At 56.8% G+C, this 56,407-nt stretch carries 61 protein-coding genes and 2 pseudogenes; 37 read left to right on the top strand and 26 right to left on the bottom strand.

Annotation, left to right across the window (positions count from 1 at the left end; genetic code table 11):
- The first annotated feature begins 17 nt into the window (after positions 1-17).
- The 3 genes from IE105_RS09510 to IE105_RS09500 are packed head-to-tail and all read left to right on the top strand — an operon-like array spanning position 18 to position 1,983.
- Positions 18-365 carry a tRNA-binding protein gene (locus IE105_RS09510; protein WP_233354088.1) on the top strand — a complete coding sequence of 116 codons (348 nt, stop codon included), beginning with the start codon at positions 18-20 and terminating at the stop codon, positions 363-365.
- On the top strand, positions 362-1,006 hold the full coding sequence (gene thiE / locus IE105_RS09505; RefSeq protein ID WP_189497831.1) for a thiamine phosphate synthase: 645 nt from the start codon (positions 362-364) through the stop codon (positions 1,004-1,006). Before IE105_RS09510 ends, thiE begins: the two co-directional genes overlap by 4 nt.
- Positions 931-1,983: a tetratricopeptide repeat protein gene (locus tag IE105_RS09500; protein ID WP_189497829.1), complete on the top strand. Its 1,053-nt coding sequence runs from the start codon at positions 931-933 to the stop codon at positions 1,981-1,983. Before thiE ends, IE105_RS09500 begins: the two co-directional genes overlap by 76 nt.
- A 21-nt stretch (positions 1,984-2,004) precedes the next feature.
- Here the strand turns inward: IE105_RS09500 and IE105_RS09495 are convergent, their stop codons facing one another.
- The 4 genes from IE105_RS09495 to IE105_RS09480 all read right to left on the bottom strand — a co-directional run bounded on the left by IE105_RS09495 (position 2,005) and on the right by IE105_RS09480 (position 6,179).
- Positions 2,005-2,709, bottom strand: coding sequence for a hypothetical protein (locus tag IE105_RS09495; protein WP_189497827.1), 705 nt, complete (start codon positions 2,707-2,709; stop codon positions 2,005-2,007).
- Positions 2,710-2,724: 15 nt separating this feature from the next.
- Entirely contained in the window at positions 2,725-4,125 is a 1,401-nt protein-coding gene (locus IE105_RS09490; protein WP_189497826.1) for an NAD(P)-binding protein, read from the bottom strand.
- 85 nt (positions 4,126-4,210) lie between these two features.
- Complete coding sequence (locus IE105_RS09485) at positions 4,211-5,134, bottom strand: formylglycine-generating enzyme family protein (protein ID WP_189497824.1); 924 nt, start codon at positions 5,132-5,134, stop codon at positions 4,211-4,213.
- Positions 5,135-5,318: 184 nt separating this feature from the next.
- Entirely contained in the window at positions 5,319-6,179 is an 861-nt protein-coding gene (locus IE105_RS09480) for a class II aldolase/adducin family protein (RefSeq protein ID WP_189497822.1), read from the bottom strand.
- A gap of 148 nt (positions 6,180-6,327) precedes the next feature.
- Between IE105_RS09480 and IE105_RS09475 the strand changes: the two genes are divergently transcribed.
- The 5 genes from IE105_RS09475 to IE105_RS09455 are packed head-to-tail and all read left to right on the top strand — an operon-like array spanning position 6,328 to position 10,714.
- Positions 6,328-7,287 carry an aldose epimerase family protein gene (locus IE105_RS09475; RefSeq protein WP_189497820.1) on the top strand — a complete coding sequence of 320 codons (960 nt, stop codon included), beginning with the start codon at positions 6,328-6,330 and terminating at the stop codon, positions 7,285-7,287.
- Positions 7,284-8,321 (top strand): Rieske 2Fe-2S domain-containing protein, encoded by a 1,038-nt coding sequence (locus tag IE105_RS09470; protein ID WP_189497818.1) that lies wholly within the window; start codon positions 7,284-7,286, stop codon positions 8,319-8,321. The genes IE105_RS09475 and IE105_RS09470 overlap by 4 nt, the downstream gene beginning before the upstream one ends.
- A 10-nt stretch (positions 8,322-8,331) precedes the next feature.
- Positions 8,332-9,489 (top strand): dipeptidase, encoded by a 1,158-nt coding sequence (locus tag IE105_RS09465; RefSeq protein ID WP_189497816.1) that lies wholly within the window; start codon positions 8,332-8,334, stop codon positions 9,487-9,489.
- Positions 9,490-9,497: 8 nt separating this feature from the next.
- Entirely contained in the window at positions 9,498-10,445 is a 948-nt protein-coding gene (locus tag IE105_RS09460; RefSeq protein WP_189497814.1) for a M20/M25/M40 family metallo-hydrolase, read from the top strand.
- A 23-nt stretch (positions 10,446-10,468) separates the two neighbouring features.
- Positions 10,469-10,714 carry a GIY-YIG nuclease family protein gene (locus tag IE105_RS09455; protein WP_189497812.1) on the top strand — a complete coding sequence of 82 codons (246 nt, stop codon included), beginning with the start codon at positions 10,469-10,471 and terminating at the stop codon, positions 10,712-10,714.
- 58 nt (positions 10,715-10,772) lie between these two features.
- Here IE105_RS09455 and IE105_RS09450 read toward each other — a convergent pair whose 3' ends face one another.
- The gene (locus IE105_RS09450) at positions 10,773-11,210 is read right to left on the bottom strand and encodes a PA2169 family four-helix-bundle protein (protein WP_189497810.1); all 438 of its coding nucleotides are present in this window, start codon (positions 11,208-11,210) and stop codon (positions 10,773-10,775) included.
- Positions 11,211-11,295: 85 nt separating this feature from the next.
- Here IE105_RS09450 and IE105_RS09445 point away from each other — a divergent pair, with 85 nt between their 5' ends.
- Positions 11,296-12,228 (top strand): hypothetical protein, encoded by a 933-nt coding sequence (locus tag IE105_RS09445; protein WP_189497808.1) that lies wholly within the window; start codon positions 11,296-11,298, stop codon positions 12,226-12,228.
- Entirely contained in the window at positions 12,225-14,153 is a 1,929-nt protein-coding gene (locus tag IE105_RS09440; protein WP_189497806.1) for an Hsp70 family protein, read from the top strand. Before IE105_RS09445 ends, IE105_RS09440 begins: the two co-directional genes overlap by 4 nt.
- On the opposite strand, the gene IE105_RS09435 is transcribed toward IE105_RS09440, so the two are convergent.
- Entirely contained in the window at positions 14,139-14,606 is a 468-nt protein-coding gene (locus IE105_RS09435; protein WP_189497804.1) for a hypothetical protein, read from the bottom strand. The genes IE105_RS09440 and IE105_RS09435 overlap by 15 nt on opposite strands.
- A gap of 76 nt (positions 14,607-14,682) precedes the next feature.
- On the opposite strand from IE105_RS09435, the gene IE105_RS09430 reads away from it, so the two are divergent.
- Positions 14,683-15,264 (top strand): hypothetical protein, encoded by a 582-nt coding sequence (locus tag IE105_RS09430; protein ID WP_189497802.1) that lies wholly within the window; start codon positions 14,683-14,685, stop codon positions 15,262-15,264.
- On the opposite strand, the gene ispG is transcribed toward IE105_RS09430, so the two are convergent.
- On the bottom strand, positions 15,261-16,415 hold the full coding sequence (gene ispG / locus IE105_RS09425) for a flavodoxin-dependent (E)-4-hydroxy-3-methylbut-2-enyl-diphosphate synthase (RefSeq protein WP_189497800.1): 1,155 nt from the start codon (positions 16,413-16,415) through the stop codon (positions 15,261-15,263). The genes IE105_RS09430 and ispG overlap by 4 nt on opposite strands.
- Before the next feature lie 69 nt (positions 16,416-16,484).
- Positions 16,485-17,216 carry a helix-turn-helix domain-containing protein gene (locus tag IE105_RS09420; RefSeq protein WP_189497798.1) on the bottom strand — a complete coding sequence of 244 codons (732 nt, stop codon included), beginning with the start codon at positions 17,214-17,216 and terminating at the stop codon, positions 16,485-16,487.
- Positions 17,217-17,357: 141 nt separating this feature from the next.
- On the opposite strand from IE105_RS09420, the gene IE105_RS09415 reads away from it, so the two are divergent.
- On the top strand, positions 17,358-17,885 hold the full coding sequence (locus IE105_RS09415; RefSeq protein WP_189497796.1) for a disulfide bond formation protein B: 528 nt from the start codon (positions 17,358-17,360) through the stop codon (positions 17,883-17,885).
- Positions 17,886-17,893: 8 nt separating this feature from the next.
- The gene (locus IE105_RS09410; protein WP_233354087.1) at positions 17,894-18,430 is read left to right on the top strand and encodes a demethoxyubiquinone hydroxylase family protein; all 537 of its coding nucleotides are present in this window, start codon (positions 17,894-17,896) and stop codon (positions 18,428-18,430) included.
- A gap of 73 nt (positions 18,431-18,503) precedes the next feature.
- Here the strand turns inward: IE105_RS09410 and IE105_RS09405 are convergent, their stop codons facing one another.
- The 3 genes from IE105_RS09405 to gshB form a co-directional block, all read right to left on the bottom strand.
- On the bottom strand, positions 18,504-18,665 hold the full coding sequence (locus tag IE105_RS09405) for an entericidin A/B family lipoprotein (protein ID WP_189497792.1): 162 nt from the start codon (positions 18,663-18,665) through the stop codon (positions 18,504-18,506).
- Between the two features lie 70 nt (positions 18,666-18,735).
- Positions 18,736-20,100 carry a glycosyltransferase gene (locus IE105_RS09400; RefSeq protein ID WP_189497790.1) on the bottom strand — a complete coding sequence of 455 codons (1,365 nt, stop codon included), beginning with the start codon at positions 20,098-20,100 and terminating at the stop codon, positions 18,736-18,738.
- Positions 20,101-20,208: 108 nt separating this feature from the next.
- Complete coding sequence (gene gshB, locus IE105_RS09395) at positions 20,209-21,171, bottom strand: glutathione synthase (RefSeq protein ID WP_189497788.1); 963 nt, start codon at positions 21,169-21,171, stop codon at positions 20,209-20,211.
- Positions 21,172-21,329: 158 nt separating this feature from the next.
- Here gshB and IE105_RS09390 point away from each other — a divergent pair, with 158 nt between their 5' ends.
- From IE105_RS09390 to IE105_RS09375, 4 genes are read left to right on the top strand one after another with little or no spacing between them, the layout of a single operon-like run.
- Positions 21,330-21,656, top strand: coding sequence for a YbjQ family protein (locus IE105_RS09390; protein WP_233354086.1), 327 nt, complete (start codon positions 21,330-21,332; stop codon positions 21,654-21,656).
- Positions 21,657-21,677: 21 nt separating this feature from the next.
- Entirely contained in the window at positions 21,678-22,130 is a 453-nt protein-coding gene (locus IE105_RS09385) for a YbjQ family protein (protein ID WP_189497786.1), read from the top strand.
- Positions 22,131-22,157: 27 nt separating this feature from the next.
- The gene (locus IE105_RS09380; RefSeq protein ID WP_189497784.1) at positions 22,158-22,997 is read left to right on the top strand and encodes an alpha/beta hydrolase; all 840 of its coding nucleotides are present in this window, start codon (positions 22,158-22,160) and stop codon (positions 22,995-22,997) included.
- A gap of 11 nt (positions 22,998-23,008) precedes the next feature.
- Positions 23,009-23,347 (top strand): ArsC/Spx/MgsR family protein, encoded by a 339-nt coding sequence (locus tag IE105_RS09375; RefSeq protein ID WP_189497782.1) that lies wholly within the window; start codon positions 23,009-23,011, stop codon positions 23,345-23,347.
- A 52-nt stretch (positions 23,348-23,399) separates the two neighbouring features.
- Here IE105_RS09375 and IE105_RS09370 read toward each other — a convergent pair whose 3' ends face one another.
- The 3 genes from IE105_RS09370 to rsmI are packed head-to-tail and all read right to left on the bottom strand — an operon-like array spanning position 23,400 to position 25,496.
- The gene (locus IE105_RS09370) at positions 23,400-24,269 is read right to left on the bottom strand and encodes a BON domain-containing protein (protein WP_189497780.1); all 870 of its coding nucleotides are present in this window, start codon (positions 24,267-24,269) and stop codon (positions 23,400-23,402) included.
- A 40-nt stretch (positions 24,270-24,309) separates the two neighbouring features.
- Positions 24,310-24,693 carry a YraN family protein gene (locus IE105_RS09365; RefSeq protein WP_189497778.1) on the bottom strand — a complete coding sequence of 128 codons (384 nt, stop codon included), beginning with the start codon at positions 24,691-24,693 and terminating at the stop codon, positions 24,310-24,312.
- A gap of 2 nt (positions 24,694-24,695) precedes the next feature.
- Positions 24,696-25,496: a 16S rRNA (cytidine(1402)-2'-O)-methyltransferase gene (gene rsmI / locus IE105_RS09360; RefSeq protein WP_233354085.1), complete on the bottom strand. Its 801-nt coding sequence runs from the start codon at positions 25,494-25,496 to the stop codon at positions 24,696-24,698.
- A 143-nt stretch (positions 25,497-25,639) separates the two neighbouring features.
- Between rsmI and IE105_RS09355 the strand changes: the two genes are divergently transcribed.
- From IE105_RS09355 to IE105_RS09325, 7 genes are all read left to right on the top strand, one after another.
- Positions 25,640-27,019: a penicillin-binding protein activator gene (locus IE105_RS09355; RefSeq protein ID WP_189497775.1), complete on the top strand. Its 1,380-nt coding sequence runs from the start codon at positions 25,640-25,642 to the stop codon at positions 27,017-27,019.
- 126 nt (positions 27,020-27,145) lie between these two features.
- Complete coding sequence (locus IE105_RS09350) at positions 27,146-27,892, top strand: MinD/ParA family ATP-binding protein (protein ID WP_189497773.1); 747 nt, start codon at positions 27,146-27,148, stop codon at positions 27,890-27,892.
- A gap of 92 nt (positions 27,893-27,984) precedes the next feature.
- Positions 27,985-28,629, top strand: coding sequence for an EF-hand domain-containing protein (locus IE105_RS09345; protein ID WP_189497771.1), 645 nt, complete (start codon positions 27,985-27,987; stop codon positions 28,627-28,629).
- A 12-nt stretch (positions 28,630-28,641) separates the two neighbouring features.
- Entirely contained in the window at positions 28,642-29,184 is a 543-nt protein-coding gene (locus IE105_RS09340; RefSeq protein ID WP_189497769.1) for a sigma-70 family RNA polymerase sigma factor, read from the top strand.
- Entirely contained in the window at positions 29,177-29,488 is a 312-nt protein-coding gene (locus IE105_RS09335; RefSeq protein ID WP_189497767.1) for a hypothetical protein, read from the top strand. The genes IE105_RS09340 and IE105_RS09335 overlap by 8 nt, the downstream gene beginning before the upstream one ends.
- 116 nt (positions 29,489-29,604) lie before the next feature.
- Positions 29,605-31,242: a SulP family inorganic anion transporter gene (locus IE105_RS09330; protein WP_189497765.1), complete on the top strand. Its 1,638-nt coding sequence runs from the start codon at positions 29,605-29,607 to the stop codon at positions 31,240-31,242.
- Positions 31,243-31,296: 54 nt separating this feature from the next.
- Positions 31,297-32,178: a dienelactone hydrolase family protein gene (locus IE105_RS09325; RefSeq protein WP_189497763.1), complete on the top strand. Its 882-nt coding sequence runs from the start codon at positions 31,297-31,299 to the stop codon at positions 32,176-32,178.
- Here the strand turns inward: IE105_RS09325 and IE105_RS09320 are convergent.
- From IE105_RS09320 to mnmA, 4 genes are all read right to left on the bottom strand, one after another.
- A complete protein-coding gene (locus IE105_RS09320) occupies positions 32,175-33,347 on the bottom strand; it encodes an aminotransferase class V-fold PLP-dependent enzyme (RefSeq protein WP_189497761.1) in 1,173 nt (390 codons plus the stop codon). The two genes, IE105_RS09325 and IE105_RS09320, sit on opposite strands and share 4 nt — an antisense overlap.
- Positions 33,348-33,806: 459 nt before the next feature.
- Positions 33,807-35,000 (bottom strand): thiolase family protein, encoded by a 1,194-nt coding sequence (locus IE105_RS09315; RefSeq protein WP_189497760.1) that lies wholly within the window; start codon positions 34,998-35,000, stop codon positions 33,807-33,809.
- A gap of 211 nt (positions 35,001-35,211) precedes the next feature.
- The gene (locus IE105_RS09310) at positions 35,212-35,397 is read right to left on the bottom strand and encodes a hypothetical protein (protein ID WP_189497758.1); all 186 of its coding nucleotides are present in this window, start codon (positions 35,395-35,397) and stop codon (positions 35,212-35,214) included.
- Between the two features lie 148 nt (positions 35,398-35,545).
- On the bottom strand, positions 35,546-36,688 hold the full coding sequence (mnmA, locus tag IE105_RS09305; RefSeq protein WP_189498055.1) for a tRNA 2-thiouridine(34) synthase MnmA: 1,143 nt from the start codon (positions 36,686-36,688) through the stop codon (positions 35,546-35,548).
- Between the two features lie 303 nt (positions 36,689-36,991).
- On the opposite strand from mnmA, the gene sciP reads away from it, so the two are divergent.
- Positions 36,992-37,264, top strand: a complete 273-nt coding sequence (gene sciP, locus IE105_RS09300) for a CtrA inhibitor SciP (RefSeq protein ID WP_189498053.1) — start codon at positions 36,992-36,994, stop codon at positions 37,262-37,264.
- A gap of 56 nt (positions 37,265-37,320) precedes the next feature.
- Here sciP and hemW read toward each other — a convergent pair whose 3' ends face one another.
- Both hemW and rdgB read right to left on the bottom strand, forming a co-directional pair.
- Positions 37,321-38,469, bottom strand: coding sequence for a radical SAM family heme chaperone HemW (gene hemW / locus IE105_RS09295; RefSeq protein WP_189497756.1), 1,149 nt, complete (start codon positions 38,467-38,469; stop codon positions 37,321-37,323).
- Positions 38,453-39,115, bottom strand: a complete 663-nt coding sequence (gene rdgB, locus IE105_RS09290) for an RdgB/HAM1 family non-canonical purine NTP pyrophosphatase (RefSeq protein WP_189497754.1) — start codon at positions 39,113-39,115, stop codon at positions 38,453-38,455. Before rdgB ends, hemW begins: the two co-directional genes overlap by 17 nt.
- A 77-nt stretch (positions 39,116-39,192) precedes the next feature.
- On the opposite strand from rdgB, the gene IE105_RS09285 reads away from it, so the two are divergent.
- Both IE105_RS09285 and IE105_RS09280 read left to right on the top strand, forming a co-directional pair.
- Entirely contained in the window at positions 39,193-39,744 is a 552-nt protein-coding gene (locus IE105_RS09285) for a DUF2975 domain-containing protein (protein ID WP_189497752.1), read from the top strand.
- Complete coding sequence (locus tag IE105_RS09280) at positions 39,744-39,953, top strand: helix-turn-helix domain-containing protein (RefSeq protein ID WP_189497750.1); 210 nt, start codon at positions 39,744-39,746, stop codon at positions 39,951-39,953. Before IE105_RS09285 ends, IE105_RS09280 begins: the two co-directional genes overlap by 1 nt.
- A 99-nt stretch (positions 39,954-40,052) precedes the next feature.
- Here IE105_RS09280 and rph read toward each other — a convergent pair whose 3' ends face one another.
- The gene (gene rph, locus IE105_RS09275; protein WP_189497748.1) at positions 40,053-40,766 is read right to left on the bottom strand and encodes a ribonuclease PH; all 714 of its coding nucleotides are present in this window, start codon (positions 40,764-40,766) and stop codon (positions 40,053-40,055) included.
- A 121-nt stretch (positions 40,767-40,887) separates the two neighbouring features.
- Between rph and hrcA the strand changes: the two genes are divergently transcribed.
- The 8 genes from hrcA to dnaA all read left to right on the top strand — a co-directional run bounded on the left by hrcA (position 40,888) and on the right by dnaA (position 47,932).
- A complete protein-coding gene (gene hrcA / locus IE105_RS09270) occupies positions 40,888-41,958 on the top strand; it encodes a heat-inducible transcriptional repressor HrcA (RefSeq protein WP_189497746.1) in 1,071 nt (356 codons plus the stop codon).
- A gap of 20 nt (positions 41,959-41,978) precedes the next feature.
- On the top strand, positions 41,979-42,716 hold the full coding sequence (gene grpE / locus IE105_RS09265; RefSeq protein WP_233354083.1) for a nucleotide exchange factor GrpE: 738 nt from the start codon (positions 41,979-41,981) through the stop codon (positions 42,714-42,716).
- A gap of 85 nt (positions 42,717-42,801) precedes the next feature.
- Entirely contained in the window at positions 42,802-43,101 is a 300-nt protein-coding gene (locus IE105_RS09260) for a GIY-YIG nuclease family protein (RefSeq protein ID WP_233354082.1), read from the top strand.
- 166 nt (positions 43,102-43,267) lie between these two features.
- Positions 43,268-44,104: a bifunctional DNA-formamidopyrimidine glycosylase/DNA-(apurinic or apyrimidinic site) lyase gene (gene mutM / locus IE105_RS09255; protein WP_189498047.1), complete on the top strand. Its 837-nt coding sequence runs from the start codon at positions 43,268-43,270 to the stop codon at positions 44,102-44,104.
- Between the two features lie 8 nt (positions 44,105-44,112).
- Positions 44,113-44,751 (top strand): RDD family protein, encoded by a 639-nt coding sequence (locus tag IE105_RS15670; protein WP_189497745.1) that lies wholly within the window; start codon positions 44,113-44,115, stop codon positions 44,749-44,751.
- Positions 44,752-44,820: 69 nt separating this feature from the next.
- Positions 44,821-45,597 (top strand): enoyl-CoA hydratase, encoded by a 777-nt coding sequence (locus IE105_RS09245; protein WP_189497743.1) that lies wholly within the window; start codon positions 44,821-44,823, stop codon positions 45,595-45,597.
- A 141-nt stretch (positions 45,598-45,738) separates the two neighbouring features.
- Positions 45,739-46,002 (top strand): 30S ribosomal protein S20, encoded by a 264-nt coding sequence (gene rpsT, locus IE105_RS09240; RefSeq protein ID WP_189497741.1) that lies wholly within the window; start codon positions 45,739-45,741, stop codon positions 46,000-46,002.
- 436 nt (positions 46,003-46,438) lie between these two features.
- Positions 46,439-47,932 carry a chromosomal replication initiator protein DnaA gene (dnaA, locus tag IE105_RS09235; protein ID WP_189497739.1) on the top strand — a complete coding sequence of 498 codons (1,494 nt, stop codon included), beginning with the start codon at positions 46,439-46,441 and terminating at the stop codon, positions 47,930-47,932.
- A gap of 111 nt (positions 47,933-48,043) precedes the next feature.
- Here the strand turns inward: dnaA and IE105_RS09230 are convergent.
- The 3 genes and pseudogenes from IE105_RS09230 to IE105_RS09220 form a co-directional block, all read right to left on the bottom strand.
- Positions 48,044-48,375 (bottom strand): annotated as a pseudogene (locus IE105_RS09230) (YgiW/YdeI family stress tolerance OB fold protein).
- Between the two features lie 307 nt (positions 48,376-48,682).
- A complete protein-coding gene (locus tag IE105_RS09225; protein WP_189497737.1) occupies positions 48,683-49,288 on the bottom strand; it encodes an SDR family oxidoreductase in 606 nt (201 codons plus the stop codon).
- Positions 49,289-49,504: 216 nt separating this feature from the next.
- Positions 49,505-50,880: pseudogene (locus tag IE105_RS09220) on the bottom strand (NAD-dependent succinate-semialdehyde dehydrogenase).
- 287 nt (positions 50,881-51,167) lie between these two features.
- On the opposite strand from IE105_RS09220, the gene IE105_RS09215 reads away from it, so the two are divergent.
- Positions 51,168-51,779: a hypothetical protein gene (locus IE105_RS09215; RefSeq protein WP_189497735.1), complete on the top strand. Its 612-nt coding sequence runs from the start codon at positions 51,168-51,170 to the stop codon at positions 51,777-51,779.
- A gap of 307 nt (positions 51,780-52,086) precedes the next feature.
- Here IE105_RS09215 and IE105_RS09210 read toward each other — a convergent pair whose 3' ends face one another.
- Both IE105_RS09210 and IE105_RS09205 read right to left on the bottom strand, forming a co-directional pair.
- Entirely contained in the window at positions 52,087-53,550 is a 1,464-nt protein-coding gene (locus IE105_RS09210; RefSeq protein WP_189497733.1) for a M23/M56 family metallopeptidase, read from the bottom strand.
- Positions 53,551-53,931, bottom strand: a complete 381-nt coding sequence (locus IE105_RS09205; protein ID WP_189497731.1) for a BlaI/MecI/CopY family transcriptional regulator — start codon at positions 53,929-53,931, stop codon at positions 53,551-53,553.
- Positions 53,932-54,041: 110 nt separating this feature from the next.
- Between IE105_RS09205 and lepA the strand changes: the two genes are divergently transcribed.
- The gene (gene lepA, locus IE105_RS09200) at positions 54,042-55,874 is read left to right on the top strand and encodes a translation elongation factor 4 (RefSeq protein WP_189497729.1); all 1,833 of its coding nucleotides are present in this window, start codon (positions 54,042-54,044) and stop codon (positions 55,872-55,874) included.
- Positions 55,875-56,407 lie beyond the last annotated feature (533 nt).

The following is a 56,407-nucleotide window of genomic DNA, read 5'->3' as shown; positions in this document are numbered from 1 at the left end:
GCGGCATGGCGCACCGCATGGATAAGACCCCCACAATCGACTTTAATGATTTCATGGCTGTCGACATTCGGATCGGCACCATCATCGAGGCGGCCCCTTTCCCGGAAGCGCGGAAACCTGCCATCAAAATGCAAATCGATTTCGGGGCTGATATCGGCGTGAAAAAATCATCTGCACAGATTACAGTCCACTACAGTCCCGACACTTTGATCGGACAACAAGTCATGGCCGTCGTTAATTTTCCGCCGCGCCAAATCGGTCCCATCATGTCCGAGGTCCTGACACTCGGCTTTGCAGACGCGACGGGTGCCATCGTACTCGGCCAGCCTGAACAACTCGTGCCCAATGGGAGCCGCCTGATTTGACCATCCCCCCTTGCCAAATTTACCTTATCACCCCGCCCGTGATCGACGACGTTGAGGCGTTTCTGCCTGTTTTGGAAAGCGCGCTCTCCGCTGCGCCCGTGGCATGCCTACAAATTCGTCTCAAAAATTTGGAGGATTCAGCACTGGTTCAGGTGGCAACGCCTATCTGTGCCATGGCTCAGCGGTTCGGTGTTGCCGTCATCTTGAATGACCGCCCCGATCTTGTTGACCCTATTGGCGCTGACGGCGTGCATATCGGCCAAGAGGATATGGACTATTTGTCATCGCGAGAACTGTTGGGCGGGGATGCCATTATCGGCGTGACCTGCCACAATTCGAAACAGCTCGCTTTTGAAGCCGCGGGCGCAGGCGCGGACTATGTCGCTTTCGGCGCGTTCTTTGAAACGACGACGAAAGAACCTAAGACTCACGCTGAATTGGAGATTTTGTCGTGGTGGCAACATGCAATGGAAACACCGGTGGTCGCAATTGGCGGCATCACGCCGGACAATGCGAAATCAGTGATCGACGCGGGCGCGGATTTTATCGCCGTGTCAGCGGGCGTGTGGGCCTGGCCAGACGGGCCGGCCGCCTCTGTGCGCTTGCTCTCGTCGCTCTGTCTGGAACCGCGCTCAGCCTAAGCCCGGCACTCGCCAATGTCCCGACCCTGTCGCCCGTACAAGCGTCAGCCGATTTCGACACAGCGCTAACCGCTTACCAAACCCGTGATTTTAATCGCGCGCTCCGACTTGGCAAAACCGCGGCCAAAGCCGGTAGCCTCGAAGCCGCCGTAATGGTGGGTCATATTCTTCGCAAGGGCGAAGCCGGCACGGTCAACCTCAAAGACGCGCGTCGCTATTATGAAATGGGCGCAGCCCGCAGCCACCCCGACGCGCTCGTCGCGCTTGGCGACATGGCCTTAAACGGCGAAGCGGGCCTGACCGATGAGGATGCCTACGCCTATCTCCTGCGCGCCTCTGAGGCCGGACGGGTCGACGCCACGCGCGCCCTCGCCGAGATGACGCGCACAGGACGCGGCGCGCCCCAGAGCTTGGACGATGAACGCGACCTGCTGGAACGGGCCATCGCCTCGTTCGACAAGGGCGCGACCAAACGACTGGCTGACACCTACCTTGAAACCGATCCCAAAAAAGCGTTGGACCTATACGAACAGGCGGCCGAAGCGGGCGACGCTGACGCGGCCTATGCCGCCGGCATCATGTACGCCCAAGCCTTTGAAGTTCGCCCCGATGAAGAACGCTCCGCCTTCTGGTTAGCCACCGCCGCCAACGCTGGCCACGCCGCCGCACAAGCGGATTACGGCCTGCTAGTCTATCAAGGTGCTGGCGTTCCACGCGACGAGATGCAAGCCGCCGATTGGTTCCGCCAATCGGCCGAAGCCGGCGATACGGAAGGCATGTTCCTCTACGCGTTCACCCTCGCCAAAGGCGAAGGCCTCGCGCAAGATTTTGGCGAGTCTTATTATTGGCTCCTAAAATCCGGCGACAGCACAGTCGATGATTATCAAGAAGACCGCGCGACGTTGCGCCAGCGGTTAGAAGATAATGTCGATCCCGAGGTATTGGCAGCGGCGCGGGCGAAGCTGGATGGGCAATAGCTTGAGTTGTAACTCTGGCTCTTATTTCAATGCCGCCTCTAATTCCGAAATCACAGCCTCGCCGCGAATGATCAATTCATCAATATTGCGAGAAAGTCCTATTTTTCCATAGAGCAGCACTTGGAACTGTTCGCGCGCGTCTGGCAGACGGTCCCAGTCATATCGCGCCAATAGACTTTCCCCGTTCATGCCAAAATCCGGATTCACATAAATGGCGGTATGAAATCCATCATGCGTTGCGGAGGCCCGCGCCAGCATTAGCCCGCCCAAGACTTGATGCTGATCGCTGACCTGATGGTAACGCGTCAATGCCGTTCGCAGTGCCGGAGACATTAAGTCTGATAACCCACCCGCAGACAGTAATTCTGTCAAGGTTATCGGCTCTGCCGGGGCGGTCACGAAACTGCCTGCAGAACGCAAAGTGTCGAGAAATTCTACCGTGTCCGCAGGTTCCATTTGATCACGAATAATACGCAACACGTCTCGTGTTTTTTCCAACACCAGATCACTATTCGTTTTCGCCGTTCGAATTTCGGCCAGTGTTTGCGTGAACTCAGATTGAAGCTGCTCAATCACGGCCACCTCTTTCGCTGCCGCCCGCGAGACATCGTTCCAGTTGGCGACTTGCAAACCGATGAACACGCCGAACACGACGATGAGAAAATCGAGTCCGACAGCGAACCAATTCTGGTCTTCGACGTGTTTCGTGAGGTGGCGGAGAAGCATAATTCGTCTCACAGTTTAGAGCAGAAAACTCTGCAATTTCATCGCCGCGGGCATGGCGTTATTACGCAAGCGCGTGAGGATATCGACGACCTCGGGATCGTCCATATCGGCGCTGCGGATGAGACCGGAGAAGCCGTCGAGACGGTTGGCACGAATCCAGCGTTGTAACGCTTTGTCTTGAGACCAAATCGCTTGGTTCATCATATTGGCCGCTTGCATGCGGACGAAATCATCGAGCGTATCGGGCAGCGGCACAACTCCCGCGCGGGAGTTCTTATCCATGTCCGAACCGCCTAGCCCTTCAAGATGAGCGATGAAGGAGGCTGAAAACGTGGGCTGATAGGCCCGCACGGTTTGTAGGGTAATCCGGACATTTTTAAAAACCGCCGTCGTGTTTTTATTCTGTACGGCCGACGCCGAGCAATCGACGTGGACATGGTCGGGGCTGGTCGGGATATTGCCTTCGGCCAGTATGATTTCGGTCTCCGAAATATGGCTGACACGCCCCAAACGCACGACGTTTTTGATGGTGCGAAGCGCCTCGAGTTCCGCCCGACTAATCGTCGGCGCGTGGAACATTTTCGGGCGCACAGTGGGGTCGAGCCGAACAAAATATCCGCAGGATTCGAGCCGATCATACATGTCATCGCGGTCCGTCGCATTCGCCATTGCCTCAAAAGCGGCCGCTTGAACGCCCATGGTTTTCTTGAAAAACTCCGGCCTCGGTTGTGTCGCGGCGCGGTCATGCATCCAGCCATCGCGAGAGATGATCCAGGTCAGCTGATCCGGGTCCGCACCCTGCTCTAACAGCCAGAGCAACGCGTCAATGCCAGTTTTTCCGCCCCCGATAATAACGTAACCCGCCGGGGGTTTTTCAAGCGCCGCAATATTGCCGCACGGCATGAAATTGACGCCCTCGCCAATTGTAAAGCTCGGTGTATGGTTGGCGGGCACAGCGTTCTGCCAATAGGTGGCGTCCACCAACGTATCGAATGCGACCTCGCTCACTTTACCCGACCGAGTATTCATCACCTTGCCCACGCCTTGGGTTTCGGAGCCTTGATAGTCATGGCTGGACAAATAGGTCACACGGCCCGTCGGGAGCAGCGTGTCGCGCATCACGGCCTCATAATAGCCCTGAATTTCCGGCAGCGTGGCGAGGTCAGCCAACCCTTTATTAAAGCCCGTTTCGTCAATTCGGCCTGCACTCAATTCCCGCGAAGCCACACCATAAAAGCTCGACGGTTGATGCAAGGTGACGAAGGGATAAGCGATATTCCAGTGGCCGCCCGGTCGCGCATGGCGATCCACAATTGTGATTGTCGCATCCGTTTCCGCCACCAGCGTGTCGGCAAACGCCATGCCCATCGCGCCTGCGCCAACCAGCAAATAATCAGTTTTTATGGGGTTCGTCATCACGGACCTATGACCGTCGAGTGTCATGATCGCAAAGAAAAAGCGCCCAAAAGGCGCTTCAAGATTGAATAGCTAAAAGCCGATCCTAACCAAGTGTGCGTGCGAGGCGGAAACCAAAGTCATCATAGCGATGTTCCTTGGTGTAACGCAGGCGCTTGGCTGCGCGCATTTGATAGCCATGCGTAACCCAAGATCCGCCGCGAATAATACGCGCATCGCAATCGCCGTCACGACGCGGCGATCCATCTCCCGGATTACCGGAATGACCCGCGACATAACAGTCACTGACGAATTCATAGACATTGCCGTGAATGTCATAAACGCCAAAACTATTGGCGGGATAACTGCCAACGGGGACAGTTTTGCGAATATAATCCCCCGCTTGCGCATTTGGGCCATAAGGGAACTTGCCGTTAAAATTGGCGAAGCGGTCGCTGATGGCTTGGCCTGATCCGGTTGAAAACGGCAGTTGCTTGCCGGCGCGGGCGACATATTCCCATTCCGCTTCGGATGGCAAACGATAGGCCAGACCGGTCTTTTTATTGAGCCATAGAATATAACTCTGAATGTCATCATAACTGATATTTGTGACCGGGCGCTTGCCCTTGCCCCAGCCATTATCACTCGGCCTGTAGCCGTTACAGCCGCCCTCGCTCACACAGAGGTTCCAGTCATTGAATGTCACTTCATAGCGTCCAATCTCGAACGCATAATCTATCGAAACGGGAATCTGCGGACCCTCATTGCGGTCACGTTTGGCTTGATTTTGAGGGCTACCCATCAAAAATCTCCCCGGTTGGATGACGACCATTTCTGGGACACCTTCGGGGCGGGCGGGCTGTTTAGGAATTGAGCCCTGTTCGCGCTCACGCAAGCGGCGCAATCGCGCAGCCGGGCGATCATCGATAGCACTGATATAGGGATCGTTGCTTTGGGCGAAGGCGGTATCCGGCGTTCCTGTAAGCGCGCCCAAACCAGCAACACCGATCAAAGCTATGGCGCTTACCATACTTGGTTTTACGAGATCAAATCCCACGAAATCCTCCACCTTCAATCTCGCTCGCCAGTTCCACTCCCAACCCAAGCTCAAATGCATCTAGTCGTTATGTTCTAATCCGACCAGCGTTAAGGAAACACTATTAGCAGCTGCGCTTTTTCATCAGCTCAGGCAGCGTCATGCGTTTTGATCAATCCTAATGATCAAACCCGGGGTTCGTTCGCGCCAGCTTACGCATCAGGCCCGGCCAAACGAGATTATCCCCCATGCCCGGCATGAACGCGGCTGCGCCTTGCTGATACACCCGGTCGCCCATCGCCTCCGGCTCTTCGATCAAGTTTTCGGTCCCCGCCGCTTGGGCGAGAATTTGGACCCGACACGCGTTTTCGAGGAAATATGTGCGAAGAAACGCCGTGCCAGCACTCGGCCCGCAGGTCAGTGTGCCGTGGTTGCGTAACATCAATAGCGACTTGGTGCCGAGGTTGGCGACGATCCGCTCGCGTTCTTCGAGGTTCAACGCAATGCCCTCATAATCATGATAAGCGAGATCATTATAAACCTGCATCGACATTTGCGTGTAGCGTCTCAACCCGCCCTTTTGGGCTGACACGGCCATGCCGTTCGCGGTGTGGACATGGATGACGAAATGCGCGTCTTCGCGCGCCATGTGCACAGCAGAGTGGATCGTGAAGCCTGCCGGATTGACGAAGTAAGGCGTGTCTTGTTTCACCGTACCGTTCATATCAATTTTCACCAGTGCCGAGGCTGTCATTTCGTCGAACATGACGCCGTAGGGATTGATCAAAAATCGATGTTCCATCTCGCCTTTTTCATTCGCCTCATCCGGAAGACGCGCTGAAATATGGGTGAACACCAGATCGGACCAACCGTGCATGGCGATAAGACGGTAGGTCGCCGCCAAATCCTTGCGAATCTGCCATTCCGCCGCCGAGACTTTACCCTCCAATCGGTCGATCTGTGTCGGGTCAGGAATTAGAAAGCCCGGAGCCGCGTCCATCGCTTGTTGGATTTGATCGCTATTGGTAGGGGCGTTCATGGGCAAACCTCTGTCTCTTCTTTGGATTACTTGCTTGGCGGCCATCATGACTCAATCTGGCTGCTCGGACAAGACTACGTCGTCGCAGGCACAGGCTGCAACGATGCAGGTTGATGCGCCCGATAGAGTCACGCAAACGCGACCCAGAATGACGACACCGATCTTACAGACGAGCCCGTCGGGTTTAACCGCAACGTGGTTGCCATTTGGCGCGCATTTAATTTCCGTTCGCTTGCCCGATGGAACTGATATCCTTGCGAAACACGACCTACCCGAAACCTATCAAGGCGCAGGACCCTATCTCGGCAGCATCATTGGCCGCGTTGCGAACCGGATCGGGGGGGCGGCGTTTACAATTGACGGTCAGTCTTACGCGATTGCCCATAATGACAATGGTCATGCGCTCCATAGCGGCCCCGACGGGTTCGATCGTCAAGTTTGGGACGTCACCCAAGAAGGCGAGGAGCTTGTCTTCCGCCATACCTCCCCCGCCGGGGATCAAGGGTATCCGGGCAACCTTGATGTTACGCTGCGAACGCGGTTGAGCGACAACGAACTCCAAATAACATTCATCGCGATCACAGATGCACCGACCCCCGTCAATTTGAGCCAGCATGGCTATTGGAATCCAACAGGCCTGTTCGATCGTCGGCTTGATACGCTCCGGCTCTCATCGCCTGCCGACCGCTATACCGAAGTGGGAGAGGACCTCATTCCGACGGGAATGAGCCCGGCAGTTGACGGGACCCCTTATGATTTCCGCTCACCCCGCCGTATCGGACCGGACTTCATTGATGTGAATCTCTTGGTGCCGGGCGACGGTCTCCGCGAGATGGCGAAATTGACAGATGGCATGCGCAGCGTGACGATTTTGTCTGATTATCCCGGCCTGCAAATCTATTCCGGAGAATCCTTGGACGCTGTAGCGGGGATGAACGCGCGCGCCGCCTTGGCGATGGAACCGCAATATCCGCCCGATGCCATCAATCAACCTGTTGACGGGGAAGACACAATCCTGCGTCCCGGCGAGGTTTATCGCCACACGATTATTTATCGGTTTGACGGTCCAGGATTTGAGGCCGCAGCCCTGAATGACGCCACCCCATGAGTGATTTCGTCCAAAATATTTGGTATTTCGCCGCCATCCGCAGCGATATTCCTAAGAGCGGCTTACTGCGTGTCATCATCGCGGGCGAGCCGATCTGTCTGGGACGTCGCGATGATGGAACCTATTTTGCCATGCGTGATATTTGTCCGCACCGCGCGGCACCGTTTTCCGCAGGCTGCATCAAAGGCGGCACGGTCGAATGTCCCTATCATGGCTGGCGTTTTGGCGTGGAAGATGGCGTCTGCCAAGAGATCCCCGCCCTCACGGCCGACAGTCCGGTCGAGCCCGATCGTATTCGCGTCCGGACCTTCCCCATTGCGCAGACAGATCACATTCTCTGGGTTTGGTTCAGTTCTGACAAGCGCTTCCAAGGCGAGCCGCCCATCGCGCCACCGGCCTTTCCGCTGGTCGACACCAAGCCTGTGATTGATGATGGCGTCCGGCTCAACTGTCATGTCGATCACGCCGTGATTGGCTTGATGGACCCGGCGCATGGTCCATTTGTGCATAAACAATGGTGGTGGCGATCCGAGGCCTCCATGCACGAAAAAGCCAAAGCCTTTGAGCCGCGAGAGCGCGGTTTCGCTATGGCCGCGCATAGCCCATCGTCAAATTCGCTAGCCTATAAATTGCTTGGCGGGAAACCGGTGACTGAGATCACTTTCCAACTGCCCGGTATCCGCACCGAACAAATCACGGTCGGCGATAAGACGGTATTAAGTTTTACGGCGGTGACACCCGAAGACGCCGACCACACGCGCATCCGCCAATTATTTTTCACCGATCACGGCCTGTTCAAAACCTTGTCGCCGATCCTCGCACGGGGGGCGAAGGCTTTCCTGAGACAGGACGCGGATATGGTCGACTTGCAAGCGCAAGGGCTTCGTTTTGATCCAAATTTAATGCTGATCGACGACGCGGATACACAAGCCAAATGGTACCACCAGCTCAAAAAAGCGTGGGCGGTATCGCATGAGACTGGGGCGCCTTTCGTCAATCCGGTCAAAGCCAAAACACTGCGCTGGCGCAGTTAGGGGGACTCACATGTTCAAGAAAATTTTGATCGGGCTACTTGCCCTGCTAGTTGCGGCCTTTGCCTATATTCAATTTATTTTTGTGCCCAATACGGACGCAAAAATGAATACGGTTATTGACCTCGGTCCCTATCCGGTGAGCGACGCCGCACAAGCCCTGCACGACACGCTCTATGTTGCTGATCTACACGCGGATAGCCTGATGTGGCGGCGCGACACAACGAAGCGCCAAAGCCGCGGCCATGTTGATTTGCCGCGTTTACGCGAAGGCAGTGTTGATTTTCAGGTGTTCTCCGCTGTGACGAAAGCGCCGCGCGGTCTGAACTTCGCTGAAAATTCAGCTGACGCGCCTGACAATATTACCTTGGTCGCCGTCGGACAACTCTGGCCGATGCGGACGTGGCAGTCTCTCTACGAGCGTGCCGCCTATCAAGCGCAACGTCTGAATAAATATGAAGCCAAAGCAAAGAATAATCTCGTCATCGCCCGGACAGCGGCAGACCTCAACCAACCGGACGGCACCATCGTCGGCTTACTCTTGACCGAAGGCGCGCATCCGCTTGAAGGGCAAATCGAAAATGTCGAGCGTCTGTTCGATGAAGGCTATCGCGCCATGGGCCTGCAGCATTTCTTTGATAATGAACTCGGCGGATCGCTTCACGGGCTGAGCCAAGCCGGACTGACCGATTTCGGTTTTGATGCTGTGCGCGAGATGTGGCGGCTGAATATTGCCGTCGACCTCGCCCATGCCTCCGAACAAACGTCCCGTGATGTCTTGGCGATGCCCGAAGCCGGACCTGTCTTTATAAGCCACGGCGGCGTCCGCGACGATTGCACCGCGAGCCAGCAACGCAATTTACCGGATGATGTACTGGTCCAAATTTCGCAACGCGGCGGGATTGTCGGCATCGGCTATTTCGAAGGCGCGATCTGCGATATTACGCCAGAGGGTGTCGCCTCAGCGATCCTGTCCGCGGTTGAACTCATGGGCGTCGAAGCTGTTGCTTTGGGGTCTGATTATGACGGCACGGTTACCACCGCGTTTGATACATCACAGCTCGCCGTCATCACGCATCAATTGTTAGACGCGAACGTGTCAGAGGCTGATATTCGCGCGATTATGGGGCAAAATGTCCAGCGCTTCTTTGCTGCCTCACTGCCGCAATAGGATCTCTCATGAAACAGTCTTGGCTTGCAGTTTCGGCTGCCCTTATCGTTGCCTGCTCTCCGGCAGAACCGTCCCCAAAAGCAGACATAAAGCTCGCCACAAAGGTTATGCGCGTCTTGTCAGCGGACGATATGCAAGGGCGACGCGCCGGGACAGACGGTAATACCAAGGCGCGCCTTTATATTGCGGATCAAGCGGCCAAACTAAACGGCGGCGTTGCGCCCAAGGCGTATAGTTTCGCTCGCCCCGTGACCCAGCGAAATGGCGATACGTTCGAGGCCGTCGGCACGAACCTCACCGTGACCGTTCCGGGCAAAACACCCGGCGGACCGATCCTCGAAATCACCGCTCATTTCGATCATCTCGGTGTGCAGGGTGATGCGATCTTTAACGGCGCCGACGATAATGCGTCCGGCGTCGGCGCCTTGCTGGCGATCCTAAAAAGCTTCCGCGCAAACCCGCCCGAGCATGAAGTCCGGATAAGCTGGCTGGATACGGAAGAAGGCGGTTTGGCCGGCGCGGGCGATTATGTCGACACGCAATTGGATGACCGACCACGCGTCAATTTCAACTTAGATATGATCGCTCAGAATGCGGACGGCGTGATTTATATGGCAGGGGCGCACCATACGCCTGCGCTCAAACCCTTAGTCGAACAGGCCGCAGAAACCGTCGATATCGAAGTCCGTTTTGGACATGACCGTCCCCAAGACGGGATGAATAATTGGACGATGCAATCGGATCACGGCGCGTTTCATTCGGTTGGTATTCCGTTCGTTTATTTTGGCGTCGAAGATCACCCGTATTATCATCAAACCACGGATGAGTTCGCGACGATCCCGGTCGCACGCTATCACGCGGCTGTGCAACTTGCGGTGAATATGGCGCATGTGCTGGACGATAATCTCGACGCAATCGCCAAACCTCGCACAGCGCCCGCCATAACGGAGCCTTAAGACCGCCCGGTCACACAGGCGCTATGTCGGATTGGACCGTTTATATGCTGCGCTGTGCGGATGGCTCCCTTTATACGGGGATCGCCAAGGATGCGGTGGCGCGGCTGGCGACCCATAACGCGGGGCGCGGTGCAAAATATACGAAAGCCCGTCGCCCCGTCGCCATGATTTACTCAGAACCCGCAGATTGCCGATCCACCGCGTCCAAACGGGAATATGCGATCAAACAATTACGGCGTTCTGAAAAACTGGCCCTTATTCAATCTTAAAAGCGCGCACAAAAAAGGCCGCTCCGAAGAGCGGCCTGAAAGTTAGTTGACGTGTCAATTATAAGACTTTTTCCAACATATCGGCGAAGTTTTCGCCGTCTCGCGCATCTGCATAAGCTTTCGTGAGCAAGGCGCGCGTTTTGAGATTTAAGTCAGACTTGCTGAGTTGGTCTTCAATTTTGTCGGCCAAGAACTCTTCGCCGTCATCCAGGGCTTCAGCGGCAGCCTTCTCATCATCTGCGAAAAGCGATGTAAAGGACGTCCACGCCCGGTGGGCTTTACCGGCGACGGACCCTGTGGTCACAGCCTCACCGCCAAGCGCGCCCACGGCGGATTGAAATTCTTCAATCAAAAGCAGGCGACGCTGCGCGCGCTCCTGAAAATTGCTTTTAAGCGCATAACTGTCGTCAACCACTTTGCAGCAGGTTTCATAACCCTTGCGGCTATCGATCAGCGTCTTTGTTACTGTGTTCAAAACATCAATATCATTGGTCATGCGTATTTCCTCTCTGTTGTTTGTCCGTTTCGACCCCGAAAGGGCGTCAGTGCTATATCAACGTCCGGACCGCTTCGACTGTTCCATGCCGCTTGACACTTGTGACCCTCAACCCGACATCCTGCGTGTGACTACTGATCCCAAACTCCCTGCGCTGTCGCTATCGCAGCATTTCGCGCGCGAAGTCGGCGACCTGCAACTCACCGATCGCGACACGCCCGCCCAAGCGGTTGGCGCGGTCAGGCGCGTGCTGGACCAAACGGCGGCCCGCTATGCGCGGTCGACGACGGACCCGGCCCTTCAGCGCGCCGGGCAATGGCTCGTGGAAATTGTTAAATCCGGAACCGGACTGATCGACCGCGCCAGTCATGCCGACATCGTCTGGGACGAAGTCGCGAAAGCTCCGGGATTTAAAATCAGCCTGCGCCCGTCGCTTTTTTATGTTGGCGCAGGACTGCTCGGCACAGCCGGATTATTGCAAGGCGTTGGTTTGGCCGTCTGGGGTGCTGCGGCCTTGGCCGGATTACACGCCGTCTCGACGTTAAACCTCTCGCGTCTGCCGTTCTGGCCAAAACCCAAGACAATTACGGACGGCACAGGGCGAACCCGCCGCGCGTCCGCCGTCGTGCGTCTCGATCCGGCGGGGCTGATCTCGCAAGTGACGGACGCGCTGAAAACAGCGGACCATATTTTGCTGCGCCTGTCCGCCCCCACACCCGAAACCCATTGGCATGACGACACGCGGCTGACCGCGCTATTGCAAGGGCTGCTCGAAGCAGGTCGGGCCGATGACTCGCATTACGCGCTGGAACTCGCGCGGCGCGAATTGCCAAGCCTAATGGCTGGCGCGGGCCTCAAACAGGTCGACTATTCCAAAACCTCCGCAGACTGGTTTGACCGTCTGCCAGTCCCGGGTAATTCTGACGGAAAACCCGACATGCAAACCGCCGCCCCCGCCATCGTCACAGAAGACGGTCGCGTTATTCGACGCGGCACTGTGTGGGTGCGCCGGTCATGACCAATAAGAGCCGCAAAGACATTGAATTCGTCGGGTTTGACCTCGGCCACGGCGAAACGGCCCTCGCGCGCGCCTTTGCGCAGGGCCATGCCGAACCGGAAATTCTCGAATATCGCGGCACCCGCAGCGTCGTCACGGCGGTGTCCAAAGAAGGACGTGGAAAACCCATCATCCGGATCGGCGCCGAAGCCCTGACGATCTCTGACGCCAAAATCTGGGCCAAGTTCAAATCATCCGATTTGGACGCGCCCGACGTGCGCGAACCCTTAACGTTGTTCACCAAAGCCTTGATCCAAGGGCTCACGGATGACGGCTCACTACGGGGACCCAAAGAAAGCCATTTCATGATTGGCTGCCCGTCGGGTTGGGGACCCGACGTCCGGACGCATTATCGCAACCTCTTCGTCAAAGCCGCGGGGCTGAGCCAAGCGCGTATCGTCTCTGAATCTCGCGCTGCGCTCATGACCGCGCTAGAACAAGGTTATCTGTCGATGGACGATGCCCGCGCCACCGTCCTGATCGTCGATATTGGCAGCTCCACATCGGACTTCACCTATTGCCGTAATTTGGAAACGGATGATGTCGGTCATAATATCCTTGGCTCTGGCTTGCTGGACACTGAAATCTTTGAGCGCAACCTCGCGCGCCAACCGCAGCGAGAGCAGATTGACGCGCTTCTCAAGAGCCACCCGTCCTATCGTCCCATTTTGGAATATTGGTGCCGCGAAGCCAAGGAAGCCTATTTCACGGGTGAGGATAAACCCGTCGAGATGATCCGCCGCCTGCCGATCAAAACTGATTCCGGGGACAGACTATTGTTCGAAATCCGGATCGATAAAACCGATGCCGACGCAATTTTGTCCAAACCGCTCGACGCTTTGCAAGGTTATAGCTGGCGCAAAGCGTTTGATTTTGCCTTGCGCGAAACAATTGACCGGCTCGGCGGGCGCGACCCTGACACAGTGTTGCTGACCGGCGGAGCCTCGCGGTTGCCGCTCGTCCTTCCGGCGACCAAAGCCGCCTTCCCGAAAGCCCGCGTCATCCGCGGCGCAGAGCCCGAATTCGCCATTTCGCGTGGATTGGCGTGGCTCGGGCGGTTCGAATTCCTCCATGATAGTTTTAAGAACGAAGTCAGCGCTTTGATGGAACCGGACGGCGAGGTCGCGCAGCGCGCCAACGCGGCAGCGCGTACGCTCGGTGAAACGCTCGCCCCGGCACTGGTGGACGGGCTCACAGAGGATTGTATCAAACCCGCGTTCCGCGAATGGCGCGCAGGTCATATCGCGTCCTTGGATCAGGTCGAAGCAGCGCTCACCAAGTCTGTCGCAGATTGGCTCCGGTCCGACACAGCCCAAGCGAAACTGAAACCCGTCATCGGCCGCTGGTTCGCCGGATTGCAGCGTGAGATCGAGACGATCACGGATCCGCTCTGCCGTGAACATGGCCTCCCCGCGATGGTGCTCAGCTTGGATGATTCGAGCCATGTCAGCCAACACCTCGAAGGGCTAAGCCTGACGGCCCCGTCGATTGGTCACTTAGAAACAGATACGGCGTTGCTCGGCACGACCCTGGCAGCGATCCTCGTCAGCGCGCTGCTCGCACATGCCAACCTGTTCGCACCGCTGCTGATGAACCCGCTCGGCCTGTTAATTGGTGGAGCGGTTGCGGGCGGCAGTTTTTTCTACGGCAAAAAGGCGCTGTCCGGTCGCTTCCGTAGCGCCAAAGTCCCTGTTGTGGCCCGACAAGTCCTGACAGAAAAACGCATCGACCAAGCCATCAATAAACAACGCCCAGAATTGATCGAAGGCGTCCGCTCGGCGTGGGATGGGCAAGCGGCAGAGCGGTTTGGCGAGGACCTGACCAAAATGCTTAGTCGTGCTCTGTTGGACCGCGCCGATGAACGCGCCGTCTTATTCTTGATCTAGCGGCGCTATTGGCGGCTCTCCGGGCAAGTCAATCTCCACATTCTCGCCACCGTCCATTTCGATGACAATCCGTGTGCGGGTTTTGCCGTCCTGCGTGACGGTTTCACGCTCGACGCTCAAGTTCTGACCCAGACCCGTGACCACCAGACGATCCTCTACGCCGCGACCGCGCGCAAACCGCACGACCTCTTCGCCATCAATCCAGAGGGCCGTGCCCGCGCCGCCGTCCTTTTCCACCTCGATCCGCGCCGCAAGCTCACTGAGGCGTTCGGACAGGTTGGTGATAATCTCACTATCCGCAATCGCCTCACCGCTTTCGCGGGCTTTATCCGCGATCTCTCTGGATTTTTCTCGCAATTCGGTCAGCTTATCGGAATCATGCGGGTGCGCCGTCGCAGGTGCGGCGAGTGTCATGGCCAAGCCAAATAGAATGAATGAGGCAGTATGTTTCACGGCGGTCTCCTAAGCTTACCGAAATCTTAGCCTCGCAACGCTGGTATGGGAATGAAAACATGGTAACCCCTATCCCATGTTACGGGACCGTTTTTTCTATCCATTGGCCGTCTTGGTCATTGCCGCCATTATCGCGGTTGCCCTGTCTTTTGGCGAGGGTGAGGGTTTTTCAGATCAACAAATTATTGCCGAAGGGTGGGAACTCTCTGGACCTGACCTCAATGCTTTGACCATCTCGCCCGGCTCAAACGGCGCTTATGTCGATGAAGATGGTGGTTATATCCAATTGTCGCAATTCACGCCGGATGGTGAAGGGCCAGCCTCAATCGGTGTGTTCGCCACGCTTGGTCCCGCCCATGAGCGCGCCTTTGCCGGACGACCGTTACGGCTCACCTTTCGCGCCCGAGCCGGCCGGATCAATCCGCTCAAAAAATTTGAAGTCGCCTATTATCCGATGGAAGGCGCACCGTCGGGATGGACCTCGTTTGAGCTTAGCCCCGACTGGCAAGTCTATACGGTGAATTACAGCCCGCCGATTATCGACGCGATGGCGAACGTGGATTTAATCGCGATTTTCCCCGGTCGCGCGGGCGAGAGCAAAACGGTGGATTTATCCTTGATCAAAGTCGAGGTTCTACCTGAGCCTAATTCCGATTAAGCGGCGACGGTCTCTTCCCGCGCGGCGCGGACCTCTTCCGCCTTGGCCTCAACGCCCGCGACGATCTCGTCTATCATATCGATATTATCGGTTTTCCCGGTCTTTTTGCCCGCATGATACATCATGCCGTAGCCCGCACTGCCGCCAGTAAAGCCGATGTCGGTGAACATGGCTTCGCCGGGACCGTTGACGACGCAGCCAATGATCGAGAGGCTGATCGGTTCACGGACGTGGGACAAGCGGACTTCTAAAATTCGGACCGTTTTAATGACGTCAAACCCTTGGCGCGCACAGGACGGGCAAGAGATGATATTAACGCCGCGTGTGCGCAGCCCGAGTGATTTGAGCATATCAAAGCCGACGCGGATTTCTTCTTCCGGTTCATCGGACAGACTGACGCGGATCGTGTCGCCAATCCCGGCCCAGAGCAAACTGCCCATACCAATCGACGATTTGACCGTGCCGATCCGTTGTCCGCCGGCCTCGGTAATGCCGAGGTGAAGCGGCGCGTCAGTCGCGTCAGCGAGTTGATGATAGGCGGCAACAGTCAGGAAGATGTCGGAGGCTTTGACCGAAATTTTATAGTCGTGGAACCCTTCATCATCGAGCATGCGCGCGTGCATGAGCGCGGACTCGACCATCGCGTCTGGACACGGCTCACCATATTTTTCGAGGAGGTCACGTTCGAGGCTACCGCCATTGACGCCGATCCGGATTGAACAACCATTGGCCCGCGCGGCGGCAACGACTTCTTTGACGCGCGCTTGTCCGCCGATATTGCCGGGATTAATCCGCAGGCACGCCGCGCCATTATCAGCCGCTTCGATACCGCGTTTATAATGAAAATGAATATCGGCGACGAGCGGCACATTGACCTGATCCACGATGCTACGCAGCGCTGCGCTGCTCTCTGGATCGGGAACAGAGACACGTACGATATCCGCGCCGACCTCTTCTAGCCGTGTAATCTGCCCCACGGTCGCCTCGACATCATGGGTCAGCGTATTGGTCATGGATTGCACCGCAATCGGGGCATCTCCGCCGACGTAAACGCTGCCAACTTTAATCTTGCGCGATGGGCGGCGCGCAATGGTCCGCCACGGGCGGATCGAGTCGATGGTTTTGGCCCCGGAAGGATTAAGTGCGCTCATGGGCGGGTCATAGCGGAACGGCACGACAGTTTAAAGGCGAAGAGGCGGCGGTTTCGCGTCTAGCACAGCTTAGCGGATGATCGACAGATCGACATTTTTAAGCGGCATACCCTGTGCGCCCAACGCCCCGCGACGGGTGTCGCCGACATAAAGCTCAACCGCGCCCGCATCGCGTACATCAATCGTGTAGCTTTGCCCAATTTCAGCTTGCCATGTCTCGCCCGTGACAAAAACCCGGTTGACCGTAAGCCGTCCGCGCGCGTCGCGAATGCTAATCCAACTGGGCGATGTCGTGCGAACCGTCAGGATATTATCCGGAGTCGGCGCGGCGGTTTCAATCTGCTCCGGGTCAAACGGCACAGTGACAGGGCCCGGCGTGGCGACGGTTTCGAGCTGCACCCCGTACCACGTCCCGAGCATAACTACGGCCGCGACGACACTTAAGGCCGGAACTGTTCCGCGCGGCAGGCGCACACGACGTTTTGGCACAAAATGCGGTTGGTCACGGCGGTTTAAATCGAACACGGCGGCGCTATCGCGTTTGAAATCAGCCACGGATTGTTCGGTGTTGAGGCCCAAAACGCGCGCATAGGCCCGGACATAGCCCATGCCATATCCGATGGTCGGGAGGCGTGTGAGTTCATTGCTTTCCAATGCCGCCAGAAAGTCCCGTCCCACACCAGAGCGTGTCGAGGCTTGATCCAACGACCACCCTAAAGCCAATCGTTGCGCACGCAAACGAGCGCCCAGCAGGAGCGAATTAGTATTTATTGCGTCAGATGGGGCCATCTCGGCTTTCATAGGTCGTCTTATAGCGGAAGGCCGTTAACCATCTCTAAGCGTGAGACCAACCTGTGAATGCAGCGTACATTACAGAAATGTAGATGAACCCGGAATAAATACGACGCTGACAGATGGATATCTCGCCCCTATATAGGGTGAGTGAAACCTTTACTCCAACATTCTGACGCCCGCGCCGCCCTGTTTGCGGGGGCGCTCTCACTCGGATTGCTCTGTGGCGCTTGGATCTTCCAATACGGGTTCGGCTACGCGCCCTGCATCATGTGTTTTTGGCAGCGTTATGCGCATATGGCGGTGATCGGGATTGCCGTCGCGGTTATTCTCGCGCGGGCCGCTTTCGGCCCCGATACAGGCCTTCCAAAATGGCTCGGCCCGGCTGTGTTAATCCTCGCCCTGCTCGGCTCTGCCGGAATAGGTGGATTTCATGTCGGGGTTGAATTTGGCTGGTGGGAAGGCCCGAAAGCCTGTGCCGCCGCGAACATCACAAATATGGCCGCCATCGATCCGAATGATCCGCTCGCGTTTCTGAGCGAACCGCTTGGCCCGATTGCCTGCTCAGACGTCGTCTGGTCATTCCTCGGCCTATCTATGGCCGGCTGGAATATGCTTGTCTCTCTATTAGGCGCAATCGGCACAGCTTATTTAGGCTTTCGCAAGGGCGCGGCATGAAACCGCGAATGAAAAAACTTAGTGCGCCCCGGCGGGTCGCTGAAATGCTGCGCGTGGATCATGCCGGTGAATATGGCGCTGTCGCGATTTACCGCGGACAGCAAGCCGTGTTCGGACGCAGCCCTGCCACCGCGCCGATTGCTGCACAGCTCGCGGAGATGGAAGCCGAAGAACAAAAACATCTTGCCGCGTTTGATCAATTGCTCGTTGAGCGTGAAGTGCGCCCGACCGCCATGACGCCGCTTTGGAACGTTGCGGGTTACGGCCTTGGCGTTGTGACGGCCTTAATGGGCGAAAAAGCGGCCCATGCTTGCACGGAAGCCGTCGAAACTGTCATTGAACAGCATTACGATACGCAAGCCAAAGAAGTCGCCGAGACTGAACCTGAATTGGCTGCGACGTTCCGCGAATTTCGCGAAGACGAATTACATCACCGCGACACGGCGATCGAAGGCGGGGCCCACGATGCCCCCGGCTATCCCGTATTGTCTCGGTTGATCCGTGCGGGGTGCCACGCGGCAATCCGGATTACCGAACGCATTTAAGCACAAAAAAGCCGCCCTCCGGGGAAAGAGAGCGGCTTCCTTAAACGATATAATCGTGTCGTTTAATCTGTGTTTAATCTGCGACTTCTTGAATTTCTTCGCCGACACTTTCGGTGTCTTCACCAATACCTTGGACGGTATTACAGGCGGCGAGTGACAAAGTAGCGGCGAGGACAAGCCCGGCAATGCCGAGGCCTTTTTTATCAATTGATTTTACTGTGTCTTCACGCGTCATGATAATCTCCTGTTGCGGTGTATTACCTCTGATAAACGCCGCATCAGGCCAACGGTTCCGTCCAAATTTCTTATTTTGCCGTTTGCTCACCCAGATAAGGTTTGATCGGTTGCGGAAGCGCTGCGGGGCGACGCGTCCAGTCGGCATTGATCGACTGTCCTAATGCGCTGTTTACTGCCGCGACAAGTCCAGACAGCCCGGGGGCCGCCATCGCCTCATAACGTGCGCGACGCGTGGCCTGCGCCACAGTTTTTGAACTTAGCACATCGCCGAGGGCCAATTGAATGCGCGGCGAGAGGCTCGGGCCAAAGGATCCCACGGTCCGACCGAGCCCGGCCCGTTCAACACGTGCCGCAATCGCGCCCTGCTCAAACGCCAGCGGAACCGTCACTAAAGGCACGCCTGCCGCGACAGCATCCGTTGTTGAATTATAGCCGCCATGAATGATGGCGACGCGGGCTTCGGATAAAACCTCTTGTTGATTGAGGAAATCGCGCGTGATTGTGCCGCGCGGGAGCTCGGACCCGGGCTCCGCTAAACGACCGCCATGTACGACAACAGGCTGCAAGCCCCGCGCATCCGCCGCGGTCGCCATCGCGGATAAAATACGCGTGCGCCCGCCCATCAATGTGCCAAGGGATATAAAAGCGAGCGGACGTCCGTCCCTCTCACTATCAAGTGTTTCAAGCCCCGGATAAGATGCAATCCCGTCCCGCAGGGGGCCAAGATAAGTCGGCGGTGCGGCGCGTGGATAGTCGAGGCTGGCGAGACCTTGCGCCAAATCGGTCGTGCGCGAAATACCGTCATCCACCGACCAAGCCTGTTGCCAATCCTGCAAGCCCTCGGGCTTGGTCAGACCGAAACGACGCGCGCCGGACGCAAGCACACGTCCTTGTTCGGCCATCAGCCAGTTCACAACATTATAATAGCCCCCGTTGAGCCAATATCCGAACGGGCTAGGCCGGTAGCGCCAACCCATAAAAGGCGGCGGGACCGAGGCTTCACGGTTCATCGGTAAGGCGCACGCGAGGCTGATATGTTTCACGCCGTATGAGCGCGATAGACCCCGCGCGACGAGGCCCGCGCCCGGTTCCAATTGGTCATGCAAAATTGCGTCCGCGCCAAGGCGATCAAGCGCAACAGGCAAGTGGGTCAAATAGAATTGGGACAGGGTCGCGACGGTGCTAAACATTTGCCGCACATCACCCCACGACGTCATGCGTGTGAAACACGCGCACAGCGCGTCAAGTTGGCCGGGTGGCAGGTCGTTTTCACCCACAGTCAGCGTCTCAATGTCATCCGCGATTTTTGCGGTCAGATCCGGAGGCCCGACCACAACAGGACGGTGTCCCGCTGTTTGCAGCGCGCGCGCCGCCGCGATCATCGGACGTTGATGTCCGGACAAAGGAAGCGTGATGAGCGCGAGCGTGGCCATAGTCTCTATACGCGCCAGATGACGAGACATTCCGGCACAGTCACAACTCTTTGTTCAACACCTTGAAAAATAATAGTTTATTTTATTCCCACTACAAACCCGCAGCGCTTATCCGTCGGCCAAACGCCGCTCGATCGCGTCCCAACACAAAGCCGCTGCATCCACGCCGGTAAAGCGTTTTAATTCGTGAACGCCGGTTGGGCTGGTCAAATTGATCTCGGTCAACTTGCCCGCAATCACATCAATGCCGACGAGAATTTGACCGCGCGCGCGTAACATTGGGCCCAGTTCTTCGGCGATGGCGATATCGGTTGGCGTTAGGTCTACCGGCTGCGCCGATCCGCCGACATGCATATTCGAGCGGGTTTCGCCCTTTTGTGGGACGCGATTAAACCCGCCCGCCAGTTCTCCATCAATGATGAGAATGCGTTTATCGCCCGCACTGACTTCGGGGATAAAGGCCTGCACCATCACAGGTTCACGGCTCATCGCAAAGAAGGTCTCCAGCAAAGATGAATAATTTGAATCCGTTGACGTAATCTTGAAAATTCCCGCCCCGCCATTGCCGTAAAGCGGTTTGATAATCACAGTGCCGTGTTGCGCCCGAAACGCATCAATTGCGCTTTTGTCGCGCGCGATCATCGTTGGTGGCATCAAATGCGCGTAATCCAGCGGGACGATTTTTTCAGGACAAGACCGGACCCATTCGGGATCGTTAGCGACCAACGTCGTACCCTTGAGACGTTCTAGCAAATGCGCAGCAGTTATATAGGCCATATCGAACGGCGGGTCTTGGCGCATCCAGACGACATCCACGTCGTCCGCCAGATTGATCAAGCGACGCGGCTCAAATGTTACGTGGTCCCCGACTTTCGCCTGCACCCGCATCGGTCGCGCGTGAGCCATCACGCGGCCTTGGTCATAAATCAGATGCTGCGGGCCATATTCAAATAGGGTCGCGCCGCGTTCCTGCGCTTCGAGTGCAAGCGCGAAAGTTGTGTCGCCGCCAATTTGGACGGTCTCCATCGGGTCCATCTGAAAGGCGACGCGGTAAGGTGTGGTTGCGGTCATGGCTGCGCTTTGCCGCACAGCGCAGGCGGGCGCAAGCGGACGCACGGCAGCACACACATACGATCCCGTGATGTGAGATACGGATCAAACTCTATCAGCGCTAAATATTGCGAGGGCTAAACATTGCCGGACCCGCGTTTTCGTGGCAGTCAGCCGATATGACCGATGATATCCTTCTGACCAATATGGACTCTGTTCCGGGACGTACAATTATACGTCACATCGGATTGGCCCAAGGCAATGTCGTCCGCGCCAAACATGTCGGACGGGATATTGCGGCGGGCCTCAAAAACATCGTCGGCGGTGAACTCCGCGGATATACAGAATTGCTCGAAGAAGCGCGCCGCGATGCGATCCGCCGCATGACCGAAGATGCCCGCGCGCAAGGGGCCAATGCGGTCGTCAACATCCGGCTCTCGACCAGTTCCGTGACCTCGGGCGCATCCGAGCTTTACGCCTATGGCACCGCAGTCGTCCTTGAATAGAGACGTCGCGCGAACCCTATTATGAACGATATTCTGACATCCATGCTGATCTCGATTGGGCCGTTTGTCGCGCTGCTGCTCATTGGACTGACGTTCGGCACCCTCGCGCAGCGCCGCCATTTGGCACAGCTCGACCAACGCGAGGCCGAGCTGGGTGACTTCATGCTAACAACCTTAGAGCACGCCCCAGGTCGTCACGGCGCGTTAGTCACTGGATCGACGGTTGTCGCCTTTGATTTCTTTCGCCGGATCGCGATTTTACTTCGGAAAATTATTGGCGGGCGGTTTCGCATGCATGAAACGATGATGATGCGCGCGCGGCGTGAAGCCATGCTGCGGATGGCCGAAAGCGCCAAAGCCCAAGGGGCCGTCGCCGTGCATAATATCCGTCTGGTTAGTTCTAATCTCGGCAATAGCGGCTCAGCCATGGGCGGCTGCGAGGTTGTCGCCTACGGCACCGCTGTCTGGATTTAGACTAACGTCTAATAGAAAGTTTTTCGCATGGATGATTGCCACACATTACAGCTGACCTCCGCTGACGGGACCAAGCTCCATGCCCGGCATTGGACCGCACAGGCGCCGCACGCGACGCTGGCTATCGTGCATGGGTTTGGCGAACATTGCGCCCGTTACGCCCCGATGGCGGCGCATCTGACAGCGTCAGGTGTTCAGGTTATCGCAATGGATTTGCGCGGCCATGGTCGCAGTGAGGGCAAACGGGGCGTTATCGCCAGCTATGATGATTTTCGCGCCGATCTCGCCGCTTTGCTGACCCGCGCACGACAGACGCACGACGGGGTCAAAGGTCCGCTGGTGCTATTCGGTCACTCTATGGGCGGGGGTATTGTTCTCGACCACGGCCTTCGCGCCGCGCCCGGTGTGGACGGCATCATTGCGTCAGCCCCGTTGGTGGCCTTAGCCGATCCTATTCCGACGCCTCTCGCATTCGTGGCGAAACTCATTGCCAAAATCGCGCCCCGCGCCGCGATGAAACAACCGATTGATGGTGCAAAGATTTCAACTCTGGTTGAGGAGCAACGCAAATATGTCGAAGACCCCCTCAACCATGGGCAAATGGGATTTAAAACCGCATTGGAACTGATCGCAACCGGCGAGGCTTTAACCCAAAATGCGAGCCGTTGGAATATACCGCTGATCGTCTATCATTCGGATCAAGACCAACTGACAGATTTCGAGACGAGTCGTGATTTTGCCGCTGCTGCGCAGGCAGAATTCCGGGCGTTCACCGACGTTGAACATGAAATGCATAACGATACGACCCGCCCCGCCGTCTATGCGCTCATCAGTGATTTTATCGACCGCCTGTCCGGGCGCGCGTAAGGATGACCGGCATGAAAGTTTTTGCCCTAAAAACCTGCGATACCTGCCGTAAGGCTATCAAAGAATTGCGCGACGCGGGATTAGATTTCGACGTGACCGATGTCCGTGCCGACGGCCTTAACGCCGACGACATCACGATGATTGTCGAGGCTATTGGATTTGAAAAAGCGCTCAATCGCCGATCCACGACATGGCGCGGGCTAGATGACGCCGACAAAGCGGACCTCACCGCGGTCAAAGCTGCCACCTTGATCGAAACGCACCCGACCCTGCTCAAACGCCCGGCTATCACAGACGGGCAGACGACAACCGTCGGCTGGGACAAAGCCACGAAAGCTGTCTGGCTTTAGGCGTTCGTTAGATGTCTATTGAACGGGCACTGTTTGCGACGAACGCCGTCGTCTAGTCGCCCATGTAATCATTTGTGGGTGGCACCCAGTTTTTAACGGCGATCTGTTCGCCTGTTTCCGGATCAACATAATAAGGCGGCGCATTTGGGTCGACATTAAACGGACTGTCTGATTGGCCGAGATTGTAAGGCGCGGGCATTTGCGGCGTGCGGTAAGGCACAGACTCGTCCATCGGGGCTTGGCGCATAGGCGCGGGCACATCCGTGCGGTCCTGTTCTGGTAGAGGTTCTGTCCGCAGAAAATCTGGCAAGGCGCGTTGGGTGGGCGCCGCCGCTTGGGCACCGACTTGCATTTCGATCGGCACATCCGCGATACGCACATAAGAGATCACTTCGCGTGTGCCCCGTGTCAGCGACGCGATTTTCGCCGCGCGTTCCAACTCGCCGGGGTCACGGGCCACGCCCAAAAGATAAACAATTCCATCATGGGTCTCGATATTAAAGTTAAGGCCTTTGACATATTTGTCGGCCGTCAGACGAGCGCGAACTGATTTTTCGAGCACCCCATCCTTGGTATTACGCATGAATCCCTGCTTATCACTGATCATGATTTCATTGCCAACTTGGTCAATATTGGGCGCGGACCACGCGATACGCGCCGCCTCGATCCGATCTTCTTGGCGCGGCGCAGTCCCCGTCAGCAGGGCAATACCTTGAGCCACTTCGACGTCGACGCCGCCCATTTCATAAGCATAGGCCCGTTTAAGGCGGGCTTCGATGGCACGCCCGGCATTCACATCATTCAGAGAGCCGACAAAACTCCGCTCATCGTCCTTTTTAATTCCTGCACTGGCGACGGCGCAACTCGATAGATGCGCAGCTGAGAGCATGAGAACGGCAAGGAGGGCAGCAGGTTTAAACATGAGTAAAGCCTAAACAAACACCGTCACCAAGCCGTTAACGTCACCACCCGCGGAACACATCCCGGCGATGCGTAATCCGCCAGCGTCCTGTCACAATCGCAATATCGTAACGGAGCGCGGCGCCTTGATCGACAAATTGGGGGTGACGCGACAAGAAAATCTCACCCGCGCGAATGATCCGTTCTTCCGACCGCGCGGTCACAGGATCAATCGTATGTTCAGCCTTGGCGCGCTGTTTGACCTCAACAAAGATAAGCGTTTTGCCGCGCCGCGCGACAAGATCAATTTCGCCAGAACGCGTCTTAAAGCGTCGGGCGAGAATGCGGTGGCCTGTCAGGATCAGATAAAGCGCGACCCAGTGTTCCGCAACTCGGCCCGCTTTCTCTGCGCGCTGACGGGATTTCTGGGGGCGTTTATCGGTCACATCTATTTCAAAGAAAGACCGAGCGCATAGAGCTCACGCTTGGACCAGCCCGAGACTTCCGCCAGTTCCGCACATGCGCCTTTGAGCTTCATCGTTTCCAAATGATCGCGCAACGCGTCGCGCACGACTTCGCCGTCCCAGCGACTTGTTTCCGGGCCGTGAACCAACAGCACAATCTCGCCCCGAGGGGGATCAGAGGCGATACCGTCAGCCAGTTCAATGAGTGTCCCGTGGCGCGCCTCTTCGTAATGTTTGGTCAATTCGCGCGTTATGGCTGCCGTCCGATTCCCCAAACTGACGGCTAAGTCGCGCAAACAAGCTTCGATTCGCGGACCTGTTTCAAAGAAAATCAGAGTTCCGGGAATATTGCGCAACCCGTCAATTTCGCGCTGACGGGCCACGGACCGCGGCGGTAAAAACCCCGCAAAGAAGAAACGATCACTCGGCAGGCCCGATTTAACCAGTCCGGCCATAACGGCGCTCGCCCCTGGCAGTGGAAACACGTCAATTCCGGCGTCGACGGCGGCGCGGACCAAGCGAAACCCCGGATCGCTTACCAGCGGCGTTCCTGCGTCGGACACGAGCGCGATGGTTTCGCCCTTTCTTAGCGCTTTAATCAGCGCGGGAATCCGTTTTGCCGCATTATGGTCATGATAGGCTGTGACAGAGGCGGAAATATCATAGGCAGAGAGCAGTTTTGCGGTCACGCGCGTATCTTCGGCTAAGAGGTAGTCAGCCCCGCGCAAAACGTCGAGGGCGCGCAGCGTAATATCGCGGAGATTGCCAATCGGTGTCGCAACCACATAAAGGCCCGGTGCAAGTCGATCTGTTGCAGCGGGTTCATGTTGCGTGTGCGACTGCGCGCTTATAGAAGAAGTGTTGATGGTCGGGCCCTTGAAAAATTGGGGGACGTTTTGACGTCAGAGTTTAATTCCGGGAGATACTGTTGAAACAGTCTATGCGCGAGCGCGCCCAAAATTCCAAGATCGCGCTACCGTGCGGGATGAAATCAGCTGTCGCGGCTTTGACCGCCCTGATGCTGAGCGCCTGTACAACAGTTCCGCTGGATCCGCAGCCTTTGCCCGGCCCGTCGACGCAAAGCCCCCAACAACCGACAGGGCCGACACAAACGGACCCGACGGCACCCACCGGACCCCTTCAACCTGATGTCGTCGTCGACGCCCCCATTGTTGTGCCTGACCATGCAGCGCCGTTTTACAATAACCGCGACGGCATCACTTTGCCGCATATGGCGGGTCGCGACATAAAGCGGTTAGCGCTATTACTGCCCTTCTCCGCGCAAAGTCCGCGTTTGCGTGACGAAGCTAATTCAATGTTCCAAGCCGCGGAACTCGCCCTGTTCCAACGCCCGGACGCCGACGTTGTCCTGACCGTACTCGACACAAAAGGGACCGAAGACGGCGCACGCTCTGCCGCGCGCGCGGCTCTGCAACAGGGCGCCGATGTCATTCTGGGCCCTATCATCGCCGGGAATGTCCGAGCCGCCTCACAAGAAGCCGCTCGGTCCGGAACCCCCTTACTCTCATTTTCGAATGATCAGTCCGTGGCCGCGCGCGGTCGCTATCTCGTCTCCTTCCCCCCTGAAGCGGAAGTGGACCGAATTGTCGCCTATGCCGCGACAGAAGGCGTCCAGAACTTCGCCTTTTTTGGCCCAGATGACGCGTATGGTCGTCGCGTCAGACGCGCCTATGAGGCTGCCGTGGCTCGAGTCGGCGGCGAAATCACCGCCGCTGAAATGTATAAAGGCGACGATATATCTGTGATGCAGGAGCCGGCCCGCCGGCTGGCCGAATATCATGCCGAAGGCCGTGCCGCGCGCGATATCTCGCGCGATTCTTTCGAAGCCATTCTCCTACCGGAAGGCGGAACCGCCCTCCGGTCTCTCGCGCCGCTCTTGCCATTTTACGGTATCGATCCGTCTCGCGTCTTGTTTATGGGGACGTCGCGCTGGGATAATAATGATACGGTACGCGAACCCGCTTTGCGCGGTGGAGTTTTTGCCGCGTCTGACAAAGAAGCCCGTGAAACTTTCCTCTCTGACTTTGAACGCGCTTTTGGAACGGAGCCGTCTTCGCTCGCCAGCTTGGCCTATGACGCTGTGCAACTTGGCTCTATTGTTGCGGACGGCGACCCGCGTGAACGGATCGCACGGGTTGAAAGCCCGCTCGGGTTTTATGGCACGGATGGCTATCTTCGCTTTGGTCCCGATGGTCGGCCTGAGCGCGGCTTGGCCGTCTACCGTATTCGCGACGGCCAGTTCCGAGTCATTGATCCAGCGCCGCTCGGCCCCGCGCCAGAAAGTTGATAACTCCTCAACGTTGCTCACACTCGCTTAACTCACCTTAACCACGCTCCTTAGCGCGCTTTTAGGGCGTTGCCGATAAACGGCTTTCAACGAACGTTGCAAAAACGTCGGTGAAAGGTGGTTTTTATGCGTGCTCGCCCCCCCGCGACTCTGAACAATTTAGCGAACAAGCCTCTTCCGCTCGCGCCCTCATATGTGCCCGCCGGACGCCTTGTTGGCGTTCTCTGTGCGGCGGATGAACCATCTTGCCATGCACAAATGCTCAGCGCGACTCTGCGATTGGCGCGCGAAGCCGCCAGTCGCGGCGAAACTGTATTGCTGCTCGACGGCACGGACGGAGCGTTGATGGAAGCTGCAGGCGTGCTGTATTCGCGCACACTCGACGATTTTATCGACGGCCGGTGTGAGCTCCGCGACGCCTTGTTTGTCACCTCGAATGAACATTTTTCCGCGGGCGTTATCAATCCAGACCGCCTGTCTGACACGCTCGGAACAATGGCGGGTCTTTCGCTCGCCTATGACTGGGTGTTTACCGTCGGTCCCGCTGGACTCTCCTCGGCGCAAGCCTCGCTCGCAGCGGGGTCAGATATTTGCCTACTCGGTTATGACACGCGCGTTGATGGTTTCATGCGTGCCTATTGGACTGTTGATGCTGTGCGTCGCCGGAACCGCCTCTGGGATCCTGTAACCATCTCATTGGGCCCCCTCGAAGATGCAGCCATCACCGCGCTTATGTTACGGGACGTGGTGCGCGATCACCTCGGCGCGCCGACGCCTTATGGCGGACATGCTATGGACGCTGGCTTACCCGTCTCTGTGCTCGACAAAATGCGCGGTATTACGGATCGCGCCCGGATCGCCCGCACCGGATAAAGCTGCTATTTTCAGAGACAACAGGATAACTGCGCAGGAAATGGCGCAGTCGCCCGTTGGAGTGTATGACAGTTTAAAAAAAGGAGACCGTCATGCAGAAAGCTCTACTACTTCTCGCCGCGACTGCTTTGGTAGCCGCGACTCCCGCCACTGACCTCGACAAAAATGGCGAAGTCAGCCGCGCCGAATTTATGGCCGCAAGCGACGCTCGCTTCGCCGCTGCCGATGCGAATTTCGATGGGCAGTTAACGCGCGACGAAATGAAAGCGCTCGGCGAAGCCAAACGCACCGAACAAGCCAAAGAACATTTTGCCAGAATGGACGCCAACGGCGATGGCGCTGTGTCTGAAGCTGAAATGCTGGCCGCGCGTGACGCCATGAAATCCCATATGGGCGACCGCAAAGACGGGCGCCGCGAAAAAATGATGGAGCGCTTCGATACAAATGCGGATGGCGAAATCTCTGAGGCTGAACGCGCCGTGGCGCGCGAGTTGGCCGAAGCCAAACGCGGCGAAAGACACGCGAAACGTGGCGAGAAAAAAGCAGAACGCAAATCGCGCCGCGCTGAACGCCCCCGCCTCGATGCAGATGGTGACGGCCTTGTTAGCCGTGCCGAATATGACGCGATGGCCGAGGCTTTGTTCGTCCGCATGGACGCCAATGGCGACGGTGTGTTGACCAAAGGCGAAGGTAAAAAGCCGCGCGGCCCGAGGAAAGACAGGGGTGAGCGTCGCTAGACGCCACAGCTCTTGACTGACCCCGATCATGATCTCATCCTCGGCCTTCGGGCCGGGAATGAACCCGCGCTTCGCGCGCTGATGGATCGGCGTATGCGGACGGTTCACCGTCTGGCGTATCGTTTGCTCGGAGATGAATTCGAGGCTGAGGATATTTGCCAAGATACATTTCTAAAATTCTGGCGCGCTGCGCCGGAATGGCGAGAGGGCGAAGCCCGCATACTGACGTGGCTTTGCCGTGTCGCCACCAACGCCTGTTACGATCGATTGCGCAAATCACGCCCCGATCTCCCGGGCGATATGAGCGAAGAACCGGATCGTCGGGACGGTGCAGATACGACCCTCGTCGCGCGTCAACGCTGGGATGCGTTACAGGCTGCGATGATGAACTTACCGGAGCGGCAACGCGCTGCGCTCTCGCTACGGTATGATGACGCCCTGTCACAGCGCGAGGCTGCGGACATTATGGGGACAAGCGAAAAAGCCTATGAGGCCCTGCTTGTTCGGGGCCGGAAAACGTTGAAAGCTTGGATGCAGGAGAGTGAACATGCCTGACGATTTAAAACAAATATTTGAAACCAGCGTCGTTCCCGCGCCGCGCGCGGATTTGTCCGAGCGCATCATCGCCGCGACGCAGGCACAAGCGCCGCTCATGGCGGCGAATGATCGTAAACCTTGGTTTCAAAACTCCGGATTTTTGAGCGCCGCGGCGGGCATTGCCGCAACAGTGGTCGCGGGCTTCTTTGTCATAAGCAGCCAGCCCAATGAAGCTGAGCTCTGGGCGGCCCACGCCGACGTCACCGGTTTTGGCGAGCTTTACGCTTGGGTTGATGCGGATGTGGACATCGAGGGCCCGTAACACATACCCGTCACAGTCACTCACACCCGTCAAAGCCCCGCGTGTGGGGCTTGCTAAACGCCGCCTGCTCGCTTACGCGCCGCCTCTTCTATTAAAGCCACATTATCGGCGCTCTCATGTTTTCTTCGACCTTATCGGCTCTGGCCGACCGCATTTCCGTTCCCGCCCGTCGCCGATCCGGCCCAATGACCTTTACTTTCGGTCGGACCAAGACCGAGCTATTGGCCGGTCTGACCGTCGCTCTCGCCCTTGTCCCTGAGGCCGTGGCCTTCGCGCTTGTCGCAGGTGTGGCGCCGCTCGTGGGCCTCTACGCGGCCTTTATCGTCGGATTGATTACGGCGCTGATCGGCGGACGTCCCGGGATGATTTCGGGCGCGACAGGCGCGCTTGCGGTCGTCATGGTCGGACTCGTTGCGCTACACGGCGTCGAATATCTCTTCGCGACTGTCGTGCTCATGGGTATTTTGCAAATCCTCGCGGGCGTGTTCCGTCTGGGTAAATTCATCCGTCTCGTGCCGCACCCGGTCATGCTCGGCTTCGTTAACGGCCTCGCCATTGTCATCGGCCTTGCGCAGCTGACCCAGTTCCAAACGTCGCCTGCGCCCGCCACGGATCACCCCGGCCCGTTCAACATGCTCAACGGCACATGGATGGAAACGCCGCAATTGTTGGTGATGCTCGCCCTCGTGTTCCTGACCATGTTCCTCATCTGGGTGACCCCGAAGATCACGAAAATTATCCCGGCGCCACTCGCAGGTATCGGCATTGTCGCCGCGATTGTGATCGGTTTTGGCATTGATGTGCCCAATGTCGGCGACATGTCGTCAATCAAGGGCGGCCTGCCGACGTTTCATCTTCCGATGGTTCCGATCAATCTCGAAACGCTTGAAATCATTGTCCCTTATGCCATCATTCTGGCGGCCATTGGCCTCATTGAGAGCCTGCTGACGCTCAACCTTGTTGGCGAAATCAAAGAAGAACGCGGCGGCGCGAGCCAAGAATGTGTCGCGCAAGGTGTCGCCAATACGGTCACCGGATTTTTCGGCGGTATGGGTGGGTGCGCCATGATCGGCCAAAGCATGATCAATATGAAATCCGGCGGGCGCACGCGCCTCTCTGGGATTTCAGCCTCTTTATTTCTGCTCGCCTTTATCCTGTTCGCCAGTCCGGTGATCGAAGTCATTCCCTTGGCCGCGCTCGTCGGCGTCATGTTCATGGTCGTAATCGGGACGTTCGCGTGGCAGTCTTTGACCATTATGACGCGAATTCCGAAGTTGGATGCGGCTGTCATTATCCTCGTCACCGTCGTGACCGTGTGGCACGATTTGGCGGTTGCCGTTGTCGTTGGCGTTATCGTCAGTGCGCTGGCTTATGCATGGAATGCATCGCGCCGGATCGACGCGCACACGACTGTCACGGACGACACCAAAGTCTATAAGCTCGAAGGTCCGCTCTTCTTTGGCTCAGCCGAAGGCTTTTCAGAATTATTCACAATCGCCGACGATCCGGACACCGTGATTGTCGATTTCGCCCATTCGCGCGTCGTCGATCAGTCCGCCTTGCAAGCGATTGAAGCCCTCGCCGCGAAATATGTCGCCGCCGGCAAACAGCTACAACTCCGACACCTCACTCATGACTGCCACCAGCTGCTGAACAAAGCCGGGCAGTTGATCGTCGATAGCGATGATGATCCGGATTACGAATTGGCGGTCGATTACAATGTCCGCCTCGGACGATTAGGCAGTGGTCACTAGGGCGCAACTCTATTAGACCCTCTTGCAGACCCTCAATATCTGCAGGAGCGCCCGATGTGCGACGACCTTACCGAACTCGAAAACCAAGGGTTCTATGAAAAGCAGATCACGCGGCGAGGTTTCAGTCTTCTCGCGGGCGGCGCGGCTATTTCGGTAGCTTTCGCCGGGTGTGTCCCCGGTGAACCGATGTCCGGCGTGACAGAATCCGATGTGATGATCCCGACTCCGGATGGAGAAGCCGATGCCTATTTCGTCCATCCCGCGCACGGGGCCACAGCGGCCGTCTTAATTTGGCCAGATATTGTCGGCTTACGGCCCGCCTTTAAAATGATGGCTAAGCGCCTAGCCAATGACGGTTATGCCGCGCTCGTCGTTAATCCCTATTACCGCCAAGTTCGCGGACCGTTGGTCAAGGTCGGACAGACATTTCGAGACCCTGGGGTACGGGCTAAAATTGTCCCTTACGCCCGGGCCTTGACCCGCGAGACCAACCGCACAGACGCGAGCGCCTTCATTGACTGGCTCGACGCGCAAAAGGCCGTGGATACCAGCCGAGGCATCGGCACGACGGGCTATTGCATGGGCGGACCGATGACGATGGTCACAGCCCACACCCGCGCAGACCGTATTCGTGCTGGGGCCAGTTTCCATGGCGGCGGCCTCGCGACAGAGGCGGCGGATAGTCCGCATACGCTGATCAAAGACATGAACGCTGACTATCTTATCGCGATTGCCGCCAATGATGATGAGCGCGATCCCGACAGCAAACAGGTTTTGCGCGACACCTTTGACGCGACCGACAATGCCGCCGAGATTGAGGTGTATGCCGGGACGCAGCACGGTTGGTGTCCGCCTGATTCTGCCGTCTATAACGAAGCGGCCGCCGATAAAGCGTGGGCGCGTATGTTGGCGTTGTTCTCAACCACCTTGAGCTAAAGCGCGCGTACGGCCTTGACCAAGCGCGCAAGGTCGTGCGCATTATTATAGGCGTGAACACTGGCCCGGATCATATCGGGTAAGGCGCGTTCTTGCATGTCAAGGCGCGCCGAACCCTGCGGGACGGTTGAAACATTGATGTTTTGTGCGCGCAGGGTTTGCTTGGCCGCCCCCACATAGACGCCCGACTTACTAAACGTCACAATGCCGGATTTCTGCACGCCCGGATCATGCACTGTGACTGTCGGTATCGCCGCGAGCTGAGTGCGTAAATCCGCCGCCAGTGTCTGCACGCGCGCGGCCATCGCGTCCAACCCAACGTCCAACGCATAGCGCACGGCGCGGGCCAGTCCGATCTGTCCGGCGACATTGCGTTCCCATGTTTCGAACCGCCGCGCCCCGTCTGCCAAACGATAACGATCAGGCGCCAACCACTCTGCGCCTTGCATATCAACCATGGCGGGTTCGAGCTGTTCCGCCAAATCCCGGCGCATATAAAGAAAGCCCGTGCCGCGCGGGCCGCGCAGAAATTTCCGCCCCGTCCCTGTTAGCGCGTCACAGCCGATTGCCTGCACATCCAGCGGCATTTGCCCGGCCGATTGGCACGCATCGAGCAGATAGAGCAAGCCGTGCGCCTTGGCGAACCGCCCGACCGCAGCAGCGGGTTGGATCAGGCCGGATTGCGACGGGCAATGGGTCAGTAGGATCAGCTTCGTGGAGTCGCGAACAAGACCGGGCAGCGCGTCCAGATCGATCTGTCCGTGCAGATCGCTCGGGACAAGATCAATTTCCAGCCCTTTGCGCTGCGCCAGTTGTAAGAGTGCTAGATAATTGGAAGAATAGGTCGAGCGGTGGACTAAAACCCGGTCGCCCGGTTCGAGCGGCAAAGCATAAAACACCGCGTCCCATGCTCTGGTAGCGCTTTCCATGAACGCGATCTCAAGCGGGTCGCAGTTGAGCATGGCGGCAAAGGCATCATAAAAATCCGCCATCGCAACCGCAGCTTCGTCCTGCGCTTCATACCCGCCCACCGCCTGCTCCCGCGCAAGATGCACTGTCATCGCCGTATAGACTGGCATCGGCATCAAAGACGCGCCAGCATTGTTGAAATGAGCGAGGTTAGCGCAAGCGGGCGTGTCGGCGCGGAGGGTTGAAAGGTCGAGGGTCATCTATCGATGTCGACAAACAACTGTGACAGTGCGGCAGCCGCGAAATAGGGAATTCCTACCGATAAGATCGATCCAAGGATCAATATGAGAAACGGCATCGATATCGCAAACATAACGCTCTCGTAGCTTATGGCCTGAGAGAATAATGAAACCAATCCGCTCCCCACGCCAAAAAATACGAGAGAGATTATGACTGTGAAAACGCCCGCGAAAACCATTCGACCCCGGCTTCTTGGCGGATGTTTCGGCCAGGTGATCAAGGCCGCTGGAAACGTGCCAATTGAATAGAGAAGCGTCATCCCCAGAACGTCCCATTCACCATTGGCCGGCGTTCCAGACAAAAATATGGCTATAATTATCGCAACGAATGAACCAGCAACTTGGGCAACGCTGGCGTAGACCAGCCGGGTTTTGTACTTATCCGGTAAAGTCCACCGCATCACAGACACTGGATACCAGCTAGTCCCGCTTAAGACACACTGCGGTCGCCTCGCCGCCACCAATACACAGGCTCGCCACGCCTGTTTTTAGATCGCGGCGTTCCAATTCACCAATGAGGGTCGCCATAATGCGCGCGCCGGAGGCCCCAATCGGATGGCCGAGCACGCAACCGCCACCGTTCACATTGACCTTCTCATGGGGGATGCCCATTTCCTGCATCGCTATCATCGGCACGACGGCGAAAGCTTCGTTGATTTCCCACAAATCGACGTCCTCGACATCCCACCCGGCGCGGTCCAGCGCTTTGCGCATGGCATAGACAGGGGCCGTGGTGAAGCGCGCTGATTCATGCGCGTGGGCTGCGTGAGAGACGATTTCAGCAAGGACTTTATGGCCGCCCGCTTCGGCTTGGCTGCGGCGCATCAGCACCATCGCGGCCGCACCGTCATTGATTGAACTGGCATTCGCAGCCGTCACAGTGCCGTCTTTTGTGAAGGCGGGACGCAGCGCCGGAATCTTCTCCGGGCGCGCATTGCCCGGACCTTCATCCGCGTCGACAATGACCTCACCCTTGCGGGTTTTGACGGTCACAGGCGTGAGTTCGCGGTCAAAACCGCCGCTCTCTTGCGCGGCTTTGGCGCGGCGCACTGACTCAATCGCGTAGGCATCTTGTTGCTCACGGGTGAATTGATATTCGGTCGCGATTTCGTCGGCAAATACGCCCATCGCGCCGCCCGCATAGGCATCGGTCAGCCCGTCATGCATCATGCTATCAATCACTTGCTGATTGCCCATACGCATCCCGGCGCGCGCCTTGGGTAGGAGGTAAGGCGCATTCGACATGGACTCCATGCCGCCCGCGACCGCGATATTGATGCTGCCTGCTTTAATGGCGTCATGCGCCATGATTGCCGCCTGCATTCCAGAGCCGCACATTTTATTGACGGTGGTGGCTTCGGTCGAAATGGGGAGGCCTGCGCCAATTGCCGCCTGACGCGCGGGGGCTTGGCCCAAACCGGCCGGCAATACGCAACCCATAATCGCTTGTTCCACCGAGTCTGCCTCGACGCCGGCTTCGCTCATCGCCGCTCGGATCGCTGTCGCGCCCAATTCAGGCGCCGTCACAGTCGACAGATTACCCATGAACGCGCCCATCGGCGTGCGGGCTATACCCACGATAACGACGGGGTCAGAAGGGGAAGAGTGAGTCATGGCAGTCTTTCTATTGGGACGCATTGATTTTAATGGTTTTTATTCAGGTTTTGAAGTCTCATCCACGGGTTTAACGGCCTCTTTTTCCGCTAAGCGGCGCTGGATCGATTTTAGCTTTATATCGCGCATTTCTTTTTCCGTGCGCCGACTGTGCCAAAATTTCAGCCCGAGAGCCGCGGCGAGAAAAAGAACAAGCCAACCCAGCATCGGCTTAAGTGCCGTCAGTCTCGGACGCTTGCTGTTTGCGGCGCGCGTCAGCTTTTATCTGCTCTAATTTGCGGCGCCGTTCGGCCCGTTCATCCTCAAATCGTTGTTTCTGACGACGGTTATAGACGAAGAGCGCCGCAACAACGGCGGCGAGAAGAACAACAAGAAGGATGGACGTCTGATCAGTCATGGAGAGTGTCTACTCAATTTAGCCAAATGAATATGTCAGCTTACCATTTGGGGTCTGGGCGCGCGGCGTCAATGATTTGTTGGACAATGATGGCAATATTTGAACCTGAAAGGCGTCCGAAAACCTGTCCGGGACAGGGACAGGTTCCTTAGGCCGTTTGGGTGATCCACCCCCCGCCAAGCGTGCGCTGCGCATCATCGCGGTCCGCATAGAACGCACAGGCTTGGCCCGGTGAAATTCCCATATCGGGTTGGGCCAGTTGAACACGGACCTGCCCGTCATCAATGTGCAGGGTCGCGGCTTCCGGCGGGCGCGTCGAGCGCACTTTAACCCGAATGGCCGTACCATTGGCCTCAGCCAGTGTGCCCGGTCCGATCCAATTGACATCGTTTAGATAAATTGTGTCACGCAACAAGGCGTCCCGCGGGCCGACAATGACTTGGCCTTTATCCGCATCGAGGCTGACAACGAAAAGTGGGTCCGTGCCCGTGTTTTCGCCCAGACCCAGCCCCCGCCTTTGGCCGACCGTGTAATACATCACACCGCGATGGCGTCCGAGAACGGTCCCGTTTTGATCCACAATATCGCCCGGTTGCGCCGCGTGCGGACGGATCTTTTCGATCACATCCGTATAGCGGCCTTCCGGCACAAAGCAGATATCTTGACTATCCGGCTTGGACGCCACGTTCAGGCCCATTTCGGTCGCCAAACGCCGGGTCTCATTCTTGTCCAAATGACCGAGCGGAAACCGTAGAAAATCAAGCTGCGCATGCGTCGTCGCAAACAGAAAATAGCTCTGATCTTTGCCGCCATCAAAGGCGCGGTGGAGTTCCGGCCCATCGGGGCCTTCAACGCGTTGGATATAATGACCCGTCGCCATACAGTCCGCGCCCAAATCCTTGGCCACATCCAAGAGATCGCGAAACTTCACGGTCTGATTACAGCGCACACACGGAATGGGCGTTGAGCCTTTGAGGTAGGTGTCGGCGAAATCCTCAATCACGGATTCGCGAAAGTTGGTTTCATAGTCGAGCACATAGTGCGGAAAGCCGACCATTTCTGAGACGCGGCGGGCGTCGTAAATGTCTTGCCCGGCGCAACAGGATTTGGCCGATTTGACCGCCGCGCCGTGATCATAAAGCTGCAGCGTCACACCGACAACATCATAGCCTTGGCGCGCTAGCAAAGCCGCGCAGACAGAGCTGTCCACGCCGCCGCTCATCGCCACGACAACGCGCGTTTCACCTTCCGGCTTGGCGAATCCAAGAGAATTCAGCGTATGTTCAGAAATAGTCTGGGTCATCTTATGTCGCATATAGGAAGCCGAGCGAGCCAAGTCGACGGTCCGAGTCAGGCCTGCGTGCCGACGATTTTTGTCAACAGAATCAAACCGCTACCGAAACAATCCACAGAGTGTTGCGCTGCTGTTAACCTTGATTATTGTCCATTAATAAAGGTAAACAACTGAAAACATTAGCTAAATTACGCGCCGCTTAAGGTGTCTTTAAGACCCAGTCGCTATCTCAAAACATAATGAAAACACGCGAGCTCTTTGGTGGAAGAGACTCGTCCTATGAGAAGAGAGACGCAGCCAATGAGCGAGCGGATGAAAAAACGGGAACATGTCGTGATCGGCCCGGAAGGGACGCCCTTGACATTGGCAGACTTGCCAAAGCCCGACACAGTGCGTTGGGTGATCCGACGCAAGGCCGAAGTCGTGGCCGCGGTTCGAGGCGGCTTATTGACGCTCGACGGAGCGTTGGACCGCTACGGTCTCTCGTCAGAAGAATTTATGAGCTGGCAGCGATCGATTGAGAGCTACGGCATTAGCGGACTGCGAACGACGCGGATTCAGCAATATCGCTAGTCTGCACCACACGATTAAAAACCCGGGCTTGTCCCGGGTTTTTTTATGGCGAGGCGTTATAGAAGAAGCGCGCGCGTCAGGGCGTCCAGCACCATACGTCCCCGGGGCGTCGCCCGGAGCCGATCCCCGTTGATCGACAACAGCCCCTCTTCTACCAGCGCAGGATCAATCGCGAGCGCCTGTCCTTGAATATCCGCCAATCGCGAGAGTGACAGCCCGTCCTCGATCCGCAGGCCCATCATCACATATTCTTCGGCCGCAGCCTCAGCGCTGAGCCTATCGCGATCTGTCAGCGCCGTTCCGTCTGTCTTAACGGCGCGAATATAGTCCGTCGGCCGAAGCGCCGTTTCCGTCGCTATCCGGCCCGCATCCGTCCACAGCCGCCCATGTGCGCCCGGACCGACCCCAACATAATCATACCCCCGCCAATAGGCGAGATTATGGCGCGACTCCGCGCCCGGTTTGGCGAAGTTTGACACTTCGTAATGGCGATAGCCCGCAGCCCGTAAACGAGCGCTGATCATCTCAAAGTCTTCTGCGCTCTGATCCTCGCTCACGGCCCTGCGGGTTCCGCGGGCCTCTGCCCGCGCGAAGGCCGTGCCGGTTTCAATTGTCAGCTGGTAAGTCGAGATATGCGCCACACCGAGATCCAGCAATATATCCAAATCTTCGGACAGACGTGCCTCCCGTTCGCCCGCGACGCCGAAAATTAAGTCGGCTGACACAGAGGCGAAATTATCCACGGCGTGGGAAAGCGCATGGCGGGCAGACGCGCCGTCATGGTCCCGACCCAGGCGCGTCAGAACCGCATCATCAAAACTTTGCACCCCCAGCGACAAGCGCGTGAGGCCGGCTGCGCGCCAAGCGGCAATCCGCGCCTCTGTCACATCATTGGGGTTCGCCTCTAGCGCAATCTCGGCGCCCTCTGTCGTCCAGAGCGACCTGACAGCCTCCGTGAGGGTTGTGAGTTGCGCGCCTGTGAGCAGCGACGGCGTCCCTCCGCCAAAATGGATTGAGCTGACCTCACGCGCGCCGCTCCAATCCCGCCAATAAGCAAGATCAGCCACCATCGCCGCGACCAGCTGCTCACCTTCATCGGCGCGCTTGTCCAAATGCACATTGAAATCGCAATAAGGGCAAATGGCCGCGCAATAGGGCCAGTGCAAATAGACCGCGAGCGGGTCGGCGTTAAGTCTCTGAACCATCGGACGGACCGTGAGGGAATTGATCCGCGAGAAACTTGGCAAAGGCATCCGCCCGGTGACTTTTGTCGTGCTTCGCTTGTGGGTCGATTTCCGCGAAGGTCAACCCATCGCCCGTCATAACAAAGATCGGATCATAGCCAAAGCCACGGTCGCCACGCGGCGGCCAGACGATATTGCCCTTGCAGTCCCCTTCGTAAACCGTGCTGCTGCCATCGGGAAAGGCCAAGCAAAGCGCGCAAACAAAGCGCGCGCTGCGGTCTTCGCTATCGCCCAATTCGCGCTGCACCCGTTCCATGGCGCGCATGAAATCGCGGTTTCCGTCCACGTCCTCGGCCCAACGCGCGGCGTAAATGCCCGGCTGTCCGTCCAAAGCGGTGATATCAATGCCACTATCATCGGACAAAGCGGGATGGCCGGACGCGGTGGCCGCAGCGACTGCTTTTAGCCGGGCATTGCCCGCGTATGTCGTTTCCGTCTCGTCCGGCTCAGGCAGATCAAGCTCCGCCGCACTAATCGCTGTCAAACCAAACGGGGCGAGAAGCGCTCGGATTTCACGGACTTTGCCTTCATTATGAGAGGCAACAACGAGGGTTTGACCCGACATCAGGCGATGGGACGGAGGGGTCTGCGGGCGGGTATCATTCATGCGATCCGCATACGGGGGGGAGCAGTCTGGCGCAACGGCGGCTTGCTTACGCGATATTATCGTTTATCAACTCCTATATGGCTCAAAGCCCACACATAAGCGCGTCACCCACTGGCAAGCCTGTTACCAGCAGCCTGATTCTGCTGTTGCGAGTCGTGCAAGCGCTGATGTTGATTGGCCTTATTGTTCTGGCCGTTGCGGCGATTGCGTTCCTCTTCGACACCCCTTTGCGCATTTGGTTGCTGAGCAATTCTGAGCCGACCAATATGCCAAGCATGGGCCGCCTCGCCTTTGCGTGTGCGACAGGCGCGATCACTGCGGCGGCATGGCTCGCCGTGCTGTCGATCTTGATCAGCGTGATCCGCACGGTGCAATTAGGCGACCCCTTTGTCGAAGCCAACATTATCCGCCTTAGGGCCATGTGGATGCTCATCGCGGCGACTGAAGTCTTCCGCATCGTCGTGCATTCCGTCGCCAATATTTCTGTCGGAGCGCTCGGCGTCGCGCCAGCGGAGACAGGCATGGATATCCGAATCGGCACATGGTTCTTAGTGTTGGTCATCGCGGCACTGAGCGAAGCTTTCCGCCAAGGCGCGGAAATGCGCGCCGAGCAGGAACTCACGATTTAGTGGCTATTCAAGTCAATCTCGACCGCGTGCTGCTTGATCGCAAGATGAGCTTAACGGAATTGGCCGACCGCGTCGGTATCACGCTCGCCAACCTGTCAATTTTGAAAACAGGTAAAGCCCGCGCTGTGCGGTTCTCAACGCTGGATGCGCTCTGTCGCGAGCTGGATTGTCAGCCGGCAGATATATTGGAATATGTCGCGGACGAGTAAACGGGTCGGCGTCGTCGCAATGTTCGGTCCATAATCAACACGAACTTGCCGTCGTGAACGCCTTTGAACGGGGCGAAAAACGCCCCGCCCATTCATCGGTTATTTTAACGCCGCTTTTTGCATCTCGCAAAGCTCGGCAATTCCTTTACGCGCCAACCGCGTCAGCTCATCCATTTGCTCACCGGAAAACGGCTCTTCTTCCGCTGTGGCTTGCACCTCAATGATCCCGCCATTGGCCGTCAGCACAAAGTTCGCATCGGCTTGAGCCGCTGAATCTTCCGTATACTCGAGATCAAGGCGGCAAGTGCCATCAACGATGCCGCAGCTGACCGCGGCCATGGGCGACGTGATTGGGTTTGTTTTAATCAGGCCTTTTTCGACCAAGGTGGCGCACGCCATGGACAGCGCAACCCACGCGCCCGTGATCGACGCGGTGCGGGTGCCGCCATCAGCTTGCATCACATCGCAATCAACCACGATCTGGCGTTCGCCGAGCGCTTCAAGATCGGTCACAGCGCGCAATGAGCGGCCAATCAAGCGTTGAATTTCAACCGTCCGGCCGCCTTGTTTCCCGCGCGCGGCTTCACGATTATTCCGTGTGTGGGTCGAGCGAGGCAGCATGCCATATTCCGCCGTGACCCAGCCCTTGCCTTTGCCTTTCATCCAACGCGGCACATTCTCATCCACACTGGCCGTGACCAGCACGTGGGTGTGACCAAACTTAATCAGGCACGATCCTTCCGCATAGCGCGAGACGCCTGTTTCTATGGTTGTGGACCGAAGTTGGTCGAGGGCTCTGTTTTCGGGGCGCATGGCAAATTTCCTAATGGCGGGCTTTTTAAATGTCGGAGGCGGGCTTTGTGACGTTGCGCGGTGAAACGCAAGGCTTGCGCCCCTTGCGACTTTGCTATCCACAGCCCAAATAGCCTATTCTATGCCTGTGCCCGCCATATTTCCGCTGAGTGATCTCGACGCGCGCGCACGCGATATTTTCGGCGCTGTGGTTTCGGCCTATCTGGACACAGGTCTGCCCGTGGGATCCAAAGCGTTGGCCCTGTCCGGCACGGCCTTATCCCCCGCCTCGATCCGGTCCGTCATGGCGGATTTGACCCAGATGGGCCTGTTGCAATCCCCCCATATTAGTGCCGGACGGCAACCGACACACGTCGGGTTGCGCCTCTATATCGATGGTTTGCTGGAAATTGGGGATGTGTCCCAAGACGAACGGAGACGCCTCGAGGCACAGATTGCCGCGTCCGGGCACGAACCGGATCAGATTTTTAACGAAGCTTCGACTCTGCTGGCGGGATTAGCGGGCGGCGCGGGCCTTGTTCTGGCGCCTGAACCTGTGAGCCGCTCCGCCTTGTCGCATGTCGAATTTGTCGGACTGGATGATGGTCGAACCCTTGTCGTTATGGTGCATGAGGATGGCCGCGTTGAAAACCGCCTGATGCCGCGACCAGAGGGGGTTCTGTCCGCGAGCCTTGAACGGGCGGGCAATTTCCTTTCCGCCCGCCTGCGGGGGCGACAGCTATCGGAGGCGCGCGCGGACATTTTGACCGAGATTGAGCAGGGTCGCGCCGCGATTGACATCGCGGCCGCTACGCTCATCAAGCAAGGCCTCGCCAATTGGTCGGATGAACCTGCAAAAGATCGTAAATTGATCGTCCGAGGACAGGCGCGACTCCTTGACAATTTGGACGCTCAAACCGACTTGGAGCGCATCAGACATTTGTTCGAGGACTTGGAGCGCAAGGAGGACTTAATCTCCTTGCTGGACCAGACAGAACATGCGGACGGTGTGAGGATTTTCATCGGGACGGAGAACCCCATGTTCTCTCTTTCGAGTTCCAGTGTTGTCATCGCGCCTTACCGCGATCAGGCTGGGACATTATTAGGCGCCCTCGGGGTGATCGGGCCGACACGGCTCAATTATGGTCGCGTCATCCCAATGGTTGATTTGACGGCGAAGCTAGTCGGCGAAACGCTGACGCGGCGAAGATAGAAATGAAAGACGAGAGAATAATGGCCGATAATACTGACAATGGTAATGGTGACATGGACGAATGGGATGCGCTGCAAGCGCAGATCGAAGGCGAGAGCACAGGCCAGTCCGGACGCGCGGATGCCCCACGCGGCAATCCTAGCCCTGCCGATTTAAAAGCCACCGCCGATGCATTCTTGAAAAAGCATAAGAACGACGTTCTCTCCGATGATGAGGACGACATGCCCTTCCCTGAATCCGAGATGGACGCTGACGAAGCGGGCATGAACGACGCCGGCGCGGCGAAGATTCAAGAGCTGGAAATGCAAATCGCGACGATGAAAGATCAAGCGCTGCGGACGATGGCCGAAGCCGATAATATTCGTAAACGCGCCGAACGCGATGTGCAGAAAGCCAAAGTTTACGGGGTTGAAAAATTCGCCACCGATGTGCTGTCTGTTTATGACAATCTCTCGCGCGCTTTGCAGACGCTTGATGGCCAAGCCAAAGAAGAGCTTGGCGATAATGCGCGCCATTTGGTCGAAGGTATTGAGCTGACAGAAAAAGACCTGACCTCGGCGCTACTCCGCCACCAGATCAAACCCGTTGCGGGCTTAGGATCAAAATTTGATCCAAACGTGCATCAAGCCGTAGCCAATATCCCGCACCCCGAGATCGAAAAAGGCCATGTCGCCGCCGTCATGCAACAGGGTTTCACCATCGGCGACCGCACGCTACGCGCCGCCATGGTCGCCGTGAGCACGGGTCCGGCAGGGTAATTTGTCTCGCGGCAGCTTGGGTTAGAGAGGACCTTCCTTCATCACCGAGCTTGACTCGGTGATCCATCTCCGACCCTTTGCGTAAATGATGCGAGGTTACGTCTACATCCTTTGCAATCGCAAGAATGGCGCGCTCTACATAGGTTTCACCAAATCGCTGTATGAGCGTGTTCAGGAACATAAAAACAAGGCTAACCCTAACAGCCACACGGCCCAATATGATATTGACCGCCTCGTTTATTTCGAAACTTACGATTTGATCCGGGAAGCCTTGCGGCGTGAGAAACAGTTGAAAGACTGGAATCGGTCTTGGAAAATTGCTCTTATCGAAAAAGACAATCCTGAGTGGCAGGAGATCACTCTGGATTGGCGTGATCTGTCTTAACGTGAGCTTCGGAGATGGATCACCGAATCTAGTTCGGTGATGGAGGCGATTTAGAGGCTAGGAACAATCCTAGACGTCATTCAAAGCTCTCCCTTCATGACTGAGCTTGACTCAGTAATCCATCTCCCGCTCTATCAGTCGACATCATTTTTAAGAGATACCCGCCATCCCTGAACTCCCCGAAGTTGAAACGGTCCGCCGGGGCCTTGCGCCCGTCCTTGAAGGCCGCGTGATTACCCATGTACAGCTCAATCGCCCGAACTTGCGCTTTCCGTTTGCGCCGGATTTTGCCGCGCGCATCGAAGGGCAGCGCATTGAGAAGCTCAGTCGCCGCGCCAAATTCCTGCAAGCGGACCTGACCTCCGGCGAGCGACTATTCATGCATCTCGGCATGAGTGGACGCTTCATTCTCGGCGGCGCGTCACTGGGTGAGTTCACCCACGCCCACGACGCCAATCCCAAACACCACCACGTTATTTTCATGACGGAAGACGATAACACCGTTACCTATAACGATCCACGCCGCTTTGGTTTTATGGAGCTGGTCGGCTTTGGCGAACCCTACCGCTTGGACGACCTCGGCCCTGAGCCGCTCTCGAACCATTTTAGCGCCCCCGACCTGCGCGCGCGGCTCAAAGGCAAGAAAAGTCCGATTAAAATCGCGTTGCTGGACCAGAAGATCGTCGCCGGACTTGGCAACATCTATGTCTGCGAAGCGCTGTTTCGGGCCGGGATCAGCCCTGCACGCGGCGCGGGCCGCCTCACCGTCGCCGAGACAGAGACCCTCGTTCGTCATATCAAAGAGGTCCTCGTTGAGGCCATCGCAGCGGGCGGTTCGTCCTTACGTGATCACCGCCAAGCCGACGGCGCGCTCGGCTATTTCCAAAAAACTTTCGCCGTCTATGGTCGCGAGGGCGAGACCTGTGTCACCTGCGACGCCCCAATCCTGCGCAAAGTGCAGGGCGGACGGAGCACATTTTACTGTCGAGCCTGTCAGCGGTAGGGAGGGGAATGAAAGATTATCGCCACCTGCTTTGTATTGTGTTGATTGCTCTGTTCGCCCTGTCCGTTTACCTTAGAAATCCCAGATGGCCGGGCGGCTCACTTGAGGGGCAACCCCTGTTCCTTATTCCTTGCGCTCTGATTACTCTTATAGGTTTCTTGTGGCCGACACCTGTGCTTCCCACCCAGATTGGAAAGTATGTCGGATTCATCCGCAGATTATTCGCACTTGGAATTGATGGATGGTTCCTATTTAGCGTGATAATGGTCACGGTTATGCCAACCGCATACATTTGTGAGTGGGCAGCCACCGGACAGTGGCAATGGGCTTGGGACAGAGAAGAAAAATTTCGGGACATAATTCCCCTCCTTGTTAATTACGCTTGGTTCGCGTTCGCTTTCTTCTACTACACACGTCGCGTACGTGAGGCTCGCCCAACCTTGGGCCAATTTACGATGGGGTTTCGAATTGTACCCGCACCAGACGGCCCCCCCAATTATGCCCGACGTTTTCGTTATGGCGCCTTTGGACTTTGCCTGTATCCACTGACTATTCTTCTCGCCCTTCGTAAACGCGAACGCAAAAGGGGAGTATTTGACTGGGACGCTGTCTCCAACACTCGCGCCGTCTCGACGCGCGCGCCATAACCCGCTAAGCGCCGCGCCAACGAACATGTGTCGTCCAAACGACATGACACACGACAAGAGAGACTCCCTATGGCTTACGAGCTAATTGATCTGGACCGAGACGGGCGCGTTGCGACCGTGACGCTCAACCGTCCCAAGGCGCTGAATGCGCTCAACGCGCCAATGATGGCCGAACTCGCGCGGGCGCTGTCCGAGCTGGAAGCCGACGACGGCATTGGCTGTGTCATCCTGACGGGCAATGAAAAAGCTTTCGCTGCGGGCGCAGACATCAAAGAAATGGTCGACGATCAATTTCTCGACATTTACAAAAACGACCGTTTTGAAGCCAATCATTGTGCGGTCGAGCGGTTCCGCAAGCCGATTATCGCGGCTGTGTCTGGCTATGCGCTGGGCGGCGGGTGTGAGATTGCCATGATGTGCGATTTCATCATTGCGTCCGAGACGGCGAAATTCGGCCAGCCTGAGATTAACCTCGGCGTTATTCCTGGCATTGGCGGCACACAGCGCCTCACCCGCGCCGTGGGCAAGGCCAAAGCAATGGATCTGTGCCTAACAGGCCGGATGATGGACGCGGCAGAAGCCGAACGCGCCGGCCTCGTCGCGCGTGTCGTCGCGGTTGACGACCTGATGGACACAGCACGCGACGCCGCCGTCAAAATCGCCGGCCACAGCCAACCGATCAACATGATTCTCAAAGAAGTGGTGGACGCCGGGTTTGAACTCTCCTTGCGCGAAGGAATCCGCTTTGAACGCCGCATGTTCCAGTCCCTTTTCACCACAGAAGACCAAAAAGAAGGCATGACGGCCTTTATCGAGAAGCGAAAACCGCATTTTAAACACCGCTAAGCGCAAGAAAACGCAAATGAGGGCGCAAGGTCTGTCAGTCTAAGTTGACAGCGCGGCCTACAGCTTCTATTTCGCGCTCCGAATGATGGCCTGCCTTTCACGGCGGGCCTCTCCTTATTTGAACACTGATGAAAGACTATCATGGCGAACACGTCATCCGCGAAAAAGAACGTCCGCAAAATGGAACGCAAGACGGCGGTCAATATGGCCCGTCGTTCACGCGTCCGTACCTTCCTGCGCCGTGTCGAAGATGCTCTGGCATCAGGTGACAAGGCTGTTGCGACGGCGGCCCTCCAAGCGGCGGAACCGGAATTGATGCGCGCGGTGTCCCGCGGCGTTTATCACAAGAACACGGCATCGCGGAAAATCTCCCGCCTGTCGAAACGTTGTAAGGCGCTTGCATAATCTGCTCACGCAGCTTTCGCGCCTCACACACACAAAATATTTAGCCGGGCGGCAGCGCCCGGCTTTTTTGTGCGAAAATTTTCGGTGTTAACGGCCCGATTCTGCTTCCCCCCACGACTTACGGTCGTTTTAAGAACGCTGGCGCGGGGACGGCTGACAAAGTTTTCCGTTTTATGAAAGATTTCTGACAGCTAGAATATTGCGATTCTTCGCTTTTTCAGAGTCAACTTTTCTTTGTGGCTAAAACGCATGATTCTGCCATTGACGATGGGCGAAGGAGTCGTGTTTAACAGAGCTCGGGAGTGGCGGTCAGGGACGACAGCTTACGGAGCCTTTAATGCGCGGTGGGGCATCGCGACGAAGGTTCCCCTTTGAAAATTGTTATATTCCAAGAACTTACCCTGTAAGTTCGCTGGTTTCGTTTGGAGCGACGTCAATGGGTACTGTAAGTAATCCGGTAAAATCCCCATCAGGCATCATGACTGAGACGGTTCCGGACCTTTATACTGGCGAGCCGCCAATTCAGAGTGCTCATAATACATGGAAAGCCGTGGATGAGGATCTGGCGCGTGCGTTGGGCCGCAATGTTCACCGTGCGTGGACCGGACAGCTTTTCATTCAAACGGCTGATGCCCACACCGTTACCCTGTCTGCGCCGTCCAGCTTTGTCGCGTCCAAGATCAACAGCCATTATATCGACACCATTCGCCGCCTGTGGGAAAAACACGACCGTGTTGACCCGCCGCGCAATGTCCGCGTCGTCTCCGGGCCGTCCAAAGCGTCCCGCCGCTCAGCCGCAGCCGACAGCACCCGACCGAGCCTTGTCGGGGTTCCGGGCAGCCGCAGTAGCAGTAGCCCGCGCCCCTCTTTACAAACGCCTGTGTCAGAACTGGCCCGCAAGCGCTTCACGCTCGAAAACTTCGTTATTGGCGCGTCCAATGAGCTCGCCGTGGCCGTTGCGCGCCAAATCATCGGCAATCGTGTGCCGCAATATAATCCGATTGTGCTGCACGGCGCGAACGGCATTGGCAAAACCCATATCCTGCACGCGATTGAAGCCGAAATTACTGAGCGCGATGCCGATCGCCGCGTCAAATTCGTCTCGGCGGAAGATTTCGTCGCTCAGTTCGTCGCCAGTGTGCGCGGTTCTGGCCGCGACGGGATGAGCGCGTTCAAAGCCGGCCTGCGCGATGTAGACCTGCTCATCATCGACGATGTGCATTTCATTGCCGACAAAAGCGCCAGCCAAGAAGAACTCCTGCACACGATCATCAGCCTCGTTGGCGCGGGACGTCAGATCCTGATTGCCTCTGACCGTCACCCCGACACGATTGAAAAAGCGTCGGATCGCCTCAAGAGCTACATGTCGTCCGGTCTCGTCTGCAAAATCGGGGCGGCGGATTACGAACTGCGCTTGCGCATTCTCGACCGCCTGATCACGCGCCGCCGTGAACAGGGCCATGCCGGCCTTGCCATTCCGCAGCCCGCCCGCGACCACTTGGCGGCACGCATGAATGTGACGCCGCGCGACCTCGAAGGCGCCTTTAATCAGATCGTGGCGCAGTCCGAATTTCTCGGCACACCGATCACGTTGGAAACCGTGCAGGAAACACTGTCCGATAGTCGTTACATGACGGGCCAGCGCCTGACCGTGGACCGTATCCAGCGCTCCGTCTGTGAAGCGTTCTCGATCAGCCTGACCGATATGAGCAGCAAACGCCGTGCGCGCGCCGTCGCGCGGCCCCGCCAAGTCGCCATGTATCTGTCCAAGAAACTGACCAAACGGTCCCTGCCGGATATTGGCAGACGCTTTGGCGGACGCGACCACACCACCGTCATGCACGCCGTCAAACGCATCACCCAGTTGCGCGGCGACGACGCCACGTTCGACGCGCAAATCCGCGCGGTGGAAGACGGTCTGAAGAGCTAAGGACTTAGCGTCCTTTTGATAACTTAGCCGGATGGCTAAGCAAAAAATAAGCCACCGAATGTAACCATTCGGTGGCTCTTTATTATGAGGATTGGGGACTGACGGGTGAATTTACCCGGCGACGTCAGCCCGCTCAACGTCAAGTCGCTCGACGTCAATTTTCAGGTCGCCCCCCTTGTCGACTTCGCCTTTGATCGACACTGTCATCTGCGGAGTCACTTGCTGCCCCCGGAAGTCGTCGTCATCAATTTCGATCATGATGTCGCTGAACCGTCACGGAACATATAGGTTTCGTCTTTGACCTTGTTCACAATGTGACTGGTTAATTCGACATAGGTATCATCATAGGCGTTTTTAGCATCGGCCACAGTCGTGATGCTTTCGCTTACGCCCGGTCCGGTGAATTGTGCCTGCGCAGAAAGCGGGGCGATGCTTGTCGCCATGCCGAGAACAGCCATCGATGCTAGAATGTGTTTGGTCATGAACACCTCTCTAAAATATGTCTGTTCAGGCCTCGCGAATTACAAAGCCTAACCCTGCAACGAAGGCTGCACGTCGATCCGGACCCATCAAAAAAATCAGAATGCCACCTCACCCTCACCGCTTTGGCGCTCAAAGAGGGTTTTATTAGAAGGCTGCCGCACCGGAAACGTCTGGCGGCCAAACCTTTTGTAGCCGCAACAAAAAAGCGCGCCAAAGGGCGCGCTTTTGTAATTTTGAACTGTTTATCGGAATTATTCGATAAGGGCTTTACGACGTTTGAGCCGATTGCATCAGACGGGTTTTTCCTAGCCAGTCCGCACTATCAACCGCATCGGCAAGCACTCTGGCCACATCGCCGCGCGCCGCTTTGGCTTGGGGGTCAACTTTGTCACCGAGCACAATATCGCCTGACCCGCCATCATCAGTCAGGGCGACGGGACGCAGGATCGCATAAGGTAGCCCCGATGCTTTTAAATGTTCATCAGCATCATGCTTCGCCTTTAGATAGGTTGCCAGTTCGCCCTCTGGGTTAGGGTTATCAGCCCCGACACTGCTGAGCATGACAAACCGCGAGACGGGCGTCTTTGCGGCCAAGTCGACAAGACGCATAGCCCCATCGCGGTCAATTTTATCCGTCATATCCGACCCCGTATCGCCGCCAGACCCGGCGGCAAAAACCACAGCATCGCAGCCATCACAGATATCATCGCGGAGATCGGCAAGATCACCAATACGCTGCTCAACCTGTGGCGGCAGCTGGCTCGTGTCAGAGCTGTCCCTGACCAACGCGACCGGATCGTGACCGCGCTGGACAAGATCATGCATGAGGCGTGTTCCAGTGTTTCCGGTGGCGCCTGCGACAAGAATTTTCATAATAATCTCCAATTTAAAATTTATAGGTTTAATTTTTTCAGTCTTTGCCTCAGCGATGCGGCGCCAAGGGTCCGGCCAATCTGATGACACGGGAAAAATCGAGACCCAGAATTTCAATCCTTAGAGTCTCCTCAAAAGAGACTGAATGAACTCAGACGGGCCTTTGGGGCGTCGGGGCTGTGACACCCTCGGCTCGGTATCAGGGTCTGGCGTATATCAAGGTCTATAGACCGCCTTGATATTGACGAATTCCATCATGCCAAAGCCGCCGTGTTCGCGTCCAAACCCGGAATTCTTGACCCCGCCAAACGGCATATTGGGGTCGGCGGCGCCAAAGGAATTTATACGGATCATTCCCGTGTCAAAGTGATCGCGCGCCAATTTGACCGCTTTCTCTTCATCCCGGCTAAAGATACCGCCCCCCAGTCCGGAGCGGCTGTCGTTAGCAATGCGCATGGCGTCGGCATCATCGGTCGCTTTAATGATGGCTGCGACGGGGCCAAAGATTTCATCATCATAGGCGGGCGTGCCCGGCTGGCAATTTGCCAGCACGGTTGCGGGATAGTATTGCCCCACACGGTCTGGGGCTGTGCCGCCACACAACAGCGCCGCACCGCCATCAAGACTCTCCTTGACCTGTTCGCAAATCGTCTCGAATTGTTCGACGCTCGAAAGCGGGCCCAGCTGTGTGTCGTCATCTGTCGGATCGCCGAGACGGATAGCTTTCATCTGCGCGACAAAGGCTTCGGTAAACGCGTCGTAAACGGCCTCGGTCACAACAAACCGTTTGGCCGACACGCAGGTTTCGCCGTTGTTATAAAGACGGCCTTGGACACAGGTCTCAACCGCCAAGTCAATATCGGCGTCCTCCAGCACCATATAGGCATCGTTAGATCCCAATTCGAGAACGGATTTTTTCAGGTTCTTCGTCGCCATTTGGCCGATGTGTCGACCGGCCTTATCGCTCCCCGTCATCGTGACACCGCGAATGAGTTTATGCTCAATAATCGCATCCGATGTCTCGTGATCAACGATCACGACATCGAACAGACCTTTCGGGAGCCCGGCTTTGACGCAGACATCCCGCAACATCAGGCCACTGCCCGTGCAGAGCGAGGCATGTTTTAAGATGACACCGTTCCCGGCCATCAAATTCGCCGCAAGAACACGCACGGGCTGATAAACTGGGAAATTCCACGGTTGGATGCTATAGATCACGCCGATCGGACAATAGGCGACGATCCCGCTTTTCTCACCGCCGCTAGGGTTCGTTCTTCATCTGCCAACAGGTCAGGACCGTGGTCCGCCGAGTATTCAAAGAGTTGCGCACATAGCTCAACTTCAGTGTACCCATCGCGCAACAGCTTGCCAGTTTCTTCGGTCATCAGGCTGGCAAACGCATCGGCGTTATCGCGTAAGCCCTGCGCAATCTTGCGCAAATACGGCGCGCGTTCCACAGGGCTTTTCCCGCGCCAATCCAAAAACGCCGCCTGACACCGCTCGACTTTATCGAACGCCTGGTCGGAGCTCATCACGTCATAGCTTGCGATCTTGGTATCCGTCGCGGGATTGATGGTGGTGATTTGCGTCATATATGGGGCCTCTTGTCTGACGAAATGTTCGTTGATTTTTCTGAACGCCGAACTTTTCGTGAGTTTCAGCCGAAAAGAAAAATGCCTGCGACACATCATCGGTGGGGTGGATCGTGATGGTAACGAAACGGTCCAAAGTCCGAGAATGTTCCGATCAAAGCTCACCCCTAGCGACGCAGGGAAATGCAAACGAGGGACTAAAGCTTCATAAGGCGCACGCCCCGCAGGGTTATTGCCTAAGCGCTCTCATTTGGTCTTTGCTCCCTTTTGGTCTTTAATGGCCCTGCATGGCCCGCTATGACGGGACTATGTTGCGCTTTATCCTGATCCTCATTGCCGCTCTGGCCCTTTCCGCCTGCTCGATGGAGGCGATGAGCGAGAAGCGGGTTCCGGCCGATGTGCGGGCGGAGGTGAATGCGCAGATTGACCAGCTGATCGCGGGCGAGACGCAGTTTATCTATGACGCTTTCCCGGACGACCGCGACAATCCTGAGCTACGCGCGCAAGTCGAGCGCATGTCCGCCAATGTGCCCGACGGTGCAGAGCTGTCCCGCGATGTGGTCGGCGTGATCGGCTCGACCGAGCAAGCCTATTCCGACACACAAGGCGCGATCCGCCGCGGCACGTATAACCTCGCCTATGAGCTACGCTTCGAGGACGGCTACCTGCTCGTGCAAACCGCGCATACGTTCGACGACGCCGGAAAATGTTGCGCCCTCCGCGCCATCAACGCCACCCGGTCCGAGGCCTCACCCATGCGCGACGACCAAGTCGGTCGCGCCAAATTGTTTAAATTTCTTGGGATATTTTTCCTGATTAGCTCGCTGGCGACTGTTGTGGTCCTCTTGATCCGGATTGGTGGACGCAAAGCGCGGAAGACACAGATGGGTGGGCGGTAGGGCCTCAGCTCCGATAAAACTTCCGTAAAAGTCCGAGTCGCCAAAGCCACTCGCCTCTTCAAACGATTACCGCGCCTTCACGCCGCCCCCCATCTCTACTTTTAAGAACGATATGCCCCCTCACGCCTGAGGACGTGAGGGGTAGGGATTTATCATAGGTTGTGTCGTCGTGGACATGATCGCGTCTCTGATTTTCAATCCGGAGATAGACAATTGCGCTGCGCAGAACCGCCCATGCCGCTTTGGAAATACTCGTTTCGGTGGATAAAATGGCTCAGGTAGCTGTGCAGCCATTTTAATTCAGAGATTACCTCTTGTTCCTCGCAATCGTCCAAACACCCATTGGGTCGATACGGGTTCCATTTTGGTGCGTTTCGATATGTACGTGAGGCCCTGTGCTTTTACCACTACTGCCGACTGTGGCGATCTGGGTCCCTTTTGTGACGGTCTGTCCCGACGATACGGTGAACCCGTCCAGATGAGCGAAGACGGTTAAGACACCGCCTTCCGTTTGTAGAACAACGACATTTCCATAAGCGGGTTTTCCATCATAGACATCGGTTGCCGCCACAATCACCCCATTCGCAGGCGCATAGATGGGGGTTCCGGTTGGGGCGGCAATATCAACGCCAAAGTGGTTGCGTGTCGCACCGTCTTTGAACGGATCCGCTACAGGGCCAAAGCGAGACGTCAATCGGCCTGTCACTATGGCGCTGAATGCCGGGCTGATAGCCGCAGGAAGTTTTGCAGGTGGACCTTCAGCGACCCTGATAGGTTGGGGCGACTTATTGTTTGCACGAGCGGTTGCGGAAACACTCATCATTCCGACGACAGACAGTGTCGACGCCACAAGGGCCAGCCCGACTTTATCGCGGCGCCTCTTGAAAGCAGGGCGAGTTCCCTTCATGATATGAATAATTCTCATTTTTTCGTTCCTTATACGGTGGGTTGAGAAGGAGGCGGCCGGGTATTGCCGTACCCGGCCCGCCATTATGTGAATCGCCTGTAGAAGTGTGTCCGCATAGGTTTTCCGCATTCTTGGATCACGATTAGCCGTCACGGCCATGTCGCATTGAATTTCTGTGCTTTGGCTCCAGCGCCCGAACATCCAGTGCGCAAAGGGCGAAACCCAACAGACACACAAGATGATGCGCAGAATAAGCCCGAATTCATCGTCACGACGGGCGATATGCGTCCGCTCATGGATCAGAATATCTGACAGGCTATCGCGGCTCATTTGACGCGAGTAAGCCTCTGGAATGACAATTCGAGAATGTTTGGGCTGCCCAAATGGGGTCCAAGCAAAGGGCGATCCGGTGAGTGAGGTCAGAAGAACATCATCTTCGCACCACGCACCGAGAGGCTCGGCCACCGAGATAAGGCGATGAATCCGATACCGTCCCCGCAATAACGTCACGATATTCAAGGACGCGCCGATAAAGTAGAGGGTGACAAGGAGTTTATTCGCGTTCGCCAACGTCAAAAGACTGTCGTTTTTAACCGCCGTTAGCTCAGTGCCGGCGATCAGTCCTAACGACTGCAAGGGCTCATGCAGTGACAAGATTTCGAAAGCCGGCGTTGGCACCCACTCCGGCATCATCAAGAGCAACAGGCCTGATAGGGGAATAAGCAAGCTGAGCGACAAACAGGTCGCCCAGAATAACGGCCATTGTTCAGCGCGCTCATCAAATTGGAGGAACAGTTTCGCACAAATGAAGAGAATTCCGCTGACACAAAATACGGCCACTAAAAAGGTGAGGGGAAGTGTCATCTACCCGTTCTTTTTTTGCTGATCGTCAGCCGCGTTTAAAACCGCTTCTAATTCGGCGAGTTCATCGCCCGACAATAGCTGACTTTTAACGAGGTTAGAGACAGGAAGCGGGCCATCGAGGCCCAAAACATCGGCAGCAAAGCTTTGAATCAAGCCCGCAAGCGTTGGGATTTTTTTGGCCTGCGCCCGATAAATATTGAGACCATGTTCGTCCCGAACATTCAACAAACCTTTATCCACCATCCGCTCAACAGTCTTGCGAGACGATGACCGCGACCAACCGAGATCGATTTTGATCGCATTGTGAATTTCTCCGATGCTCTGAGAGCCGGATTTCCAGAGGTGCTTTAGTATAAATAATTCAGACGCTAAGGGTTTCATGTCACCTTATGGTGACACATGTCACCATAAGTCAATCCCCTACCCATAACTCCACCCCGCAGCCCAAACCGCTTGCGCCCAGCCCCCCTCGGCCTTACCTCGCGAGCACTATGAGCACTGACACAACACCCAAGCCCCCGACCGACCAAAGCAAGATCCGCAACTTCTCCATTGTGGCGCATATTGATCATGGGAAGAGCACGCTGGCCGACCGTTTGATCGCGCATTGCGGCGGGCTGACAGACCGCGAAATGTCCGAGCAAGTGCTCGATAATATGGACATTGAAAAAGAGCGCGGCATCACGATTAAAGCCCAGACGGTGCGCCTCGATTACACAGCCAAGGACGGCACGGATTATATCCTCAACCTGATGGACACGCCGGGCCACGTCGATTTCGCTTATGAAGTGTCGCGCTCGCTCTCGGCCTGCGAAGGCTCGATTTTGGTCGTCGATGCGAGCCAAGGCGTCGAAGCGCAAACGCTCGCCAATGTTTATCAGGCCATCGACCATGACCACGAGATCGTCACGGTGCTCAATAAAATCGACCTGCCCGCCGCCGATCCCCTGCGCGTCAAAGCCCAGATCGAAGACGTCATCGGCCTCGACACGTCAGACGCGGTCGAATGTTCGGCCAAGAACGGCATCGGCATTGAAGACGTGTTAGAGGCCATCGCCTTGCGCCTGCCGCCGCCGCCCGAAGCCGACCCGAAAGCCCCGCTCAAAGCGATGCTCGTCGATGCCTGGTATGACACCTATATGGGCGTGATCGTGCTGTTCCGCGTGATCGAAGGCACGATCACCAAGGGCATGCGCATCCGCACCATGAATACGGGCGCGAGCTATACGGTCGATAAAGTCGGCGTGTTCAAACCCAAGCCGACCGACGTCAAATCCATCGGCCCCGGCGAGATCGGGTTCTTCACAGGATCCATCAAAGAAGTCGCGGACGCGGCGGTCGGCGATACGATTACAGAGGATAAACGCCCAACCGAAAAAGCGCTGCAAGGCTTTAAACCCGCACAGCCCGTCGTGTTCTGCGGTATTTTCCCGGTCGACGCGGCTGATTTCGAAGATCTTCGCAACGCGATGGGCCGCCTGCGCCTCAATGACGCGAGTTTCAGCTACGAGATGGAAACCTCGGCCGCGCTTGGCTTTGGCTTCCGTTGCGGCTTCCTCGGCTTGCTCCACCTCGAAATCATTCAAGAGCGGCTGGAGCGCGAGTTCGACCTCGACCTCATCACCACCGCCCCGTCGGTCGTCTATACGCTGGTCATGCGCAAGGGCGACCCGATCCAATTGCACAACCCCGCCGACATGCCCGACGTGATGGCGATTGAACATATTGAAGAGCCGTGGATCAAAGCCACCATCATGACGCCGGATGAATATCTCGGCGGCATCCTCAAGCTCTGCCAAGACCGCCGCGGCGTCCAAACCGCGCTGACCTATGTCGGTTCACGCGCGATGGTGGAATATGAATTGCCGCTCAACGAAGTCGTGTTCGATTTCTATGACCGGCTGAAATCCGTGTCCAAAGGTTACGCCTCCTTCGATTACCAAGCCATCGGTGTGCGCGAAGGCGACCTCGTGAAAATGACCATCCTCGTCAACGGTGAACCCGTCGACGCGCTGTCCATGCTGGTGCACCGCAACAATGCCGAAAACCGGGGTCGCCATATGTGCGAACGGCTCAAAGACCTGATCCCGCGCCACCTGTTCAAAATCCCCGTCCAAGCGGCCATCGGCGGCAAAGTCATCGCCCGCGAAACCATCGCCGCGATGCGCAAGGACGTGACCGCGAAATGTTATGGGGGTGATGCGTCGCGGAAGCGGAAGCTGTTGGATAAGCAGAAAAAAGGGAAGAAGCGGATGCGCCAGTTTGGGCGCGTGGAAATCCCGCAAGAAGCATTTATTGCGGCGCTTAAGATGGACGGCGATTAGTTCGCCTTTGGCGGAATTTTGTGTCCGAGAGACACAAAATCAGTCGTCGCCGGGAGCGTAAGCGCAACGGATTGGCCCGGAGGGGCAGCCGACTAAGGTCCAGATAATTTAAAGCGGGAACTGACAAGAACGTTAAAGGTATTGCTTCTAAAACAATGATACGTTACAAAGTATCATGTCTAAAGATCAAAAACCAAAAGTCGTTTTAATTCGCGAAAGCGTCAACCCAACCATCAGTGCAAAGCCTAGCGAAAGTTCAGGTAATTGCCAAAACTCAGCATCTCCAACGACCTCACAAGGTCAGAGCGGGTCCGAGTCTAGTGGCGGGCAATCTAGTTCAGGGTCAGACAAACCTACTAAGTAGGCGTCCTCCAACACAGCTCTATACCTTCAATCGTCGTCGATGGGTAATAACTAAGTTTAAAAGCTCTGATGTGCCCCTAGCTTTATAGACACCTTGCTACTTCATTTTGCTGTCATCTCAAATTCGACGGGTGACAACATCCCGTTGTTAGCATGCCTGCGTTTCGGAT

It is taken from the genome of Algimonas arctica (assembly GCF_014652695.1).
Classification (GTDB): Bacteria; Pseudomonadota; Alphaproteobacteria; order Caulobacterales; family Maricaulaceae; genus Litorimonas; species Litorimonas arctica.
Note: the sequence above shows the minus strand (reverse complement) of the source record. Positions and strands in the feature narration are given on the sequence as shown.

Coding starts and splice junctions, on each gene's coding strand:
- IE105_RS09510 (WP_233354088.1), top strand. CDS start 18: ATGGATAAGACCCCCACAATCGACTTTAATGATTTCATGGCTGTCGAC.
- IE105_RS09495 (WP_189497827.1), bottom strand. CDS start 2,709: ATGCTTCTCCGCCACCTCACGAAACACGTCGAAGACCAGAATTGGTTC.
- IE105_RS09490 (WP_189497826.1), bottom strand. CDS start 4,125: ATGACGAACCCCATAAAAACTGATTATTTGCTGGTTGGCGCAGGCGCG.
- IE105_RS09485 (WP_189497824.1), bottom strand. CDS start 5,134: ATGGTAAGCGCCATAGCTTTGATCGGTGTTGCTGGTTTGGGCGCGCTT.
- IE105_RS09480 (WP_189497822.1), bottom strand. CDS start 6,179: ATGAACGCCCCTACCAATAGCGATCAAATCCAACAAGCGATGGACGCG.
- IE105_RS09475 (WP_189497820.1), top strand. CDS start 6,328: ATGACGACACCGATCTTACAGACGAGCCCGTCGGGTTTAACCGCAACG.
- IE105_RS09470 (WP_189497818.1), top strand. CDS start 7,284: ATGAGTGATTTCGTCCAAAATATTTGGTATTTCGCCGCCATCCGCAGC.
- IE105_RS09465 (WP_189497816.1), top strand. CDS start 8,332: ATGTTCAAGAAAATTTTGATCGGGCTACTTGCCCTGCTAGTTGCGGCC.
- IE105_RS09460 (WP_189497814.1), top strand. CDS start 9,498: ATGAAACAGTCTTGGCTTGCAGTTTCGGCTGCCCTTATCGTTGCCTGC.
- IE105_RS09455 (WP_189497812.1), top strand. CDS start 10,469: ATGTCGGATTGGACCGTTTATATGCTGCGCTGTGCGGATGGCTCCCTT.
- IE105_RS09450 (WP_189497810.1), bottom strand. CDS start 11,210: ATGACCAATGATATTGATGTTTTGAACACAGTAACAAAGACGCTGATC.
- IE105_RS09445 (WP_189497808.1), top strand. CDS start 11,296: ATGCCGCTTGACACTTGTGACCCTCAACCCGACATCCTGCGTGTGACT.
- IE105_RS09440 (WP_189497806.1), top strand. CDS start 12,225: ATGACCAATAAGAGCCGCAAAGACATTGAATTCGTCGGGTTTGACCTC.
- IE105_RS09430 (WP_189497802.1), top strand. CDS start 14,683: ATGTTACGGGACCGTTTTTTCTATCCATTGGCCGTCTTGGTCATTGCC.
- ispG (WP_189497800.1), bottom strand. CDS start 16,415: ATGAGCGCACTTAATCCTTCCGGGGCCAAAACCATCGACTCGATCCGC.
- IE105_RS09420 (WP_189497798.1), bottom strand. CDS start 17,216: ATGAAAGCCGAGATGGCCCCATCTGACGCAATAAATACTAATTCGCTC.
- IE105_RS09410 (WP_233354087.1), top strand. CDS start 17,894: ATGAAAAAACTTAGTGCGCCCCGGCGGGTCGCTGAAATGCTGCGCGTG.
- IE105_RS09405 (WP_189497792.1), bottom strand. CDS start 18,665: ATGACGCGTGAAGACACAGTAAAATCAATTGATAAAAAAGGCCTCGGC.
- IE105_RS09400 (WP_189497790.1), bottom strand. CDS start 20,100: ATGGCCACGCTCGCGCTCATCACGCTTCCTTTGTCCGGACATCAACGT.
- gshB (WP_189497788.1), bottom strand. CDS start 21,171: ATGACCGCAACCACACCTTACCGCGTCGCCTTTCAGATGGACCCGATG.
- IE105_RS09390 (WP_233354086.1), top strand. CDS start 21,330: ATGACCGATGATATCCTTCTGACCAATATGGACTCTGTTCCGGGACGT.
- IE105_RS09385 (WP_189497786.1), top strand. CDS start 21,678: ATGAACGATATTCTGACATCCATGCTGATCTCGATTGGGCCGTTTGTC.
- IE105_RS09380 (WP_189497784.1), top strand. CDS start 22,158: ATGGATGATTGCCACACATTACAGCTGACCTCCGCTGACGGGACCAAG.
- IE105_RS09375 (WP_189497782.1), top strand. CDS start 23,009: ATGAAAGTTTTTGCCCTAAAAACCTGCGATACCTGCCGTAAGGCTATC.
- IE105_RS09370 (WP_189497780.1), bottom strand. CDS start 24,269: ATGTTTAAACCTGCTGCCCTCCTTGCCGTTCTCATGCTCTCAGCTGCG.
- IE105_RS09350 (WP_189497773.1), top strand. CDS start 27,146: ATGCGTGCTCGCCCCCCCGCGACTCTGAACAATTTAGCGAACAAGCCT.
- IE105_RS09345 (WP_189497771.1), top strand. CDS start 27,985: ATGCAGAAAGCTCTACTACTTCTCGCCGCGACTGCTTTGGTAGCCGCG.
- IE105_RS09335 (WP_189497767.1), top strand. CDS start 29,177: ATGCCTGACGATTTAAAACAAATATTTGAAACCAGCGTCGTTCCCGCG.
- IE105_RS09330 (WP_189497765.1), top strand. CDS start 29,605: ATGTTTTCTTCGACCTTATCGGCTCTGGCCGACCGCATTTCCGTTCCC.
- IE105_RS09325 (WP_189497763.1), top strand. CDS start 31,297: ATGTGCGACGACCTTACCGAACTCGAAAACCAAGGGTTCTATGAAAAG.
- IE105_RS09320 (WP_189497761.1), bottom strand. CDS start 33,347: ATGACCCTCGACCTTTCAACCCTCCGCGCCGACACGCCCGCTTGCGCT.
- IE105_RS09315 (WP_189497760.1), bottom strand. CDS start 35,000: ATGACTCACTCTTCCCCTTCTGACCCCGTCGTTATCGTGGGTATAGCC.
- IE105_RS09310 (WP_189497758.1), bottom strand. CDS start 35,397: ATGACTGATCAGACGTCCATCCTTCTTGTTGTTCTTCTCGCCGCCGTT.
- sciP (WP_189498053.1), top strand. CDS start 36,992: ATGAGCGAGCGGATGAAAAAACGGGAACATGTCGTGATCGGCCCGGAA.
- hemW (WP_189497756.1), bottom strand. CDS start 38,469: ATGGTTCAGAGACTTAACGCCGACCCGCTCGCGGTCTATTTGCACTGG.
- rdgB (WP_189497754.1), bottom strand. CDS start 39,115: ATGAATGATACCCGCCCGCAGACCCCTCCGTCCCATCGCCTGATGTCG.
- IE105_RS09285 (WP_189497752.1), top strand. CDS start 39,193: ATGGCTCAAAGCCCACACATAAGCGCGTCACCCACTGGCAAGCCTGTT.
- rph (WP_189497748.1), bottom strand. CDS start 40,766: ATGCGCCCCGAAAACAGAGCCCTCGACCAACTTCGGTCCACAACCATA.
- hrcA (WP_189497746.1), top strand. CDS start 40,888: ATGCCTGTGCCCGCCATATTTCCGCTGAGTGATCTCGACGCGCGCGCA.
- grpE (WP_233354083.1), top strand. CDS start 41,979: ATGGCCGATAATACTGACAATGGTAATGGTGACATGGACGAATGGGAT.
- IE105_RS09260 (WP_233354082.1), top strand. CDS start 42,802: ATGATGCGAGGTTACGTCTACATCCTTTGCAATCGCAAGAATGGCGCG.
- IE105_RS15670 (WP_189497745.1), top strand. CDS start 44,113: ATGAAAGATTATCGCCACCTGCTTTGTATTGTGTTGATTGCTCTGTTC.
- IE105_RS09245 (WP_189497743.1), top strand. CDS start 44,821: ATGGCTTACGAGCTAATTGATCTGGACCGAGACGGGCGCGTTGCGACC.
- rpsT (WP_189497741.1), top strand. CDS start 45,739: ATGGCGAACACGTCATCCGCGAAAAAGAACGTCCGCAAAATGGAACGC.
- dnaA (WP_189497739.1), top strand. CDS start 46,439: ATGGGTACTGTAAGTAATCCGGTAAAATCCCCATCAGGCATCATGACT.
- IE105_RS09225 (WP_189497737.1), bottom strand. CDS start 49,288: ATGAAAATTCTTGTCGCAGGCGCCACCGGAAACACTGGAACACGCCTC.
- IE105_RS09215 (WP_189497735.1), top strand. CDS start 51,168: ATGGCCCGCTATGACGGGACTATGTTGCGCTTTATCCTGATCCTCATT.
- IE105_RS09210 (WP_189497733.1), bottom strand. CDS start 53,550: ATGACACTTCCCCTCACCTTTTTAGTGGCCGTATTTTGTGTCAGCGGA.
- IE105_RS09205 (WP_189497731.1), bottom strand. CDS start 53,931: ATGAAACCCTTAGCGTCTGAATTATTTATACTAAAGCACCTCTGGAAA.
- lepA (WP_189497729.1), top strand. CDS start 54,042: ATGAGCACTGACACAACACCCAAGCCCCCGACCGACCAAAGCAAGATC.